General features: G+C 60.2%; 62 protein-coding genes (2 of these 62 only partly in view). 33 read left to right on the top strand and 29 right to left on the bottom strand.

The window, feature by feature from the left end:
• The 12 genes from fliH to sra all read left to right on the top strand — a co-directional run.
• A protein-coding gene (gene fliH, locus ACUTSC_RS13835; protein ID WP_197767932.1) for a flagellar assembly protein FliH crosses the window boundary here: on the top strand, positions 1–446 show its 3' portion. Its footprint begins 259 nt before the window's first position; only the last 446 of its 705 coding nucleotides appear in the window; the start codon falls outside the window, past its left edge; it ends in the stop codon at positions 444–446.
• Positions 446–1,807, top strand: coding sequence for a flagellar protein export ATPase FliI (gene fliI, locus ACUTSC_RS13830; RefSeq protein ID WP_197767933.1), 1,362 nt, complete (start codon positions 446–448; stop codon positions 1,805–1,807). The genes fliH and fliI overlap by 1 nt, the downstream gene beginning before the upstream one ends.
• Before the next feature lie 21 nt (positions 1,808–1,828).
• Complete coding sequence (gene fliJ, locus ACUTSC_RS13825; protein WP_033647768.1) at positions 1,829–2,275, top strand: flagellar export protein FliJ; 447 nt, start codon at positions 1,829–1,831, stop codon at positions 2,273–2,275.
• A complete protein-coding gene (locus ACUTSC_RS13820; protein ID WP_445653391.1) occupies positions 2,272–3,492 on the top strand; it encodes a flagellar hook-length control protein FliK in 1,221 nt (406 codons plus the stop codon). Before fliJ ends, ACUTSC_RS13820 begins: the two co-directional genes overlap by 4 nt.
• A gap of 165 nt (positions 3,493–3,657) precedes the next feature.
• A complete protein-coding gene (fliL, locus tag ACUTSC_RS13815) occupies positions 3,658–4,143 on the top strand; it encodes a flagellar basal body-associated protein FliL (RefSeq protein ID WP_197767935.1) in 486 nt (161 codons plus the stop codon).
• 5 nt (positions 4,144–4,148) lie between these two features.
• Entirely contained in the window at positions 4,149–5,153 is a 1,005-nt protein-coding gene (gene fliM / locus ACUTSC_RS13810; protein ID WP_025303254.1) for a flagellar motor switch protein FliM, read from the top strand.
• The gene (fliN, locus tag ACUTSC_RS13805; protein WP_038876868.1) at positions 5,146–5,562 is read left to right on the top strand and encodes a flagellar motor switch protein FliN; all 417 of its coding nucleotides are present in this window, start codon (positions 5,146–5,148) and stop codon (positions 5,560–5,562) included. Before fliM ends, fliN begins: the two co-directional genes overlap by 8 nt.
• Positions 5,562–5,966 (top strand): flagellar biosynthetic protein FliO, encoded by a 405-nt coding sequence (fliO, locus tag ACUTSC_RS13800; protein ID WP_197767936.1) that lies wholly within the window; start codon positions 5,562–5,564, stop codon positions 5,964–5,966. Before fliN ends, fliO begins: the two co-directional genes overlap by 1 nt.
• Positions 5,963–6,724, top strand: a complete 762-nt coding sequence (fliP, locus tag ACUTSC_RS13795; protein WP_025303257.1) for a flagellar type III secretion system pore protein FliP — start codon at positions 5,963–5,965, stop codon at positions 6,722–6,724. The genes fliO and fliP overlap by 4 nt, the downstream gene beginning before the upstream one ends.
• Before the next feature lie 22 nt (positions 6,725–6,746).
• Entirely contained in the window at positions 6,747–7,016 is a 270-nt protein-coding gene (gene fliQ, locus ACUTSC_RS13790) for a flagellar biosynthesis protein FliQ (RefSeq protein ID WP_004934803.1), read from the top strand.
• A gap of 2 nt (positions 7,017–7,018) precedes the next feature.
• Positions 7,019–7,801: a flagellar biosynthetic protein FliR gene (gene fliR / locus ACUTSC_RS13785; protein ID WP_004934804.1), complete on the top strand. Its 783-nt coding sequence runs from the start codon at positions 7,019–7,021 to the stop codon at positions 7,799–7,801.
• Between the two features lie 357 nt (positions 7,802–8,158).
• Entirely contained in the window at positions 8,159–8,293 is a 135-nt protein-coding gene (gene sra, locus ACUTSC_RS13780) for a stationary-phase-induced ribosome-associated protein (protein ID WP_086556932.1), read from the top strand.
• Positions 8,294–8,565: 272 nt separating this feature from the next.
• Here sra and flgL read toward each other — a convergent pair whose 3' ends face one another.
• The 11 genes from flgL to flgB all read right to left on the bottom strand — a co-directional run bounded on the left by flgL (position 8,566) and on the right by flgB (position 18,640).
• Positions 8,566–9,525: a flagellar hook-associated protein FlgL gene (gene flgL / locus ACUTSC_RS13775; protein ID WP_060420803.1), complete on the bottom strand. Its 960-nt coding sequence runs from the start codon at positions 9,523–9,525 to the stop codon at positions 8,566–8,568.
• 59 nt (positions 9,526–9,584) lie between these two features.
• A complete protein-coding gene (flgK, locus tag ACUTSC_RS13770) occupies positions 9,585–11,234 on the bottom strand; it encodes a flagellar hook-associated protein FlgK (protein WP_445653390.1) in 1,650 nt (549 codons plus the stop codon).
• 205 nt (positions 11,235–11,439) lie between these two features.
• Complete coding sequence (flgJ, locus tag ACUTSC_RS13765) at positions 11,440–12,384, bottom strand: flagellar assembly peptidoglycan hydrolase FlgJ (RefSeq protein ID WP_197772859.1); 945 nt, start codon at positions 12,382–12,384, stop codon at positions 11,440–11,442.
• Positions 12,384–13,484, bottom strand: coding sequence for a flagellar basal body P-ring protein FlgI (locus ACUTSC_RS13760; RefSeq protein ID WP_004934816.1), 1,101 nt, complete (start codon positions 13,482–13,484; stop codon positions 12,384–12,386). Before ACUTSC_RS13760 ends, flgJ begins: the two co-directional genes overlap by 1 nt.
• 10 nt (positions 13,485–13,494) lie before the next feature.
• Positions 13,495–14,196, bottom strand: coding sequence for a flagellar basal body L-ring protein FlgH (gene flgH / locus ACUTSC_RS13755; RefSeq protein ID WP_107226381.1), 702 nt, complete (start codon positions 14,194–14,196; stop codon positions 13,495–13,497).
• A gap of 83 nt (positions 14,197–14,279) precedes the next feature.
• Positions 14,280–15,062: a flagellar basal-body rod protein FlgG gene (gene flgG, locus ACUTSC_RS13750; RefSeq protein ID WP_004934819.1), complete on the bottom strand. Its 783-nt coding sequence runs from the start codon at positions 15,060–15,062 to the stop codon at positions 14,280–14,282.
• Positions 15,063–15,080: 18 nt separating this feature from the next.
• Positions 15,081–15,836 (bottom strand): flagellar basal body rod protein FlgF, encoded by a 756-nt coding sequence (locus ACUTSC_RS13745; protein ID WP_025303261.1) that lies wholly within the window; start codon positions 15,834–15,836, stop codon positions 15,081–15,083.
• Positions 15,837–15,848: 12 nt separating this feature from the next.
• Positions 15,849–17,072, bottom strand: coding sequence for a flagellar hook protein FlgE (gene flgE / locus ACUTSC_RS13740; protein ID WP_197767939.1), 1,224 nt, complete (start codon positions 17,070–17,072; stop codon positions 15,849–15,851).
• A 54-nt stretch (positions 17,073–17,126) separates the two neighbouring features.
• Positions 17,127–17,804 carry a flagellar hook assembly protein FlgD gene (flgD, locus tag ACUTSC_RS13735; RefSeq protein ID WP_016927297.1) on the bottom strand — a complete coding sequence of 226 codons (678 nt, stop codon included), beginning with the start codon at positions 17,802–17,804 and terminating at the stop codon, positions 17,127–17,129.
• Positions 17,805–17,816: 12 nt separating this feature from the next.
• Entirely contained in the window at positions 17,817–18,221 is a 405-nt protein-coding gene (gene flgC / locus ACUTSC_RS13730) for a flagellar basal body rod protein FlgC (protein WP_445653389.1), read from the bottom strand.
• A gap of 5 nt (positions 18,222–18,226) precedes the next feature.
• Complete coding sequence (gene flgB, locus ACUTSC_RS13725) at positions 18,227–18,640, bottom strand: flagellar basal body rod protein FlgB (protein WP_197767940.1); 414 nt, start codon at positions 18,638–18,640, stop codon at positions 18,227–18,229.
• A gap of 160 nt (positions 18,641–18,800) precedes the next feature.
• Here flgB and flgA point away from each other — a divergent pair, with 160 nt between their 5' ends.
• The 6 genes from flgA (at position 18,801) to ACUTSC_RS13695 (ending at position 21,263) form a co-directional block, all read left to right on the top strand.
• Positions 18,801–19,454: a flagellar basal body P-ring formation chaperone FlgA gene (gene flgA, locus ACUTSC_RS13720; protein ID WP_197767941.1), complete on the top strand. Its 654-nt coding sequence runs from the start codon at positions 18,801–18,803 to the stop codon at positions 19,452–19,454.
• 129 nt (positions 19,455–19,583) lie between these two features.
• A complete protein-coding gene (gene flgM, locus ACUTSC_RS13715; protein ID WP_063990263.1) occupies positions 19,584–19,895 on the top strand; it encodes a flagellar biosynthesis anti-sigma factor FlgM in 312 nt (103 codons plus the stop codon).
• A 37-nt stretch (positions 19,896–19,932) separates the two neighbouring features.
• Positions 19,933–20,367: a flagella synthesis protein FlgN gene (locus ACUTSC_RS13710; RefSeq protein ID WP_445653388.1), complete on the top strand. Its 435-nt coding sequence runs from the start codon at positions 19,933–19,935 to the stop codon at positions 20,365–20,367.
• A 228-nt stretch (positions 20,368–20,595) separates the two neighbouring features.
• Positions 20,596–20,799: a type II toxin-antitoxin system RelE/ParE family toxin gene (locus ACUTSC_RS13705; RefSeq protein WP_445653387.1), complete on the top strand. Its 204-nt coding sequence runs from the start codon at positions 20,596–20,598 to the stop codon at positions 20,797–20,799.
• Positions 20,800–20,815: 16 nt separating this feature from the next.
• The gene (locus tag ACUTSC_RS13700; RefSeq protein WP_126193011.1) at positions 20,816–20,968 is read left to right on the top strand and encodes a type II toxin-antitoxin system RelE/ParE family toxin; all 153 of its coding nucleotides are present in this window, start codon (positions 20,816–20,818) and stop codon (positions 20,966–20,968) included.
• Complete coding sequence (locus ACUTSC_RS13695; RefSeq protein ID WP_015378258.1) at positions 20,961–21,263, top strand: helix-turn-helix domain-containing protein; 303 nt, start codon at positions 20,961–20,963, stop codon at positions 21,261–21,263. Before ACUTSC_RS13700 ends, ACUTSC_RS13695 begins: the two co-directional genes overlap by 8 nt.
• A 2-nt stretch (positions 21,264–21,265) precedes the next feature.
• Here ACUTSC_RS13695 and ACUTSC_RS13690 read toward each other — a convergent pair whose 3' ends face one another.
• The 17 genes from ACUTSC_RS13690 to flhD all read right to left on the bottom strand — a co-directional run bounded on the left by ACUTSC_RS13690 (position 21,266) and on the right by flhD (position 38,035).
• On the bottom strand, positions 21,266–21,670 hold the full coding sequence (locus ACUTSC_RS13690; protein WP_180547366.1) for a flagellar protein FlhE: 405 nt from the start codon (positions 21,668–21,670) through the stop codon (positions 21,266–21,268).
• Entirely contained in the window at positions 21,670–23,748 is a 2,079-nt protein-coding gene (flhA, locus tag ACUTSC_RS13685; protein WP_126179689.1) for a flagellar biosynthesis protein FlhA, read from the bottom strand. The genes ACUTSC_RS13690 and flhA overlap by 1 nt, the downstream gene beginning before the upstream one ends.
• On the bottom strand, positions 23,741–24,892 hold the full coding sequence (gene flhB / locus ACUTSC_RS13680) for a flagellar biosynthesis protein FlhB (protein WP_197772857.1): 1,152 nt from the start codon (positions 24,890–24,892) through the stop codon (positions 23,741–23,743). Before flhB ends, flhA begins: the two co-directional genes overlap by 8 nt.
• 126 nt (positions 24,893–25,018) lie before the next feature.
• On the bottom strand, positions 25,019–25,417 hold the full coding sequence (gene vapC / locus ACUTSC_RS13675; RefSeq protein WP_443002599.1) for a type II toxin-antitoxin system tRNA(fMet)-specific endonuclease VapC: 399 nt from the start codon (positions 25,415–25,417) through the stop codon (positions 25,019–25,021).
• Positions 25,417–25,650: a type II toxin-antitoxin system VapB family antitoxin gene (gene vapB, locus ACUTSC_RS13670; RefSeq protein ID WP_197767946.1), complete on the bottom strand. Its 234-nt coding sequence runs from the start codon at positions 25,648–25,650 to the stop codon at positions 25,417–25,419. Before vapB ends, vapC begins: the two co-directional genes overlap by 1 nt.
• A gap of 125 nt (positions 25,651–25,775) precedes the next feature.
• The gene (gene cheZ / locus ACUTSC_RS13665; protein ID WP_004934858.1) at positions 25,776–26,420 is read right to left on the bottom strand and encodes a protein phosphatase CheZ; all 645 of its coding nucleotides are present in this window, start codon (positions 26,418–26,420) and stop codon (positions 25,776–25,778) included.
• A 10-nt stretch (positions 26,421–26,430) separates the two neighbouring features.
• Positions 26,431–26,820, bottom strand: coding sequence for a chemotaxis response regulator CheY (cheY, locus tag ACUTSC_RS13660; protein ID WP_197767947.1), 390 nt, complete (start codon positions 26,818–26,820; stop codon positions 26,431–26,433).
• 102 nt (positions 26,821–26,922) lie between these two features.
• Positions 26,923–27,972 (bottom strand): protein-glutamate methylesterase/protein-glutamine glutaminase, encoded by a 1,050-nt coding sequence (locus tag ACUTSC_RS13655; RefSeq protein WP_089195992.1) that lies wholly within the window; start codon positions 27,970–27,972, stop codon positions 26,923–26,925.
• Complete coding sequence (gene cheR, locus ACUTSC_RS13650) at positions 27,972–28,844, bottom strand: protein-glutamate O-methyltransferase CheR (RefSeq protein ID WP_445653386.1); 873 nt, start codon at positions 28,842–28,844, stop codon at positions 27,972–27,974. Before cheR ends, ACUTSC_RS13655 begins: the two co-directional genes overlap by 1 nt.
• Before the next feature lie 37 nt (positions 28,845–28,881).
• On the bottom strand, positions 28,882–30,498 hold the full coding sequence (locus ACUTSC_RS13645; RefSeq protein WP_038629515.1) for a methyl-accepting chemotaxis protein: 1,617 nt from the start codon (positions 30,496–30,498) through the stop codon (positions 28,882–28,884).
• Positions 30,499–30,574: 76 nt separating this feature from the next.
• On the bottom strand, positions 30,575–32,245 hold the full coding sequence (tsr, locus tag ACUTSC_RS13640) for a methyl-accepting chemotaxis protein (RefSeq protein WP_197767948.1): 1,671 nt from the start codon (positions 32,243–32,245) through the stop codon (positions 30,575–30,577).
• Between the two features lie 195 nt (positions 32,246–32,440).
• Positions 32,441–32,941, bottom strand: a complete 501-nt coding sequence (cheW, locus tag ACUTSC_RS13635; protein ID WP_025303271.1) for a chemotaxis protein CheW — start codon at positions 32,939–32,941, stop codon at positions 32,441–32,443.
• 32 nt (positions 32,942–32,973) lie between these two features.
• Positions 32,974–34,995: a chemotaxis protein CheA gene (gene cheA, locus ACUTSC_RS13630; RefSeq protein ID WP_445653385.1), complete on the bottom strand. Its 2,022-nt coding sequence runs from the start codon at positions 34,993–34,995 to the stop codon at positions 32,974–32,976.
• Entirely contained in the window at positions 34,992–36,068 is a 1,077-nt protein-coding gene (gene motB / locus ACUTSC_RS13625; RefSeq protein ID WP_197767950.1) for a flagellar motor protein MotB, read from the bottom strand. Before motB ends, cheA begins: the two co-directional genes overlap by 4 nt.
• A complete protein-coding gene (motA, locus tag ACUTSC_RS13620; RefSeq protein WP_047025446.1) occupies positions 36,065–36,955 on the bottom strand; it encodes a flagellar motor stator protein MotA in 891 nt (296 codons plus the stop codon). The genes motB and motA overlap by 4 nt, the downstream gene beginning before the upstream one ends.
• Positions 36,956–37,100: 145 nt before the next feature.
• Positions 37,101–37,685, bottom strand: coding sequence for a flagellar transcriptional regulator FlhC (flhC, locus tag ACUTSC_RS13615; RefSeq protein ID WP_016927281.1), 585 nt, complete (start codon positions 37,683–37,685; stop codon positions 37,101–37,103).
• On the bottom strand, positions 37,685–38,035 hold the full coding sequence (flhD, locus tag ACUTSC_RS13610) for a flagellar transcriptional regulator FlhD (RefSeq protein ID WP_004934891.1): 351 nt from the start codon (positions 38,033–38,035) through the stop codon (positions 37,685–37,687). The genes flhC and flhD overlap by 1 nt, the downstream gene beginning before the upstream one ends.
• Positions 38,036–39,382: 1,347 nt before the next feature.
• Here flhD and ydgT point away from each other — a divergent pair.
• The 3 genes from ydgT (at position 39,383) to ACUTSC_RS13595 (ending at position 41,332) form a co-directional block, all read left to right on the top strand.
• Positions 39,383–39,598 carry a transcription modulator YdgT gene (gene ydgT, locus ACUTSC_RS13605; RefSeq protein WP_004934895.1) on the top strand — a complete coding sequence of 72 codons (216 nt, stop codon included), beginning with the start codon at positions 39,383–39,385 and terminating at the stop codon, positions 39,596–39,598.
• Positions 39,599–39,795: 197 nt separating this feature from the next.
• Positions 39,796–40,215, top strand: coding sequence for a universal stress protein UspC (gene uspC, locus ACUTSC_RS13600; RefSeq protein WP_197767951.1), 420 nt, complete (start codon positions 39,796–39,798; stop codon positions 40,213–40,215).
• Positions 40,216–40,300: 85 nt separating this feature from the next.
• A complete protein-coding gene (locus ACUTSC_RS13595) occupies positions 40,301–41,332 on the top strand; it encodes an NADP-dependent oxidoreductase (RefSeq protein ID WP_445653384.1) in 1,032 nt (343 codons plus the stop codon).
• A gap of 34 nt (positions 41,333–41,366) precedes the next feature.
• On the opposite strand, the gene pcp is transcribed toward ACUTSC_RS13595, so the two are convergent.
• The gene (gene pcp, locus ACUTSC_RS13590) at positions 41,367–42,014 is read right to left on the bottom strand and encodes a pyroglutamyl-peptidase I (RefSeq protein ID WP_445653383.1); all 648 of its coding nucleotides are present in this window, start codon (positions 42,012–42,014) and stop codon (positions 41,367–41,369) included.
• 97 nt (positions 42,015–42,111) lie between these two features.
• Between pcp and ACUTSC_RS13585 the strand changes: the two genes are divergently transcribed.
• From ACUTSC_RS13585 to ACUTSC_RS13530, 12 genes are all read left to right on the top strand, one after another.
• On the top strand, positions 42,112–43,044 hold the full coding sequence (locus ACUTSC_RS13585) for a LysR substrate-binding domain-containing protein (protein ID WP_197767953.1): 933 nt from the start codon (positions 42,112–42,114) through the stop codon (positions 43,042–43,044).
• Positions 43,045–43,556: 512 nt separating this feature from the next.
• Positions 43,557–45,896, top strand: coding sequence for a type VI secretion system Vgr family protein (locus tag ACUTSC_RS13580; RefSeq protein WP_445653382.1), 2,340 nt, complete (start codon positions 43,557–43,559; stop codon positions 45,894–45,896).
• 10 nt (positions 45,897–45,906) lie between these two features.
• The gene (locus ACUTSC_RS13575) at positions 45,907–46,296 is read left to right on the top strand and encodes a DUF3592 domain-containing protein (protein ID WP_445653381.1); all 390 of its coding nucleotides are present in this window, start codon (positions 45,907–45,909) and stop codon (positions 46,294–46,296) included.
• 101 nt (positions 46,297–46,397) lie between these two features.
• Complete coding sequence (locus ACUTSC_RS13570; protein WP_197767955.1) at positions 46,398–46,898, top strand: hypothetical protein; 501 nt, start codon at positions 46,398–46,400, stop codon at positions 46,896–46,898.
• A 172-nt stretch (positions 46,899–47,070) separates the two neighbouring features.
• Positions 47,071–49,623 (top strand): DUF2169 family type VI secretion system accessory protein, encoded by a 2,553-nt coding sequence (locus ACUTSC_RS13565; protein WP_445653380.1) that lies wholly within the window; start codon positions 47,071–47,073, stop codon positions 49,621–49,623.
• Positions 49,620–50,687, top strand: a complete 1,068-nt coding sequence (locus ACUTSC_RS13560; protein ID WP_443002607.1) for a pentapeptide repeat-containing protein — start codon at positions 49,620–49,622, stop codon at positions 50,685–50,687. Before ACUTSC_RS13565 ends, ACUTSC_RS13560 begins: the two co-directional genes overlap by 4 nt.
• A 30-nt stretch (positions 50,688–50,717) precedes the next feature.
• Positions 50,718–51,353, top strand: a complete 636-nt coding sequence (locus ACUTSC_RS13555) for a DUF3540 domain-containing protein (RefSeq protein WP_063990281.1) — start codon at positions 50,718–50,720, stop codon at positions 51,351–51,353.
• 16 nt (positions 51,354–51,369) lie between these two features.
• The gene (locus ACUTSC_RS13550) at positions 51,370–51,762 is read left to right on the top strand and encodes a DUF4150 domain-containing protein (RefSeq protein WP_004934933.1); all 393 of its coding nucleotides are present in this window, start codon (positions 51,370–51,372) and stop codon (positions 51,760–51,762) included.
• Between the two features lie 47 nt (positions 51,763–51,809).
• Positions 51,810–52,310, top strand: coding sequence for a type VI secretion system accessory protein TagV (gene tagV / locus ACUTSC_RS13545; RefSeq protein ID WP_063990282.1), 501 nt, complete (start codon positions 51,810–51,812; stop codon positions 52,308–52,310).
• Positions 52,311–52,339: 29 nt separating this feature from the next.
• Positions 52,340–52,870 (top strand): type VI secretion system lipoprotein TssJ, encoded by a 531-nt coding sequence (gene tssJ, locus ACUTSC_RS13540; protein ID WP_197767959.1) that lies wholly within the window; start codon positions 52,340–52,342, stop codon positions 52,868–52,870.
• 40 nt (positions 52,871–52,910) lie between these two features.
• Positions 52,911–54,257 (top strand): type VI secretion system baseplate subunit TssK, encoded by a 1,347-nt coding sequence (tssK, locus tag ACUTSC_RS13535; RefSeq protein WP_049188445.1) that lies wholly within the window; start codon positions 52,911–52,913, stop codon positions 54,255–54,257.
• Between the two features lie 3 nt (positions 54,258–54,260).
• Positions 54,261–55,137, top strand: partial view of a DotU family type VI secretion system protein gene (locus tag ACUTSC_RS13530; protein WP_197767960.1) — the 5' portion only. It continues 344 nt past the right edge of the window; only the first 877 of its 1,221 coding nucleotides appear in the window; it begins with the start codon at positions 54,261–54,263; the stop codon falls past the right edge of the window.

Here is a 55,137-nt window from a genome sequence, read left to right as displayed (position 1 = left end):
AGCAAGGGCTGCTGGAAGCACAACAGCAGCAGCAGCCGCTGACCGCTCACTGGCAGCAGCTGGTCACCGAATTCCAGCACACGCTGGACGCGCTCGACAGCGTGATCGCCTCCCGGTTGATGCAGCTGGCGCTGACCGCCGCCAAGCAGGTGCTGGGCCAACCGCCGGTGTGCGACGGCACTGCCCTGCTGGCGCAGATCCAACAGCTGATCCAGCAGGAACCGATGTTCAGCGGCAAGCCGCAGCTGCGGGTGCACCCGGACGACTACCCGCGCGTCGAGCAACAGTTGGGGGTCACCCTCAGCCTGCACGGCTGGCGTCTGCTGGCGGACGGTGAACTGCATCCGGGCGGCTGCAAGGTCAGCGCCGAGGAAGGCGATCTCGACGCCAGCCTGGCGACGCGCTGGCATGAACTGTGCCGCCTGGCAGCACCGGGAGAAGTCTGATGACCGCGCGTCTCGGCCGCTGGCTGAGCTCTCTGGATTCGCTGGAAAAGCGCATCGCCCGCGCGCCGACGGTGCGCCGCTACGGTCGCCTGACCCGCGCCACCGGGCTGGTGCTGGAGGCCACCGGGCTGCAGTTGCCGCTCGGCGCGACCTGCCTCATCGAACGGCACGACGCCGGTGAGGTGCAGGAAGTGGAAAGCGAAGTGGTCGGCTTCAACGGCCAGCGGCTGTTCCTGATGCCGCTGGAAGAAGTGGAAGGCATCGTGCCGGGTGCGCGGGTTTACGCCCGCATCGCGCCGGAGGGCCAAAGCGCCGGCAAACAGCTGCCGCTCGGCCCGGCGCTGTTGGGGCGGGTGCTGGACGGCAGCGCCAAACCGCTCGACGGCCTGCCTTCACCGGAAACCGGTTACCGCGCGCCGCTGATCACCGCGCCGTTCAACCCCTTGCAGCGCACGCCGATCGAGCAGGTGCTGGACGTGGGGGTGCGCACCATCAACGGCCTGCTGACCGTCGGTCGCGGCCAGCGCATGGGCCTGTTCGCCGGCTCCGGCGTCGGCAAGAGCGTGCTGCTCGGCATGATGGCCCGTTATACCCAGGCGGATGTGATCGTCGTTGGCCTGATCGGCGAGCGTGGCCGCGAGGTCAAAGACTTTATCGAGAACATTCTCGGCGCCGAAGGCCGGGCGCGATCGGTGGTGATCGCTGCGCCGGCGGACGTATCGCCGCTGCTGCGCATGCAGGGGGCGGCCTACGCCACCCGCATCGCCGAAGATTTCCGCGATCGCGGGCAGCATGTGTTGCTGATCATGGACTCCCTCACCCGCTACGCCATGGCGCAGCGTGAGATCGCCCTGGCCATCGGCGAGCCGCCGGCGACCAAAGGCTATCCGCCGTCGGTCTTCGCCAAGCTGCCTGCGCTGGTGGAACGCGCGGGCAACGGCATCAGCGGCGGCGGTTCCATCACCGCCTTCTACACCGTGTTGACCGAAGGGGACGATCAGCAAGACCCGATAGCCGACTCGGCGCGCGCGATTCTCGATGGCCACGTGGTGCTGTCCCGGCGCCTGGCGGAAGCCGGCCACTATCCGGCGATCGACATCGAAGCGTCGATCAGCCGCGCCATGACGTCGCTGATCGACGAAGAGCATTACCGCCGGGTGCGCACCTTCAAACAGATGCTGGCCAGCTATCAGCGCAACCGCGATCTGATCAGCGTCGGCGCTTACGCGGCGGGCAGCGATCCGTTGCTGGACAAAGCGATGACGCTGTATCCCCAAATGGAAGCTTACCTGCAGCAGGGCATCTTTGAACGCAGCGGCTATGATGAAGCCTGTCAACAGTTGCAGCAGTTGATTGTTTAACGTCACCAGAGGCGCACAGCGATGAAATCACAATCCCCCCTGATTACCCTGCGAGATCTGGCGCAGGATGCGGTGGAACAGGCCGCGCAACAGCTGGGCCAGGTACGGCAAGCGCAGCAGGCGGCAGAGCAGCAGCTGTCGATGCTGCTCAACTATCAGGACGAATACCGCCAGAAGCTGAATCATACGCTCTGCGACGGCATGGACAGCTCACGCTGGCAAAACTACCAGCAGTTTATCGGCACGCTGGAACAGGCCATCGACCAACACCGCCAGCAGCTGCTGCAATGGGGGCAGAAAGTGGATCATGCGGTGAAGCAATGGCAAGACAAACAACAGCGGCTGAACGCTTTCGAGACCCTGCATACCCGCGCTCTGACGGCGGAGCAGCAGCAGGAGAACAAACGGGATCAAAAACTGATGGATGAGTTCGCTCAACGCAGTGCACAAAGGAATATCAACCCATGAATCTGAACGCCCTGCCCGGTCTGGTCTTACCCGGCGACGCCGGCGGCCTGGCCGAACTGACGTCGGCGCTGGATGAGAGCCAGCTGTCGTCCGCTTTCGCCCAACTGCTCGGCGCCCGTTTCGCACCCGCCGCCGACGGCAAACAGCCGCCGGTCGCGCTGAGCGCGGACGAAGAACGCGCCCCGGCCCTGAGCCGCAACCAGCTCAATCAACTGCTGGCCACCTTCGGCGAGCGCGGCGGCCTGCTGCCGGGCCAGACCGTCTCAGCCGACGCGCTTTCACCTGAAGGCACCGAGGGCGAAGCGCCCGCCGCCGGCGATAAACCGGCGCAGCCGCCGATCGCCGCCGCCAAAGAGCTGGATGCCGCAACGCTGCAGGCGCTGTACGCCATGCTGCCGGCCGCGATCGTCGCCCAGGCGCAACCGGCCGAAGGCCAACGCTCGCTGCCGGTGGAAAGCGCTGACGAGGCGACTGCGCTGCAGCCCGGTAACGGCCTGCTGAACATCGCGGCGGCCGGTGATAAAACCGCTGCGCGCGTGTCGGCCTCTCCTGATCCGTCGCTGACGGGCGCGAAAACGTCGGCTACCGACGGCGATAATGCCAAGGCGGCGCTCCCGCAACCAACCAACGGCGAACGCGCAAGCACCGCACAACCGCTGCCGGCAAGCGATACGCAGCAGCCACCGACGCTCAACCACGCTGTCGCCCTGGCCGCCGCCAGCCCGACGCAAACGGCCGCCCCGGCCAGCGCACTGGTGACCGCACCGCCTGCGCCGCAGCTCAACGCGCAGCTGGGCAGCCCGGAGTGGCAGCAAGCGTTGAACCAACAGGTGCTGATGTTCCACCGCAACGGCCAGCAGAGCGCCGAGCTGCGCCTGCACCCACAGGAGTTGGGCGCCTTGCAGATCACGCTGAAACTGGACGATCAGCAGGCACAACTGCACATCGCCTCCGCTCACGGCCAGGTGCGTGCGGCGGTGGAAGCGGCGATGCCGCAGCTGCGTCACGCGCTGGCGGAGAGCGGTATCAACCTGGGGCAAAGCAGCGTGGGCGGCGAGTCCACCCCGCAATGGCAGCAGCAGGCTTCCAACGGCCAGGGTCGTTCCAACTATGCTGAACATCATGGCGGTGATGGCGCAGCCGCCGAAGGCGTCAGCGCACCGGTGACGCTGCAGCGTATGGCCAGTGCGGTCAACGGCGTCGATATTTTCGCCTGAGCCGCCGCAAACGCCCAAGCTGGCACCCATTTGCGCGTCTATTCAGGCTATTGCACGCCGCAATAGACGCGATAATACCTTTACATGTCATGCGTGCGGCTTTGCTGCGCGCTATGCCCGCCGCCTCGCCGGCCGCGGGTGGAACAACAGGAATTAGATTTCGCTATGTCTCAGAACTCCCTTCCGGCAGCACCGAAACGCCCCCTTCTGGTCATCCTGCTGGTCTTGATCAGCGTCGCCGCCTGTGGCGCCGCGGGCTACAGCTGGTGGCTGCTGCAACAGCATAAAAACGGCGCCGAACCGGCCGCCGCCAAACAGCAACCGCCGGCCGCGCCGGTGTTCATGCCGCTCGACACCTTTACCGTCAACCTGGTGACGCCGGACAACAACCCGGATCGCGTGCTGTACATCGGCCTCACGCTGCGTCTGCCGGACGAAAGTACCCGCCGTCAGCTGAACGATTTTCTGCCGGAAGTGCGCAGCCGTCTGCTGATGCTGCTCTCCCGCCAGGAAGCGAGCCAGTTGGCCAATGAGCAAGGGAAGCAACAGTTGGTGGCGCAGATTAAGGACGTGCTCAGCCCACCGCTGGTTAAGGGACAACCGAAGCAGGTGGTCAGCGACGTGCTGTTCACCGCCTTCATACTGCGGTAATCACTATGGGCGATAGCATTCTTTCACAGGCAGAGATCGACGCCTTGCTCAACGGCGACAGCGCGGGTGATGAACCCGAAGCGATAGTCGGCAAAGAGAGCGAGGTCAAGCCTTACGATCCGAACACCCAGCGCCGCGTGGTGCGCGAGCGTCTGCACGCGCTGGAAATCATCAACGAACGTTTTGCCCGGCAGTTCCGCATGGGATTGTTCAACCTGCTGCGCCGCAGCCCGGACATTACCGTCGGCCCGATCAAAATCCAGCCGTATCACGAGTTCGCCCGCAACCTGCCGGTGCCGACCAACCTGAACCTGGTGCATCTGAACCCGCTGCGCGGCACCGCCCTGTTCGTGTTCGCGCCGAGCCTGGTGTTCATCGCCGTCGATAACCTGTTCGGCGGCGACGGCCGCTTCCCGACCAAGGTCGAAGGCCGCGAGTTCACCCCGACCGAACAGCGGGTGATCAAGCGCATGCTCCGACTGGCGCTGGACGCCTACGGTGACGCCTGGAGCGCCATCTACAAGATCGACGTAGAGTACGTGCGCGCCGAAATGCAGGTGAAGTTTACCAACATCACCACTTCGCCGAACGACATCGTGGTCACCACGCCGTTCCAGGTGGAGATCGGCGCGCTGACCGGCGAGTTCAACATCTGTATTCCGTTCGCGATGATTGAGCCGCTGCGCGAGCTGTTGACCAACCCGCCGCTGGAAAACTCGCGGCAGGAAGACAGCCATTGGCGCGAAACCCTGGTGAAGCAGGTGCAACACTCCGAACTGGAGCTTATCGCCAACTTCGTCGATATCCCGATGCGGCTGTCGAAAGTCCTGAAGCTGCAGCCGGGCGATGTATTACCGATAGACAAGCCGGAACGCCTGATCGCCCATGTGGACGGCGTACCGGTTCTGACCAGCCAATACGGCACGTTGAACGGGCAATATGCCCTGCGTGTTGAACATTTGATTAACCCTATTTTGAATGCTCTGAGTGAGGAACAGCCCAATGAGTGATCCTAAGCAACCGTCTGGCGAAGGAAAGGAATCCGTAGACGATCTGTGGGCTGATGCGTTTAACGAGCAGCAGTCGACAGAGAAATCCGGCGCGAGCACCGAAGGGGTGTTCAAGTCGCTGGAAGCTCAGGATGCGCTCGGCAGCCTGCAGGATATCGACCTGATCCTGGATATTCCGGTCAAGCTGACCGTGGAACTGGGGCGCACCAAGATGACCATCAAAGAGCTGCTGCGCCTGTCGCAAGGCTCGGTGGTGGCGCTGGACGGCCTGGCCGGCGAGCCGCTGGACATCCTGATCAACGGTTACCTGATCGCACAAGGTGAAGTGGTGGTGGTGGCCGACAAGTTCGGCGTGCGCATCACCGACATCATCACCCCGTCCGAACGCATGCGTCGACTGAGCCGCTGATGACCGTCGCGGCGCCCGTTATCGTCCAAAGCAGCCAACCACCCGCCGCGCCGGCCTTGCCGGCCGGTTCGGTGTTGATGCAGGTCAGCAGCGCGCTCGGCGGCATTCTGCTGCTGATCCTGCTGGCCGGTTGGCTGTTCCGTCGGCTGGGTTTCGCCCCGCAGGCGCGCAACCACAAGCTGCTCAACCTGCGCGCCAGTTGTCAGGTCGGGCAGCGCGAGCGCGTGGTGGTGGTGGAAGTCGACGACACCTTGCTGGTACTGGGCGTCACCGCCCAGCAGATCACCCCGCTGCACACCCTGCCTGCCCCGCCGAAAGACGAGGGCGCGGCCGACGCGGCGACGCCGGCGGACTTCCGCCAACTGATGCAAAAAGTTCTGAAACGCCCGGAAAAATCGGCATGACCTCGACTCTTCATACCCTCGTCCGCCGTCCGGCGGTTTGGCTCCCTGCCGCCCTGCTGTTCATCAGCCCGGCGGCTTTGGCGCAACTGCCGGGGCTGATCAGTCAGCCGCTGGCCAACGGCGGCCAAAGCTGGTCGCTGCCGGTGCAGACGCTGGTGCTGTTAACTTCGCTGACCTTCCTGCCGGCCATGCTGCTGATGATGACCAGCTTCACCCGCATCATCATCGTGCTCGGCCTGCTGCGCAACGCGCTGGGCACCCCGTCGGCGCCGCCGAACCAGGTGATGCTGGGGCTGGCATTGTTTCTGACCTTCTTCATCATGTCGCCGGTGTTCGACAAGGTTTATCAGGACGCCTACCTGCCGTTCAGCCAGGACAAGATCGGGCTGGAGGTCGCGCTGGATAAAGGCGCGCAGCCGTTGCGCGAATTCATGCTGCGCCAAACGCGCGAAACCGATCTGGCGCTGTACGCCAGGCTGGCCAATCAGCCGCCGCTGGCCGGCCCGGAGGCGGTGCCGATGCGCATCCTGCTGCCCGCCTACGTCACCAGCGAACTGAAAACCGCCTTCCAGATCGGCTTTACGGTGTTCATTCCGTTCCTGATTATCGACCTGGTGGTCGCCAGCGTGCTGATGGCGCTGGGGATGATGATGGTGCCGCCGGCCACCATCTCGCTGCCGTTCAAGCTGATGCTGTTCGTGCTGGTCGATGGCTGGCAGCTGCTGCTCGGCTCGCTGGCGCAGAGCTTCTATTCGTAACCCCCTGACCGGAGAACGCGAGATGACACCTGAATCGGTTATGGCGCTCGGCACCGAGGCGATGAAAGTGGCGCTGGCGCTGGCCGCCCCGCTGCTGCTGGCGGCGCTGATCAGCGGCCTGGTGGTCAGCCTGCTGCAGGCCGCCACCCAGATCAACGAAATGACGCTGTCGTTCATCCCCAAAATTCTGGCGGTGGTGGCCACCATCATCATCGCCGGCCCCTGGATGTTGAACCTGCTGCTGGACTACATGCGCACCCTGTTCAGCAACCTGCCCACCCTGATCGGCTAACCGTGCTCACCTTCGACAGCGCCCAGCTCACCGTCTGGCTCAGCCACTATTTTTGGCCGCTGCTGCGCATTCTGGCGCTGATCAGCACCGCGCCGATATTCAGCGAAAAGCAAATCAGCAAAAAGGTCAAAATAGGTCTTGGCGGGCTGATCGTCATCCTGATCGCGCCGACGCTGCCCGCCAGCAATATCCCGATCTTCTCCGCCGCCGGCCTGTGGCTGGCGATTCAGCAAATACTGATCGGCGTGGCGCTAGGGTTGACCATGCAGTTTGCCTTCGCGGCGGTGCGCCTGGCGGGCGAAGTGATCGGCATGCAGATGGGCCTGTCGTTCGCCACCTTCTTCGATCCCAGCGGCGGCCCGAACATGCCGGTGCTGGCGCGCCTGCTCAACCTGCTGGCGATGCTGCTGTTCCTCAGCTTCGACGGCCATCTGTGGCTGATTTCGCTGCTGGCGGACAGCTTCCACACCCTGCCTGTCCAAACGCAACCGCTGAACGGCAACGGCTTCCTGGTGCTGACCCAGGTCGGCTCGCTGATCTTCATCAACGGCATGATGCTGGCGCTGCCGCTGATCTGCCTGCTGTTAACGCTGAACATGGCGCTCGGCTTGCTCAACCGCATGACGCCGCAGCTGTCGGTCTTCGTGATCGGCTTCCCGGTCACCATGACCTTCGGCATCATGACGCTGGGCATGATGATGCCGATGTTAGCCCCGTTCTGCGAGCATCTGTTCGGTGAAATCTTCGACCGGCTGGCGGCGGTGATCGGCGGCATGACCTTCTAAGCCCCTGCGCCGCCCCTTCCTTTCCCCCTTTTCCCCCTGAGACAAAATGGCAATAAAAACGCTTTCCTGGGACAAAAGCCTGAGAAACGTCTTTTATCCGGATTAAGGTTCAAATGTCTCCGGCGGCTTGAATAAATAAAACCCCGACCTAGAATAGACCCGGCAACAAAAAATATCGCCTTGCGCCCCTTAGTTTTCCGCAGCGATAAAATACGTTTATCTTGAGTAAAAAATAAAAATAACGCAGTCACGCAGGGTTAAATGCGCGGCAGATAACTTATACCTTGAATAAATGCGCCCGGCGCCTGCCGGCTGCAGGGCGCAGCATCGACCTTTGCTAACCACAGGAGCGAGAAAATGATTAAAGCGAAAAGCAACCGCAAGGCGCGCCGGTTATTCGGTTTGACCCACTGGAAAAGCAACAAGTTTAGAGTTTCTTTTACCGAGACGGCCGACGGCGGGAAATGGAAAGTCGTGAAGAAAAAGAAATAACATCACTATTTATCGTCAGGGAAATAATATTCATCGTGATTTCTCCGCCACTGATTTCAATAATGCCGTTGCGCATTAAACAGGGGTGACAATCTTATTATTTCTTTCCTGATGAAAAAAGGGCGCGTCGCTCAGTCAGTAGTGGGAGAACGAGCGACGCGCCAAACGAGTGCGCCCGGTTTCAAGAAGCCTCCCTCCCCGCGGGGCGGAGAGGGTATTTTCTAAGCGCACTAAAGGGAAACCCGTCGCGGTCAGGCAACGGGGTATTGCTCTTAACGATTCATCTGGAACAGCGACATGCCCTGCATATCGCTGAAGGTTTTATACGACGCCTGCAGCGCCGCCTGTTGCATAAAGTAAGACGATATAGACTCGGCCAGATCGGCATCCGTCAACGCGCTCATCTGGACCTGGTTGGTCATGTCGCGCTCTTTGCCGATGCTGTCCAACTGATCCATTTCCTGCAGCTGGCTGCCCAGCTCGGCGCGCACGCTCAGCACGTTGTTGTAAGAGTTGTCCAGGCCGCGGTTGGCTTTCGCCAGCGCATCGTTCACCTGCTGCTTGGTGGCCTCATCGGCGCCCTGCAGCGGGGTTTTCAGCGCGTTCAGCGCGATATCGATACTCTCGAACACGTTGCTGACCGGCGCACTGCCGTCCGGCTCAGGCTTCGGGTTGCTGGTCAACGACATGAACACCGCGTTGCCGGTGTGGCCGATGGTCATGGTGCGGTTGGCGTCCACTTTCTGCTGAACCGTCTTGTCCCCGCCCTGATAACTGACGGTGCCGCCGTTGTCGACGAACGGCGCCTTGTCGTTCACATATCCGCCGAACATATAGCGGCCGTTGCCGTCGGTGCTGTTGGCCTGGTTCAGCAGCTGATCTTTCAGCCCCTGCAGCTGGGTGGCCAACGACTGACGGTCGTTATCGCTTTCCGTGCCGCCGGCGCTGACGATCAACGCCTTCATGTCCGCGATGGTGGACGTCGCGCCGGCCAAGACCGTTTCTTCCATCGACACGCTTTGGCGAGCGAAAGTACGCGCCAGCGTGTACTGGCTGTTTTCCGCCTGCGACTGCGACAACATCACCGCGCGCGACGCCGCCAGCGGATCGTCGGACGGGTTGATCACCCGCTTACCCGAGGAAAGCTGCTCGGCCGCCTTCATGAACAGCGACTGGTTGCCCGTGATGCCGTTCATGTTCTGTTGGTACATCATGCTGGTGCTCATGCGCATGCTGTGGGTTCCTTACTCTGAGCGACCGGCGCCGTTATCGGCGCCGGTTAACAATAAAATCAACGAATATTCATCAGCGCGTCGAACAGCGAGCTGGCGGTCTGAATCACCTGCGCGTTGGCCATGTAGTATTGTTGGAAACGCAGCAGCTCACCGTACTCTTCGTCAAGGTTGACGCCGGACATCGACTGCTGTTGCGCGCCCAGTTGCGTGACGATCTTGGCCTGCGACGTGGCGATGGCCTTAGCGGCAGCGGTCTGGTTGCCGACGCCGCTGACGATGCCGGCATAAGCGCCGCTCAGGGTCGCCTTGCCGTCCACCAGGTTTTTGGTTTGCAGATCCAGCAGCTTCTTGGCGTTTTCGTTATCGCCGCGGCCGCTGTCGTCTTTACCGGCGGCGGCGATCTTGGACGAATCGGTGATGGCCACTTTCAGGTTACCCGCCACGTCGCTGACCGGCTTCACGGTGAAGCTGTCTTTGGCCTGCGCATTGCCGTCGATGCTCACTTCCAACCCGTCGAAGTTCAGCGTCGGTTTGCCGTCGGCGCTGGTGCCCGGCGTGGCGTTGACTTTCACATTGTCCGGCAGGCGGCTGACCTGCCAGTTGCTGCCGTCGAACTCGACGCGATAATCGTTGGCCTTCACCTTGCCGGTGTCGGTGTAAGCGACCGACAGCGACGCGTCGCCGGTGTTGCGGGTGTTATCCACCACCCGGCCGCCGCTGAAGCTGAAGAAGTCGCCGCCTGCATCGCCGTTCAGGTCGAAACCGGCGCGATGCTGCTGATTGAAGCTGTCCGCCATCGCCAGCGCCAACTGGCCCAGCTGATTGCGCACGCCGTCCAGCGTTTCGCTGCGGAATTTCAGCACGCCGCTCAGCGTGCCGCTGGTGATCTGACCTTCCGGCACTTCGCTGGCGCCATTGCCGCGGTTATAACCGATGGTCAGACGGGAAGGATCGCTGCTGGAAGGCACGGCTTCCACCTGATAGGTGTTGCTGCCCTGCACCAGGGTCAAACCGTTGGCGAAGGAGACGGTATAGGCGTCACCATCCTGTTGCGTGACCTGTACGCCCACCAGTTGGTTCAGCTCGGTGACCAGCTGATCGCGCTGATCCAGCAACGCATTCGGCTCGCCGCCGGCGCTGCCGCGCAAACGGGTGATCTCGTCGTTCAGCTTGGCGATCTGTTGGCCGTAACTGTTGATCTGCTGCGCCGTATCGCTGATCTGCTGATTGACGCCGTTGTCCATGTCGCGCAGGAATTTGTCGGTGTTGTTGAATTGGTTCACCAGACCGTTGGCCTTCCCCAGCACCGTCTGGCGCGCGGCGTCGTCACCGGCGTTGCTCACCAGGTTCTGCAGGTTGGTGAAGAAATCCTGCATGTTGGTCGACAGTGGGTTGGTTTTGCTCGCCAACAGGTTATCGATCTGCGAAATCTTCTCGTAATAGGCATTTTGCGCCCCGAACGCGCTTTGCGCGCCGCGCAGCTGGTTGGTGATGAACTGGTTGTACTCGCGGTTGACGCTGGTGACGGTCACGCCGTTGCCGATAAAGCCGCTCATGGTGGCCATGCCGCCGTTCTGCGCCAGGATCGCGGTCTGGCGGTTGTAGCCCGCCACGTTGTAGTTGGAGATGTTGTTGCTGACGGTACTGAGCGCCACCTGAGCCGCATTCAGCCCGCTCATCGCGGTATTGATTAAGCTATTGGACATCGGAATTCCTTATGCTGCGGCGCCGGTGGCCCACAGGGTTCTAATTGAGCTGCTGAGCCTGTTCGCTCAGCCTGTCTCGGTTATCGGCAAAAATGAGAAGAACTTGAGGAAAAAAAGCGGCAATGCGGTCAGCATCCAGCCAGCCTTCATTACCGCCTATTCCCTAAATAATTGGCGCCGCTGCGGCGTCAAGAATGACGGGGATTTAGAACAAATCTTTCAGATCGTGGGTGTAAGCTTTGACCGCCTGTTCCCCTGCGTTCTTCATCTGCTGAATCACGCTGACCAGTTTGCTGGCGTACTGCGGATCGGTGGCGTAGCCGGCGCGTTGCAGCGCATGCGCCGCCTGCTCCGGGCTGCGCGCAGCGGCCACGTCGGCGTAGCGCGGGTTGTTGGTCAGCAGTTTGACGTAATCGGCGATCGCCTCGACGTACGAGCCGTAGACGCGGAACTTCGCCTTCACCTTCTTCGCCGCGCCCTGTTCGAACTCGGTGGTGGTGATCTCCGTCACCGGCCCGTTCCAGCTGCCGCCGGCCTTGATGCCGAACAGGTTGTAGCTCGGCGTGCCGTCTGAGGTCGGGATCTCGCGTTGCCCCCAGCCGGACTCCAGCGCCGCCTGCGCGACGATCAGCTGATGCGGAATGCCGCTCTGCTGGCTGGCCACCTTCGCCGGTATCGACAGGCGAGCGACGAAGTTGCCGTTGTTGAGCGACAGCGGCGCGGCGGCAGGCGGGGCTTTCGGCATCGCGCGGCGCACCATCTGCTCCAGCGCCTGGTTCGGCAGCGTTTGCAGCACCTCGTTGTCCAACACCATCGGCGACAGGCCCGCCGTTTCACTCGGCAACGTGTTGGCATTGCTCATCTGCTTGACCATCATGTCGGCCAGCCCCAGCCCTTTTTGCGACATCTGCTGGGCGATTTGCTGGTCGTACATCGAGGTATAGAGCCGCGTTTGATCGCTGCTCAATACCCCATCCTGCGGCAAGGCGGAACGCATGCTTTTCAGCATCATCTGCACGAACATGCCTTCCACCTGCAGGGCCACCTGCTTGAGGTTGCCCTGCGGGTCGGCCGCCGCATCGCGCTTGAGGCCATTCAGCGCCTGGGCGTCATAGGCCGCGCCCGACATCGCCATCAGATCGCCGGCCATCAGATGATTTCCAGCTTGGCGCGCAGACAGCCGGCGCTCTGCATCGCCTGCAGGATCGACATCAGATCGATAGGCGTGGCACCCAGCGCGTTCAGTGCGCGGATCACGTTGTTCAGGTTAGCGCTGGCGTTCACTTTCTGCAGCGATCCGCCCTGCTGTTGCACCGAAATCTGGGTGTTTGGCGTCACCACCGTCTGGCCGCCGCCGAACGGCGTCGTCGGCTGGCTGACGGTGTTCTGCCGATCGACCACCACCGACAGATTACCCTGGGCGACGGCGCAAGAGTCGAGGATCACATCGCGGTTCATCACCACCGAACCAGTGCGCGAGTTGATGATCACTTTGGCGTCCATCGCCCCGACGTTGACGGTGATGTTTTGAATCTCCGCCAGGAAGCGCACCTGAGAGCTGTTGCCCTGCGGCACCAGCACCTGGATCGTGCGGGCGTCGAGCGGTGTCGCGGTGCCGCCGCCGCGTTGGCGGTTGATGGCGTCGCTGATCTGCTGCGCCAACGTGAAATCCTCGTCGTTCAGCTGCAGGTTGAGAACGCCGCCGCTGCCGAAAGTGGTCGGCAGCTCACGCTCGATGGTGGCGCCGTTGCTGATGCGCCCGCCCGCCAGCTGGTTGACCTGCACGCTGCTGCCGCCGGCCGCCGCGCCCGCGCCGCCGACCAGCACGTTGCCCTGCGCCAGCGCATAAACCTGGTTATCCACGCCTTTGAGCGGCGTCATCAGCAGGGTGCCGCCACGCAGGCTCTTGGCGTTGCCCATCGAAGAAACCACCACGTCGATGTTCTGCCCGGCGCGTGAGAACGGCGGGAGTTTGGCGGTCACCATGACCGCCGCCACGTTTTTCAACTGCATGTTGGTGCCCGGCGGCACGGTGATGCCCAGCTGCGACAGCATGTTGCTCAGGCTTTGGGTGGTGAACGGCGTCTGCATGGTCTGGTCGCCGGAGCCGTCCAGCCCCACCACCAGGCCGTAGCCGATCAGGGCGTTGTCTCGCACGCCCTGCACCGTCACCAGATCGCGGATGCGCTCCGCCGCCGCCGGCAAGCACACCAGCCCGACGCACAGCGCGATAAACCATTTTTTCAGCATCAGTCAATCCTTAGAACGGTGAAACATTTAAGAAGAAGCGCTGCAGCCAGCCCATGGTCTGCGCTTCGTTGATATAGCCATTGCCGACGTATTCGATACGCGCGTCCGCCACCTGCGTCGAGGTCACCGAGTTGTTGCCGCTGATGGTGCGCGGATTGACGACGCCGGAGAAGCGGATGAATTCCGTGCCCTGGTTGATGGCGATCTGCTTTTCCCCCACCACGTGCAGGTTGCCGTTAGCCAGCACCTGGTTGACCGTCACCGTAATGGTGCCGTTGAAGGTGTTGTTGGCGTTGGCACCGCCCTTGCCGCCGAAGGTGCTGTCGCCGGAAATGTCCATATCGGCGCGCGCATTGCCCAACAGGCCGTCGAGGTAACGCGGCGAGGTGGCGACGCCGAACTTGCTGGCGCCGTTGCGGCTGGCGTTGGCGGAGGAGCTTTTGCTGGCGCTGACGTTTTCCTGCAGCACGATGGTCAGGGTGTCACCGACGTTGCGCGGACGGCGGTCTTCGAACAGCGGCTGATAGCCGTAGTTCATCGGCTGCACCGTCTGGAAGATCGAGCCGTTCGGCATCGGCGCGCTGGCCGGCGCGGGCTGCGCCGTGGTCGCGCCGTCCACCAGCGATTTGTGCGGGATATAGGCGCAGCCGCTCAGCGTCAGCATCACCATTCCCGCCAGCCAGCGTTGTCCCTGCCGCGGCAGGATTGCCATCGAATATGTGGTTACCACGGGTATCGCCTTTGTTTCACGAAAGAGAATGACGGGCGCGGCAAGCCGGGCCCGTCAATGACAGATTACAGTTGCGTCAGCTTTTGCAGCATCTGATCAGAGGTCGATACCGCTTTGCTGTTAATCTCGTAAGCGCGCTGAGTCTGGATCATGTTGACCAGCTCTTCCGCCACGTTAACGTTGGAGGTTTCCACGTAACCCTGATACAGCAAACCGGCGCCGTTCAGCCCCGGGGTGCTCTCGTTCGGCGCGCCCGAGCTTTCGGTTTCCTGATACAGGTTCTCGCCCACGCTCTCCAGACCGCTGTCGTTGACGAACGTGGTCAGCGTCAGTTGGCCCACCTGCTGGGCGGCGGTTTGCCCCTGCTGGGTGACGCTGACGATGCCATCGCGGCCGACGGTGATGGACAGCGCGTTCGCCGGAATGGTGATCGCCGGCTGCACCTGGAAACCGCTGGAGGTCACCAGTTGGCCGTTCTGATCGATCTGGAACGACCCGTCGCGGGTATAGGCCTGGGTGCCGTCCGGCAGCATCACCTGGAAGAAACCCTGCCCCTTGATGGCGACGTCTTTACTGTTGTTGGTCTGCGACAGGTTGCCCTGGCTGTGCAGACGCTCGGTCGCCACCGGACGCACGCCGGTACCGATCTGCAGACCGGAAGGCAGCGTGGTCTGCTCGGAGGACTGCGCCCCCGGCTGACGCATGGTCTGGTACAGCAGATCTTCAAATACCGCACGCTGGCGTTTGAAGCCGTTGGTGCTGACGTTCGCCAGGTTGTTGGCGATCACGTCCATGTTGGTCTGCTGCGCGTCCAGACCGGTTTTGGCAATCCATAAGGATGGAATCATCGGTTATTTCCTTGCTGCTTAACTCATTGAGAGCAGTGAGTTGGCACGCTGTTCGTTTTCATCCACGCTGTGGATGACCTTCATTTGCATTTCAAAGCGGCGGGCGTTGGCGATCATGTCGACCATAGTCTCCATCGGCTTGACGTTGCTGCCCTCCAGCACGCCCGGCATCACCCGCACCTGCGGATCGTTTTGCAACTGATTGCCGCGCTGCTGTTGGGTTTCCGGCGTTAGGCGAAACAGCCCATCGTCACCGCGCATCACTTCGCGCGCATCGGCTTTCACCAGCTTCAGGCGGCCGATCTGCGCGATGGTGTTCGGCGGATCGCCGGCGTTCAGTGCCGAAATGGTGCCGTCGGCCGCGATGGTGATCTCCGCCGACGGCGGCACCTCGATCGGGCCGCCGTCCCCCATCACCGGCAACCCTTGCACCGTCAACTGCCCGGTGGAGGAAATCTGAATGTTGCCGTTGCGGGTATAGGCTTCACCGCCACCCGGCAGGCTCACCGCCAGGAAACCGTCCTGCTGCAGCGCCACGTCCAGCGGACGCGCCGTGTAGTTCAACGCCCCCTGGCTCATGTCGGCGCCCGGCGTCGAGGCGGTCACCAAGGTGCGCGTCGCCAGGCTCGGCCCGTCGACCGGCACCGCGCGCAATGCGGCGAGCTGGGCGCGAAAGCCCGGCGTCGACGCGTTGGCCAGGTTGTTGGCGGTGATGGACTGCTGCTCCAGCGTTTGGCGCGCCGCGCCCATCGCGGTATAAATCGCGTGATCCATAACTCGGCCCTATTAGCGCAGGCTAACCAACGTCTGCAGGATGGAGTCCTGCGTCTTGATGGTCTGGGCGTTGGACTGGTAGTTACGCTGCGCGACGATCATGTTCACCAGCTCCTGGCTCAGATCGACGTTGGAAGATTCCAGCGCGCCGCTGGTCAGCTTTCCTAAGCCGCCGCCGCCCGCAAGACCGACACGCGGCTGGCCGGACGCGCCGGTTTCCTGCCAAACGTTATCGCCCTGCGACGCCAGCCCTTCCGGGTTGGAGAAGTTAGCCATGACGATCTGGCCCAACAGCTGGGTCTGCTGGTTGGAATAGACGCCCACGATGGTGCCGTCGTTGTTGATCTGATAGCCCGTGTATTCACCGGCGGCATAACCGTCCTGCGATACCTTGCTCACCGAGTCGCTGCTCACGTTCTGCTGCATGCTGCCGGCGAAGCTCAGGGTAAAGTTTTGCGCCGGCGCGCCGTCTTTGGCAGTCATCGGGATCACCATGCTGAACTCGCCCGGCGCACCGTTGGCGCTGGTGGTTTTCACCAGGCTGCCGCTGGTGTTGAACTCCATGGTGCCGGCGTTCACTGGCGCGGCGCTGCCGTCCTGGGTATAGACCTGCCACTTGTTGTCTTCAGTCTTCACGAAGTAGGCGTTGATGTTGTGCGCGTTACCCAGAGAATCGTAGGCGGTGATGGTATTGGTATAGTTGTAGCTGTCCTGTTTGGTCGGATCGAAGGTCTTGTTCTCCGGCACTTTATGGGTGGACATCAGGTTGGCAACCATCTGGCCGGAGGTGGACGCCTTGGCGTTCATCATGCCTTCAGGAATGCTCAACGGCACCGGGTTGGCGCCCTGCTGAATGGTCGGCGGGGAGCCGGCCGCCGGGTAACCGGTCAGCTGCAGGCCCTGCATGTTGGTCAGATTGCGGTTCTCGTCCAGCTTGAACTGGCCGTTGCGGGTATAAAAGATGCCGCCGTCTTTATCCTGCATGCGGAAAAAGCCGTTGCCGTTGATGGCCACATCCAATGAACGGCTGGTGCCGGTGGTGGTGCCGCCCTTGAAGTTCTGGGTGATGCCGGACACTTTAACGCCCAGCCCAACCTGCGAACCGGCGAACATGTCGGCGAAGGACACGCTGCCGGATTTGAAGCCCGCGGTCGCGGAGTTGGCGATGTTGTTACCGATCACGTCCAGGTTGGTTGCTGCCGCGTTCAAGCCGCTGACTGCCTGAGAAAAGGCCATGTTATTCTCCGAATAGTGGTCAGGCTATCGTCCGATTGAGCCTGATGCTTAGGGTTATAAGATCTGTCGCACGTCTTCCAGGGTGGCGTTGCCCGCCAGGCCGAGATCCAGCTTGGCGCCGTTGCCGTCGCGGATCACGCCGTTCACCAGCCCGAAGTGCAGGCTACGCGCCACCAACTGCTCGCCGTTGCCTTTGGCGTTAATCGCCACTTTGTAGGCGCCGTCTGGCGCGGTAGAGCCGTCATCCAGCGAACCGTCCCAGGTGAAGGCATGCACGCCGGCGGTCAGGCCGCCGATTTCGATGGTGCGCACCACCTGCCCGCTGGCGTTGGTGATGGTGGCGGTCACCTGATCGGCGGCGCGCTCCAGTTCCACGCCGAACGGCGTGGTGCTGACCTTGCCGTCCTTGCTGCCGACCAGAATGTTGTTGCCCGGCACCATTACGCCGTGACCGATCAGCGCAGTCGCCTGCAGCGACTGATTGCTGTTGATCTGGCCGGAGATCGATCCCAGCGTGGTGTTGAGTTTTTCGATGCCCTGAACGGTATTGATCTGCGCCAGCTGCGAAGTCAGTTCGTTGTTCTGCATCGGATTGGTCGGATCCTGATTTTTCAACTGCGCCACCAGCAGCGTCAGGAAGCTGTTGTGCAGATCCTGGCTGTTGGTATTTTTGCTGTTGTTACCAATGACGGTGTTGTCCAACGACTCGTTCGTGGTTGCGGCAATAGCCATGGGAACCTCCGGTTACTGACCCAGCGTCAGGGTTTTCATCATCATCGACTTGGTGGTGTTGAGCACCTCGACGTTGGCCTGGTAGCTGCGGGAAGCGGAGATGGTGTTGACCATTTCGCCCACCACGTCGACGTTCGGCATGCGCACGTAACCCTTGGCGTCCGCCAGTGGGTTGCCCGGCTGGTACACCAGACGCTCGGGTGCCGGATCGTCCACCAACTGGGCGACGCGCACGCCGCCGGTCGGCTGCCCAGGCGCCGCCGCGACCTGGAACACCACCTGCTTGGCGCGGTAAGGCTCGCCGTCCGGGCCGGTCACGCTGTCGGCGTTGGCCATGTTGCTGGCGCTGACGTTCATGCGCTGGGATTGCGCCGATAGCGCCGAGCCGGAGATATCAAAAATGTTCAGTAAAGACATGCGCCTTATCCTTGTTGCAGCACGGACATCATCCCTTTGATCTGCCCGTTGAGCAGCGTCAGATCGGTCTGATATTTCAGGCTGTTATCGGCAAAGTTGGTGCGTTCGCGATCCATGTCCACCGTGTTGCCATCCATCGACGGCTGGTCCGGTACCCGGTACAACAGATCGAGCTGCGGCGGCTGCAGGGTTTGCGCCGGGATGTGGCGCGCCGCCGTCAGGTTCAGCGACATGCCGTTGCCGTTGACGCGCCCTTGTTCCAGCACTTTGTTCAATTGGCTGGCGAAATCGATATCCCGCGCCTGATAACCCGGTGTGTCTGCGTTGGCGATGTTGGCGGCCAGAACTTCCTGCCGCTGGGCGCGCAAGTTCAGCGCCTCTTGGCCAAAGCGCAGAGCCGCGTCCAGTTTGTCGAGCATGCTCCCTCCGCGAGGTTAGAATTTGGAGTCGACAGGATAAACGCCCCCTGCGCCACCCTATCGCGGGAATAGACGCAAAATGGGGCGCTATTTATCTGCTTAGCCTGCGCGCGCTGCGGGTACACTTACGCGTATCCCGATGAAGCTTGAGAAGATGACGATGAAAGGTAAAATGCTGCTGCTTATCGGCCTGCTGTGCAGTCTGAACGCGCGCGCCGACGATCTGGCGACGCAAATCGAAAGCTTCATCCAAGGCAAGTTCGCCGGCGAACCGGTGCAGGTGAAAGTGCGGGTGCGCACGCCGCCGGCCCAGTGGCCCGCCTGCGAACTGCCCCAGCTGTCGCTGCCACCCAACGCGCGGATTGGCGGCAACGTCAGCATTTCGGCGCGCTGTGGCCAGGAGCGGCGTTTTATCCAGACGCAGGTGCAGGTGTTCGGCCGCTATCTGATTTCGGCGCGCGGCATCAGCGCCGGCAGCCGGTTGACCGCGGCGGATCTGACGTTGAAAGAAGGCCGGCTCGATACCCTGCCGCCGCGCGCGCTGACCGAAACGGGCAAAGCGTTGGGCGCCGTCAGCCTGCGCAACATCAGCCCTGGCCAACCGCTGACCCTCGCCATGCTGCGCCGCGCCTGGATTATCAAGGCGGGGCAATCGGTGCAGGTCAACGCGCAGGGCGAAGGATTCAACATCAGCGGGTCGGGCAAAGCGATGAACAACGCCGCCGCCGAAGACAGCGTGCGCGTGCGGATGGCGTCCGGGCAGATCGTCAGCGGCGTGGTCGGAGACGACGGCGCGATTCGCATTACGTTATAAAAAAGTAAAGGTTCCGCAAACCTTGCCGATAAGACAAATCAAGCAGCATTTTATTGGCCACCAGGGCCGCACAACTTTCATTGCAGCGTCGTCGCCCCCGAGCGGTCACGGCGTAAACGGAGATGGACCATGAGTATCGATCGCACCCAGCGGTTACAGCCGGTTTCCACTGTGCAACCGCGTGAAACCCCGGCCGACAACCCGCTCCAACCGCGCAAGGCCGCCGTGGCCGAAACGGCCGTCAGCGGCACGCAGGTCAAACTGAGCGAGGCGCAGGCGCGCCTGATGCAGCCGGGCTCCCAGGATATCGATATGGGCCGGGTCGAGGCCATCAAACAGGCGATCCGCAGCGGCGAGCTTAAGATGGACGCCGGCAAAATCGCCGACGCGCTGCTGCAAGACGCGCAGAGCGATATTCAATGGATCGCCGGACGCGACTGACAGCGCGGCGAGTAGCGGTAAAGGATAAGTCATCACTATGGAAAACCTGGCACAACTGCTGGACAAACTGTTGGAAACGCTGCAAGCGCTCAATGGCGTGCTGGAGGAAGAGCACGACTTGCTGTGTTCCGGCCAGTTGCCCGGCGTGGCATTGCAGCGCGTCACCGATGCCAAAAGCCAACTGCTGGCGACGGTCGCCTACCTCGAGCAACAACGCCTGGGGCAGGAAGAAGCCTGCGGGCAACGTGCGCCCTATTCCAGCCATGCGTCTCTGGCCGATCGCTGGCAGCGCATTCAACTGCTGAGCCAAACGCTGCGCGAAAAGAATCAGCACAATGGCCTGCTGCTCAATCAGCAGATCGACCATAACGTGCAGGCGCTGGCGATCCTCAGCAAGAACAACAAATCGCTGTATGGCCCGGACGGCCAGTCGCACGCCGGCAGCCTGCTCGGCAGAAAAATCGGCGTCTAAGCCCTGATTTCGCCCGGTGTGCGCACCGCCGGGCGCGGGTTTACCCTGCTATGCGCGCCCTCTCGCATTTTCTTCTTACCGCTTTCTGAATTCCCTTAACGTTATGCGCCAGGCTGCGCATGCGGTGAAATTAGCTATTTCTTTCCCTTTGGCCGCTTGTCACCCTGAGGTTATTTTTAAACCACTTGAAATATACCCTTAACGGGTATAGATTCGCAGGGAGAGCGAATGGCCGATATTTATCTCACCAAAACCTTTCTGGGTTTTGCCGCGCGCGAGCGCATCAGCGACGCCACGATAGTGAAAGCGGCGCGAGAAATGCAACGTCAGCTGTACGACGCCAATCTTGGCGGTTGCGTATACAAAAGCGCATCGCTCGGGCTGGTGCGGCAAACGGAGCGGTTATCGGGTACTGATCGTTTTTCGCGATGAAGAACGCCTGTTTTTTATGCGCGGCTTTGCCAAAAGCGAGAGAGAAAACATCAGTACGGACGAGTTACAAGGATTGAAACATCTGGCTGCGCTGTATCTGGATTATTCGCCATTCAGACTTTACCAGCTGGTCAATAACAAGGAATTACGGAGGCTAAGCGATGAGTAAAATTCTTGCCGAGATCCACCAGGAAGTTCAGGGCCTGCACCGCGCCGGTTTCGTCGACGACGTGACCATGCGCACCTTCGACATGCTGTGTCTACGGCCAGTGAAACAGTTCGGGCCGGCCGAGATCCGCGCGCTGCGCGAACGGGAAAACGTCAGTCAGCCGGTGTTTGCGCTGTATCTCAACGTCAGCAAAAAGGCGGTGCAGAAATGGGAGCGCGGCGAAGCGCAACCGAACTCCGCCGCGATGAAGCTGCTGACGCTGGTGGAACGCAACGGCCTGCAAATTCTGGCCTGATCCTACTGATAATTGACGATCACCTGATTGCCAATCACCCGCAGCGGCGGGTTCAGCCCGCCTTGCGACTGCACGTAATAGACAAAGCGCAATTCCGCATTGGCCGGTTCGCCCTGCAAACCGTTGCTGCTGCCGCTGCCGCCGCCGAGCGGAATGCAGCGGTTCACCGTACACAGCTGGGCCTGCAGCCCGACCGGCTCCGGCCCCAGTAAACGGTAGCGCCAGCTGACGCTGGTGATGCGCGCATTGGCATCCGGCAACGCGTTCGGCGGCCGCAAACCGGCGGACTCATCGCGCATGCCGCCCTGTTCCAACGTCACGCCCGCCCCTTCGGCCACCCAGGAGCCGGACACCGCGCCGGCGGTTAACGGCGCCAGCAAACACAATACGAACAGACAGCGTTTCATCAGGCGGCTCCAATGGTCGACGTCATGCGAATCTGGCGATCGTCGTTGATTTCGAGGTTGGACAACACCACGATCTGCGGCAGGCTGCGGCGCAGGAAGCGTGCCAGCAAGGCCCGCAGCGCATGGTTGACCAGCAGCACCGGCGGCGCGCTGAGCATCTCTTGCCGCTGCAGCGCCTGGCGCGCCTGATCCAGCAGGCGATCGGCCAGCCCCGGCTCCAGTCCACCGCCGCCCTGCAACGCCTGCAGCAACAAACGCTCCAGTTGGGTATCCAGACCGATGACCTGAATCTCGCCGTTGCCCGGGAACCACTGCTGCGTGATCGCCCGGCCCAGCGCCACCCGCACCACGGTGGTCAGCTCATAAGGATCGCTTTGCGCCGGGGCATGCTCCGCCAGCGTTTCGACGATGGTGCGCATATCGCGGATAGAGACGCGCTCGGCCAGCAGGTTTTGCAGCACCTTGTGCAGCGTGGTCAGTGATACCACGCCCGGCACGAAGTCTTCGGTCAGTTTCGGCATCTCCTGCGACACGCGATCCAGCAACTGTTGGGTTTCCTGGCGGCCAAACAGCTCGCTGGCGAACTGGCCGATCAGGTGATTAAGATGCGTCGCCACTACGGTGCTGGCTTCCACCACGGTAAAGCCCTGGATCTGCGCCTGCTCGCGCAATGCGCTGTCGATCCACACCGCCTCGAGCCCAAAGGCCGGATCGACGGTTTTGTCTCCCGCCAGCTCTCCCACGGCATTACCGGGGTTGATCGCCAGCCAGCGGCCCGGCTGCGCTTCACCGCTGCCGATCTCGACGCCTTTCATCAGGATGCGGTAGCTGGCAGGCGGCAGTTCCAGGTTGTCGCGAATGTGTACTACCGGCGGCAGATAGCCCATGTCCTGCGCGAATTTCTTGCGAATACCGCGGATACGCCCCAGCAGCTCACCGTTTTGTTGAAAATCGACCATCGGAATCAACCGGTAGCCCACCTCCATCCCCAGCGGGTCTTCCAACTGCACGTCGGCCCAGCTGGCTTCGGCGGCCTGCGGGTTCTCCGGCATCACCGGCGCCTCCACCGCTTTCGGTGCCTGTTGTTCACGGCCGCGCAGCCACCAGGCCAGGCCCAGCAAAGCGGCGGTAAACAGCAGGAACACCAGGTTCGGCATGCCCGGCACCAAGCCCAACAGCCCCAGTACCCCGGCGCTCAGCAGCATCACGCGCGGATTGTTGAACAGCTGGCCCACCATCTGCTCGCCGACGTCCTGATCGGTCGCTACGCGGGTGACGATAACGCCGGCAGCGGTGGAGATCACCAACGCCGGGATCTGCGCCACCAGGCCGTCGCCGATAGTCAACAGCGTATAGCTTTCCGCCGCCGCCCCCAGCTCCATGCCATGTTGCACCACGCCGACCAACAGGCCGCCGACGACGTTCAGCACCATGATCATCAGTCCGGCGATGGCGTCGCCGCGCACGAATTTACTGGCGCCGTCCATTGAGCCGTAGAAATCGGCCTCCTGGGTGACTTCGGCGCGGCGTTTCTTCGCTTCGTCCTCGCCGATCAACCCGGCGTTCAGGTCGGCGTCGATCGCCATCTGCTTACCCGGCATGCCGTCCAGGACGAAGCGCGCCCCTACTTCGGCGATACGCCCAGCCCCCTTGGTGATGACCATGAAGTTGATCAACACCAGGATGATGAACACCACGATACCGATGGCGAAGTTGCCCCCCACCAGGAAATGGCCGAAGGCCTCCACCACGCGGCCGGCGGCGGCGGAACCGGTGTGCCCTTCCAGCAAGATGATGCGCGTCGACGCGACGTTGAGCGACAAACGCAGCAGCGTGGAGAACAGCAGGATGGTCGGGAAGGCGGCAAATTCGAGCGTGCGCTGGGTGAACATCGCCACCAGCAGCACCATGATCGACAGCGCGATGTTGAAGGTAAACAGCAGGTCGAGGATAAACGCCGGCAACGGCAACACCATCATCGACAGGATCAGCAGGATCAACACCGGGCCGGCCAACACCTGCCACTGCGTATCTTTAAAATTGCCCGGCAAACGAAGCAGGGAGGCCAAATTAGCCATCAGAGTCACTCTCTTTTGCAAAATCCAGTGCTTCCGGCACCGGTAAACGTTCAGGTTTTTTCGGGATCAGGCCGCCCTCGCGCCGCCAGCGGCGCAGTTGGTACACCCAGGCCAGCACTTCGGCGACAGCGGCATACAGGGTGGCTGGGATATGTTGTCCAATCTCGCTGTGCCGATACAGCGCGCGCGCCAACGGCGGCGCCTCCAGCATCGGGATGCGGTGCTCGGCACCGAGCTCGCGAATGCGCAAGGCGATTTCGCCGGCCCCTTTGGCCAGCACCTTCGGCGCGCTCATTTTCTTGTCGTTGTACTGCAACGCGACGGCGTAGTGCGTCGGGTTGGTGACGATCACGTCCGCCTTGGGCACATCGGCCATCATGCGGCGCCGGGCGATCGCCCGCTGCTGCTGACGAATGCGCCCCTTGACGTGCGGATCCCCTTCCTGGTCTTTGAATTCGTCGCGAATATCCTGCTTGGTCATCTTCAGCTTTTTGAAGTGGCTCCACAGCTGGTAGAACACGTCGAACGCCACCATCGGCGTCAATCCCAGCACCACCAGAAAACCGCAGAACAGGATCATCTGCAGCGCATTGCCCAACGCGTCGAGCGGCTGCTGGGTTATCAGATGCAGCATTGCCGCCCAGTTATGCCAGAGATAGAGGCCGGTCACCCAGCCGACCAGCGTCGCTTTCAGGATCCCTTTCAGCAGTTCGGCCAGCACCTGGCTGGAAAAAATGCGCTTCAACCCGGACAACGGGTTCAGCCGCTTCAAGTCGAATTTGATCGACTTGCCGCTGAACAGAATGCCCCCCAACAGCATCGGTGCGGCGAGCGCCACCAGCGCCAGTCCCGCCATAATTGGCAACAGCGCCAGTACGGCCTGGCGCAGCAACATGCCCAGTTGGCGCAGCATCTGTTTATCGTTGCTGACCATGCCATGGTCGAAGTTCAAGCCCTGCGTGAGCATCGCCGCCAGCTGTTGCGCCATGTTGCTGCCGGACATCAGGATGATCGCGAGGCCCGAGAGCAGCATCAGTACCGAGGTCAGTTCGCGGGAACGCGGGATCTGGCCGTCTTCACGCGCCTTCTCCAGCCTGTGGGGCGTGGGGGCCTCGCTTTTTTCCAGATCGCTGTCTTCAGCCACGAAACGCCGTTCCTGTGTCGGGAGGGTAAAGAATGGCGGTCAGCATGCCAAAAAATTGGCGATGTCATTGACGGAACAACGGGGGAAAAGGCGGGTTATTTAGGGGATGAGACCATCAGGGAGAGGTTACAACCAATTTTCCAGTCGCAAACCCTCAACGCGCTCAAATTCGCGTCGATTATTGGTCACCAGGATCAATCCTTCGCTGCGCGCATGCCCGGCGATATGTAGATCGTTTACGCCAATAGGCATTCCCTGGCGTTCCAGCGCAGCCCGGATGTTGCCGTAGTGCGATGCCGCTTTGGCGCTGTAATCGAGAATGTCCAATCGGGAGACAAAATCCTCAACGACTCTGGCGTTCACTGCTGGCCGAGCGCTTTTCTCCACCCCGTGAACCAATTCGCCATAGGTGATCGACGAAATGACCATTTTACCTGCATAGCGATTGAATGCCTCCAGCACTTCCAGCGGCCGGCGCTTAATGACATAGATAACAATGTTGGTGTCCAGCATATGGCTGAACATCAAAAATCTTCCCGCTCGCGTTGGTCCTGTCCGGCACGTTCATTGAGGAAATCATCGCTCACCTCATTTTCCGCACAGAAGAAGCTGTCCCAGGTATTCTCCAGGGGGGCAAGAATGCGCTCTTTGCCCACTACGCGGACGGTCACTTTAGAAACGGTATCGGGGAAACGCACCTCTGCAGGCAAGCGTACAGCCTGTGTCCGATTATTGGTAAAGACAGAACCTAACGTCATGGCGACCTCCTTTAACTGGAGTACAAATTATAACCGCCATGATGTATATAGCAATGCTATATACATTAATCTTTGCGGGACACTGCGCAACTTTCGGGGCGCGCCGTCGCGCGCCCCGAAAAGCCTCAGAAACCGAGGCTGTCGAGCAGATCGTCGACCTGCGCCTGGTTGGCGATCACGCCGACACCGTTCTGGTCGAGCTGCGGGCCGTTCAGCAGGCTGTCGTTCGGCCGTTTTTCCTTCACCGGCTGCTCCGGCATGTTTTCCATCAGCACCATCAGCAGCTGCTTTTCGATCTCCTGCACCACGTCCATCATGCGCTTGATCACCTGGCCGGTCAGATCCTGGAAATCCTGCGCCATCATGATTTCCAGCAGCTGGGCATTGGTGAAGGCCGTATGGCCCGGCACCTGATCCAGATACTGGCGCGTGTCGTTGACCAGAGAACGCGCGTCGTCCAGTTCGATAGGATTGGCGAACCACTCGTCCCAGCGCCCTTTCAACGCGTTCGCGCCGGATTCCAGCTCCGCCTGGCGCGGTTGCGCCGCCTCCACGCAGTTCAACGCCCGTTCCGCCGCCTGCGCCGTCATGGTTACGACATAGTCAAGACGGTCGCGCGCATCCGGGATCGCTTCTGCCGCCTGGGCGATCGCCTGATCGAGCCCCAGTTCACGCATGCTGTCGCGCAGCATTCGGGTCAGTTGGCCGATGCGGGAGATGATCTCTCCCGCGGTCGCTGCATCGCTGGCAGGCATTGGAATGTCTCTCATCGCCCTCTCCTTACATGCCCAATTTTTCAAAAATCTTGTTGAGCTTTTCTTCCAGCGTCGCCGCCGTAAATGGTTTCACTACATAACCGCTGGCGCCGGCCTGCGCCGCCGCGATGATATTTTCTTTCTTGGCTTCCGCCGTCACCATCAGTACCGGCATCGCGGCCAGCGTGCTATCGGCGCGAATGGTCTGTAACAGTTCGAGCCCGTCCATGTTCGGCATGTTCCAGTCGGACACCACGAAGTCGAAACCGCCGGCGCGCAGCTTGTTCAGCGCATCCGCGCCGTCTTCAGCTTCTTCGACGTTGTTGAAGCCCAGCTCTTTGAGCAGATTTCTGACGATGCGGCGCATGGTGGAAAAGTCGTCCACAACCAGAAATCTGAGGTTCTTGTCTGCCATTGTTACTCCTGAAATAGTTAACCGTTTAATGATGCAAAACCGCAGGCCGCCGCGCGGCGAACCAGGGTCATATCGCCGCCGGGAAGACCCTGCGGACTAAAATCAAATGCGCAATGCCTGGCCGCCGGAAATCTGCGCCAACATGCGCTGGCTCATCCTGTCCAACTCGACCACTTCGCTGACGCCGCCGCTGGCGATCGCCTCGCGCGGCATGCCGAACACCACACAGCTCGCCTCGTTCTGCGCCAGGGTATACGCCCCGGCGCGGTGCATCTCCAGCATCCCTGCCGCGCCGTCGTTGCCCATGCCGGTGAGGATCACCCCCACCGCATTGCGGCCGGCATATTGCGCCACCGAACGGAACAACACATCGACAGACGGACGATGGCGGTTAACCGCCGGGCCGTCATGCAGCTTCACCTGATAGTTGGCGCCGCTGCGCGCCAGCTCCAGGTGGCGGTCCCCCGGCGCGATGTAGGCGTGGCCCGGCAGCACGCGCTCGCCGTCCTCCGCTTCTTTCACCGTGATCTGACACAGCTTGTTCAGCCGCTCGGCGAACGAACGGGTGAAACCGGGCGGCATGTGCTGGGTGATCAGCAGCGCCGGGCTGGTCGCCGGCAGCGGCTGCAGCACCTGGCGGATCGCTTCGGTGCCGCCGGTGGAAGCGCCGATGGCGATCAGTTTTTCACTGCTCAGCAGCGGCGCGTGGCTGAGGATCGCCGGCGCAGGGCTGTTGGAACGCTGCGGCAGGCGCGCCCTGGCGGCGGTGCGGATCTTCTCGGCAATCAGCTCGCTGTAGGCCAACATGCCTTCGCGAATGCCGAGCTGCGGTTTGGTCACGAAGTCCACCGCGCCCAGCTCCAGCGCGCGCAGCGTGATTTCCGAGCCTTTGCCAGTCAGCGAAGAGACCATCACCACCGGCATCGGCCGCAGGCGCATCAGCTTCTCGAGGAAATCCAGCCCGTCCATGCGCGGCATCTCGACGTCCAGCGTCAGCACCTGAGGATTAAATTTTTTGATCAGATCGCGCGCCACAAGCGGATCCGGCGCGGTCGCCACCATCTCCATGTCGGCGTGGCCGTTCACGATTTCCGTCATCAGCTGGCGCATCAGTGCCGAATCGTCTACGCATAACACTCTGATTTTACTCATTACCTCTCCTTGGTCAGCCCATACACGGTCTGCCCACGCAAGTAGAAATCCCGGCTGATCTGGCTGAAATTCTCGGAGTGGCCGGCGAACATCAGCCCCCCCGGCTTAAGCAAGGGAACGAAGCGGCGCAGGATGCGCTCCTGCGTCGCCTTATCGAAATAGATCATGACGTTGCGGCAAAAAATGGCGTCGAATTGCCCCGGCAGCGCCCACTCCGGTGCCAGCAGGTTCAGCGGCTGGAAGTTCACCCGCGCCGCCAGTTCCGGCCGCACGCGCACCAGCCCCTGATGCGGCCCGGTGCCGCGCAGAAAATAGCGCTGCATTTGGATCGGCGTCAGGGTGCGCAGATCTTCCTGGCGGTAAACGCCCGCCTCCGCTTTTTCCAGCACCTGCGTATCGATGTCGCTGGCCCAGACCTGGCAACTGCCGGCCCGCTGGCCCAATGCATCGCTCAACGTGATGGCGATCGAATACGGTTCTTCACCGGTCGAGGCCGCGGTGCTCCAGACGCTGTAGCCGTTCGGCCGCGAGCGCGCGTGTTCCGCCAGGATCGGGAAGTGATGCGCCTCGCGGAAAAAGGCCGTCAGGTTGGTGGTCAGCGCGTTGATGAAGGCTTGCCACTCCGCGCTGTTCGGATCGCTTTCCAGCAGTGCCAGGTAGTCGCCGAAATCGTGCAATCCCAACAGCCGCAAACGGCGCACCAGGCGGTTGTAAACCATCTCGCGCTTATGCTCCGCCAGCACGATGCCGGCGCGTTGATAAATCAACTGGCTGATACGGCGAAAATGCACGTCCGACAGCGGCAGGCGCTGCACCATTTGCGTCAACATCGACGCAGTATCCCGGTTAGAAGTTGACGGCGCCTGTTTCATGCCACCTCACCGGGGAAAAACGTGCTGCTTATGCGGTTTAACAATCTTGGGCTTCCTTTACCACGGGTGAAACTGCGTTGCTGCTGTTACCTGGCGCGACGAAGTTATCGTCCGCCAGACGGAATACCGCGACCGCATCGGCCAGGGTAATAGCCTGCTCTTCCAGCGCGGTGGCGGCAGAAGCGGACTCTTCCACCAGCGCGGCGTTCTGCTGGGTGACCTGGTCCATCTGGGTCACCGCCTGCGTCACCTGCTCGATGCCGCGGCTCTGTTCATCCGAAGCCGACGCGATCTCGCCCATGATGTCGGTCACGCGGGTCACCGAACGCACGATGTCCTGCATGGTGGCACCGGAGTTTTCCACCAGCACCGAGCCGTGTTTGACGCGGCTGACCGATTCATCGATCAGCCCCTTGATCTCTTTCGCCGCCTGCGCGCTGCGGCTCGCCAGGTTGCGCACTTCGCCGGCGACCACGGCAAAACCGCGCCCCTGTTCACCGGCGCGCGCCGCTTCCACCGCCGCATTGAGCGCCAGAATGTTGGTCTGGAAAGCGATGCCGTCAATCACGCTGGTGATGGCGCCGATTTTCTGCGAGCTGTTAGCGATATCGTGCATGGTGGTCACCACGTCGCCGGCCAGTTCGCCGCCCTTGGCCGCGGTGGCCGAGGCGTCGCGCGCCAGCTGAGAGGCCTGCCGCGCATTGTCGGCGTTCTGTTTCACCGTGGCGGTCAGCTGTTCCATGCTGGCAGCGGTCTCTTCCAGCGAAGCGGCCTGCTGCTCGGTGCGGGAAGAGAGATCGTTATTGCCTTCGGAGATCTCCTGCAGGCCGATCAGAATCGACTCCGCCCCATCGCGCACGGCGCCGACGGTGCCGATCAGCGACTGCTGCGTGCGTTGCAGGCTGGCGAACAGCATGCTGATTTCATTGCGGCCATACACCTGAATCGGCGTCGCCAAATCGCCGGCGGCGATGCGTTCAAAGTGGCTGCGGATTTGGTTCAGCGGCTGCACCAGCATGGTACGCAACCACCACATGGCGCTGCCGGTCACCACGATTAGCATCAAGACCGCCCCCGCCAGCATCAGGCCCGCCAGCGTGAAGGAGAACTGGTTGGCGTCTCTGGCTTCGCTGATGTCGCCGTTGACCAACTGCAGGTACTGCACGAAGTCGGCTTCGAACAGGTCCTGGGTTTTCTGCGTCGGCTGGTCCATAAATGCCTGCAGCTCCCCTTTCTCCAGGAAGCCGATCAGCTCACGCAGCGCGCCGCGCAGCCGCTCGTAGCTGGCCTTGGTGGTTGCCGTCTGCTGACTCTGTTGCTCACTACTGCGCTCAACCGCCATGAACTGATTGAAATAGAGATCGGCCTTCTGCAGCGAACTTCGGGCGCTGCTCATCAATTCGTTCACCTGCTCCTGCGGCAGTTTCAGCGCCGCACGGGTGCCGGCGCGGTTAAGCGTATTGCGCGCCTGCAACAGCGACACCCAGCTCAGGCTGAGCGAATCGCGCTGCTGGCTGCCGAGGGTGATGATGTCGAGGTTGTGGTTATCGGAACGAAACGCGGAATACGACAGGCCGCTGCTGGCCAACTGCAGAACGCAGAAGGTCATCAACAACAGGAACAAGCTGGTAGAGATACGGATTCGGTTAAACACTGTGAACCTCCTTGCAGCCGGCCGGCGACCGGCCTACGTAGGGAAAAGGGCCTCTGCGAGAGAGGCCCGATACCGGTCAGAACGTTTCCCAGTTATCCTGCAGATCGCTGGCGTTCATTTTCTTATGATTGATTACCGGTGTTACCGTCGCCTTGCTGGTGACAGGCGCTTTAAACTCTTCCTGGCCTTCCGACCTCAGGCGGAATACCGCCACCGACTGGGTCAGCATGCTGGCCTGTTCTTCCAGCGCCGCCGCCGCCGAGGCGGATTCTTCCACCAACGAGGCGTTCTGCTGGGTGACGCGATCCATTTCCGCTACCGCCTGGCCAACCTGATCGATACCGCGGCTCTGTTCGTCCGAAGCCGAGGCGATTTCGCCCATGATGTCGGTCACGCGGGTGACGGCGTTGACGATGTCGCCCATGGTTTCGCCGGCGCTTTCCACCAGCACGGAGCCCATATCGACGCGGCTGACCGAGTCTTCGATCAGGCCTTTGATCTCTTTCGCCGCCTGCGCGCTGCGCTGCGCCAGGTTACGCACTTCACCGGCCACCACCGCGAAGCCGCGGCCCTGCTCGCCGGCGCGCGCCGCTTCCACCGCGGCGTTCAACGCCAGGATGTTGGTCTGGAAGGCGATGCCGTCGATTACGCCGGTGATATCGGCGATTTTCTGCGAGCTGCCGGCGATGTCGTGCATGGTCTGCACCACGTTGGCCACGACCTTGCCGCCTTTCTGCGCGGTTTCGGAGGCGCTCAGCGCCAGCTGCGAAGCCTGACGGGCGTTTTCGGCGTTCTGTTTTACCGTGGCGGTCAGCTGTTCCATGCTGGCGGCGGTCTCTTCCAGCGAAGCGGCCTGTTGCTCGGTACGGGAGGAGAGATCGTTGTTGCCCGCGGCGATTTCCGACGCGCCGCTGTAGATGGCATCTGCCCCCTGACGCACACCGCTGACGGTTTCGATCAGCTCGCTTTGCATGTGTTTCAGACTGGCCGCCAGCACGCCCATTTCGTTGCGGCTGGTGACGACGATCTGCTGAGTCAGGTCGCCGGCGGCGATCTGTTTGATGTGGTCAATCATGCGGTTCAGCGGACGCACCAGGATATGATGGATGCCGGTCCAAACGAGCACGATCACGGCCAACACGACCAGCAACACGATCACCAGCGTCCAAATGGCCGAGGAGAACGACTTGTTGCTGTCTTCTACCGCGCCTTGGTACAGCTTGTCGTTTTGTGCCAGGTAGGTGTTGTAGATCTGCTCGAAGCCGTCCTGATAGCTTTGTGTCGGTTGATCGAAGAAAGCATTGATTTTGCCTTCGCCCAACAGTTGAATCAGTTCGGTCAAAGCACCGTGCAAAATGTCATACTGTTGCTTGAGTTTTTCCGCAGACTGCGCGTCCTGACGCGGATCGAGAGGGATTTTTTCATAGGCGGCGTAATGCTGTTCCGCAACCGTCAGCATGCTCTTCGCCGAAGTCAACAGATCGGTGACGCTGGCACCACTGCCGATTTTGTTGGTATCCATCATGTAACGAATACCCGCTCGGTTCAGGGTATTACGAGTCTGCAGCAGATTGACCCAGCTTTCGTTCAGTTCAGACTGCTGCTGACGAATCGTCTGCAGTACGGCAAAGTTCTCTTTATCATTCTTGAGCGAGGAGAAAAAGAGTCCGCCCGAAATCAACTGCAAGGCACCAAACAGCACCAACACCAGCAACAGGCTAGTGACCACCTTCATACGATTTAACATGATTTCCCTTGTTGAAGCCCGCGCAGACAGGCTCTGATGACGTTGAATGTGAGAGTTATCGGCGCCGTACGGCAAAACTTTATGCGGGAAAGTAACTATTTTTAGTAGGGGTTCCGGGCGCGGCCTGCGGCATCGCGACAGGTCAGGAAGAGTGATGGATGAAGGGGGCAGCGCCCTGCCCCCTGGGGTCATGAATCAGACGCTTTTCGCCACGCTGTCGACCAGCGACATCTCTTCGCTGCTCAGCAGCTTTTCGATATCCACCAGGATCAGCATGCGCTCGCCCAGCGAACCGAGACCGGTGAGGTATTCGGTCGCCAGCGTCACCGCGAACTCCGGCGCCGGGCGGATCTGCTCGGCGGTCAGCGACAGCACGTCGGAAACGCCGTCGACCACGATGCCCACCACGCGCTGGCCAAAGTTCAGCACGATCACCACGGTGTTCTCATCGTAAGACACGCTTTGCTGCGAGAATTTCACCCGCAGATCGATGATCGGGACGATCACGCCGCGCAGGTTAGTGACGCCCTTGATGAACGCCGGCGTGTTGGCGATACGGGTCACCTGGTCGTAGCCGCGAATTTCCTGCACCTTGAGGATATCGATGCCGTACTCCTCGTTGCCCAGGGTAAAAATCAGAAACTCTTGCCCTACCGTTTCGCCAGCCAATTTGCTGACGGCTGCCAATCCTGCCATATCATTCACCTTTTAAATCAATAAACTCATTATTATGCGGCGGCGTCCGTCAGACGCTTTTCACGGTTCAAGGTTTGCAACGCCGAGACATCGACGATCAAGGCCACGCTGCCGTCGCCCAAAATGGTCGCGGCGGAGATGCCCGGCACTTTGCGGTAGTTACTTTCCAAATTCTTCACCACCACCTGATGCTGGCCAATCAGCTGATCCACCAGCAACGCATAGCGGCGGCCGGCGCTTTGCAGGATAACGACGATGCCCTGCGTGGCGTCGGTTTTGGCGCCGTCCACTTCAAATACCCGATACAGCTCCACCAGCGGCAGGTATTCGCCGCGCACCTGCAGCACCCGTTCGCCCCCGGCCAGCGGATGCAGATCTTCCGCCTGCGGCTGCAGCGATTCCATCACCGCGTTCAGCGGCAGGATAAAGACTTCGTCGTTCACCTTGACCGACATGCCGTCGAGGATCGCCAGCGTCAGCGGCAGCAGGATGCGGATGGTGGTGCCTTTACCGGCCTGCGAACGGATCTCGACGTGGCCGCCCATCTCCTGAATATTTCGTTTCACCACGTCCATGCCGACGCCGCGGCCGGAAACGTCGGTCACCTGCTCGGCGGTGGAGAAGCCCGGTGCAAAGATCAGCATGCCGACCTCTTCGTCGCTCATGCTCTCGCTCACCGCCAGCCCTTGCGACGCGGCCTTGGCGAGAATTTTTTCGCGGTTCAGACCGGCGCCGTCGTCGATGACTTCAATACAGATGTTGCCGCCCTGGTGTTCGGCCGACAGCACCAGATTGCCCACCGCCGACTTGCCGGCGGCGATGCGGGTGGCCGGCTCTTCGATACCGTGATCGAGGCTGTTGCGCACCAGGTGCGTCAACGGATCGATGATGCGTTCGATCAGGCTCTTGTCCAGTTCGGTAGAACTGCCCTGCAGCGTCAGCTCCACCTGCTTGTTCAGCTTGCCGGCCAGATCGCGCACCAGGCGCGGATAGCGGCTGAAGACGTATTCCATCGGCATCATGCGGATCGACATCACCGATTCCTGCAGATCGCGCGCGTTACGCTCCAGTTGGCTCATGCTGTTCAGCAGGTCGCCGTGGTTCACCGGATCGAGCGTGCCGGAGCGCTGCGCCAGCATCGACTGGGTGATCACCAGTTCGCCCACCAGGTTGATCAGCTGATCCACTTTTTCCACCGCCACGCGAATGCTGGTGGATTCGCTCGCCTTGGCGCGCGCTTTCGGCGCTTCCGCCGCTGCGGCGGCCGGTATGGCGGCAGGCGGCGCGGTGTTCGCGACCGGCGCAGGCGCAGGTTCCGGCGCAGCAACCGCTGCCGGTAAGCTCGCTTCTGCGATGGCCGGTTCGCTTTGCGTCGGCGTCGAGAAGCTGATTTGTTCCGGTTCCAGCACGAAGCACAAAACGGCGCTGATATCGTCTTCGCTGGCGGAGGTGAGCAATGTCACGTCCAGACTGTGTTCCGTCTGATGAGGATCTTTAACCTCGCCGAGGTTGCCCAGCTCTTCCAACATCAAGGGGATTTCACTGGCTTTCAGCCCGTTCAGGCTGATGCGCATGCCGCCTTCGATCGCCGCCGGCGCAGCAGCCGGCTTCACGACAGGCTGCTGAACGGCCGGTTGAGCCGCAGGCGCCTCCTGCTGCTGTTGCGCTTCCAACGCCAGCTGGCGCAGCGCCTGGCAAATGTATTCAAAGCTTTCGGCGTCAGGCTGTTGCGAGGTTTTATAGGCGTCCAGTTGCTCCTGCATAATGTCTTTGGTTTCCAGAAACAGGTTGATAATCTCGGTGCTCAGGCTCATTTCCTGGCGTCTTGCACCGTCCAGCAGGTTCTCCAGCAGGTGGGTGGTTTCCTGCAGCACCGAAAAGCCAAAGGTCGCCGCACCGCCCTTGATCGAGTGCGCCGCACGGAAGATGGCGTTCAACGGCTCGATATCGGGGGCCAGCGGATCCAGCTCCAGCAGGTGTTGCTCCATGTCGGCCAGCAACTCGTCCGCCTCATCAAAGAAGGTCTGATAAAAATCGCTAATGTCCATGCTCACGGGGTCACCTCTGGCTGTGAGTCGCGGTTAGTCGGTGCGGGTGCGGCCGCCGGTTGTTCCGGCGCTTGGCCGGCCGGGGCTATCGCCGGGGATGCCTGCGGTTGGGAGACGGGATCCGTCGCCGGCGGCATAGCTTGATCGGTCGGCGTTACCGCCTGGGGTTCCGGCGTTTGGCTGGCCGGCGCAGTCGCCGACGGCGCCAGCTGTTTCAGGCTGTCCGGCTGGGCAATATCCATCGCGTTGCTTTCGGCATTTTCATGTTCGATGCCTTCTTGCGTTTGCTTATTCAGCACCAGCACGGTGATGCGACGGTTAATCGCGTCATCGGCGCCGTGCTGTTTCAGGCTCATGGTGGCCGCCATGCCCACTACCCGCAGCACCTTGCCTTCCGCCAGGCCGCCGGCGATCAGCTCGCGTCGGGAGGCGTTGGCGCGATCGGCCGACAGCTCCCAGTTGCTGTAGCCGCGCTCGCCGGTGGCGTAAGGGATATCATCGGTGTGGCCGGACAGGCTGATCTTGTTCGGCAAATCGTTGAGGATCGGCGCTATCGCCCGGAGAATATCGCGCATATAGCTCTCGACCTGCGCGCTGCCGGTTTTGAACATCGGCCGGTTTTGGCTATCGATAATCTGAATGCGCAACCCCTCGTCCATCATGTTGATCAGCAGATGCGGGCGCAGCGCCTTCAGGCGCGGATCGGACTCAATCAACTCATCCAGCTTTTCGCGCAGCTTGTTCAGGCGCAGCTCTTCGGCGCGCTTGTCCGGCGAATCGACCTGCTTTCTCACCAGGCCGTGCTGCTGCGTAGGATCGTCGCCGCCGCCCGGGATCGGGCTGCTTTCGGAACTGCTCTTGTCGCCGCTGGTCAGAGCGACCTTGAGCGGCGTGCGGAAATATTCGGCGATTTGCGTCAGCTCCTGCGGGCTGGCGATCGCCAGCAGCCACATCACCAGGAAGAACGCCATCATCGCCGTCATAAAGTCGGCATAAGCGATCTTCCAGGAGCCGCCGTGATGGGCGGCATGATGCGACTTGCGCTTTCTGACCAGAACGACCGGATGATTCTGTTTCATGCTTCTTCTTCTTCCGTCACCTGCTGCGCCGGCGCTTTCACGCGGCGCACGTGTTCTTCCAGCTCAACGAAAGAAGGACGTTCGGTGGTATATAGCGTTTTACGGCCAAACTCGACGGCGATCTGCGGCGCGTAACCGTTCAGGCTCGACAGCAGCGTGACCTTGATGCACTGCATCATCTTGACGTTTTCGGCGCTCTTCTGGCGCAGCAACGTGGCCAGCGGCGAGATGAAGCCGTAGGCCAGCAGAATACCGAGGAAAGTACCGACCATGGCGTTAGCGATCAGCGCGCCCAGTTCCGCAGCCGGCCGATCGGCCGAAGCCAGGGCGTGCACCACCCCCATTACCGCCGCGACGATACCGAACGCAGGCAAGGAGTCGCCCACCATCGCCAGGCTGCCGGCGGGCACTTCACTTTCCTGCTCGTAGGTTTCGATCTCTTCGTCCATCAGCGCTTCGATCTCGAACGCATTCATATTGCCGCTCACCATCAGCCGTAAATAGTCGGTAATGAACTCCACCAGGGTGTTATCGGCAAGGATGCGCGGATAATTAGAGAAAATTTCACTTTCTTGCGGATTATCGATATCGAATTCGAGCGACAGCATGCCCTGCTGGCGCGATTTGGCCAGCAGGCGGAACAACAGCGCCATCAGATCCATATACAGATCTTTGTTGTATTTGGAACGGCGCATCAGCCGCGGCAGCGCGCGCAGCGTGGCTTTGATCGCCTTGCCGTTGTTGCCGACGATGAAGGCACCGACCCCCGCCCCGCCGATAATCAGAAATTCCGCCGGCTGATACAGCGCACCGAGGTGACCGCCCACGATCAGGTAGCCGCCAAACACCGCACCCAATACCACGAGATAACCCAAAATAACTAGCACACGCATTCCTTAAATTAACAATGTGGATGGAAGGTGGGGCAAACGCGCCCTGGCGCGACAGACCAGGCTGCATGTCTGGGGGCGGCATGCCGCCCCTGCGTATCACACGTCGGTATTCATTGCCGAGAGCCGGCAATGTGGCGGCTCAAATGGCGCGTTTGACCTGCTCGTCCAGCAGTTGAGGAATAATATCGGCCAGTTGCGGCGAAAGTTTACGTCTTTTTACGGCGCGGGATGGGGGTTGGCATAAACTACAGATGAAACCATTCAGCGGCTGATGCGCATGAGTGATAAATGCGCCGCCGCAGCAGCTGCAGGCAGAGAGCTGCAACATGCCGCTATCGACGAAGCGCACCAGCGTCCAGGCACGGGTCAGCGCCAGCAACGGCGCCTCGCCGGCCTGCTGCGGACACTGCTCGAGATAGAGGCGATAGGCTTTGATCACTGCCTCCACCCCGCTGCACTGCCCGCTTTTCATCAGAAACAGGTAGGCGTTGTAAAACATCGACGAGTGAATATTTTGTTCCCAGGTCATAAACCAGTCGGTTGAGAACGGTAACATTCCTTTTGGCGGCGGGCTGCCGCGTAACTCCTTGTAAAGTTTAATCAAGCGCCCGCGGCTGAGCTGGGTTTCGCTCTCCAGCATCTGCAATCGGGCTCCCAGCGAAATCAGCTCCATGGCGAGCTGAATGTCCTTGGCTTCTTGAACGATACTTTTCTCAACCATCATCAGGCTCTTTTCTTCGTCGGGCTAGCGTCTTTACTCGATAGCTCTTGCAGTAAATGGCTTGATAGCAAAATGCCGGTATGGATTTGTTGCAGATCGTCGACGCGCGACTCTTTGGTCAGTCGTTCGATGGTCTGGCTTTCGTTAAAGCGGAAGTGGCAAACCAGCTGGTTGGTCTCGGCCAGCTTAACCATTTGCGGCAAAGTCAGCTGTGCCAGCGCATCGGCCATGGTTTCATCAATACCAAGGCGGAACATCGCGGACGCTTTTTCATCGTTAATCAAACGCTGTGCTAAAAGTAAATATGACAGATTGATGTCATAAATATGCTTAAGTAATTCAGACGTACCCATATTCCCCATCCCGACAGACTATGTTTAAAAACATACGCTGGGTGATAAATTTTATCGCCCGTGACTTGGGTTGTTTCCCAAAGTTGGCAAATTAATCGCTCAAAAACGACTGCTATAATTTTCGACAATCGCTAAATTCGACCACTGTTCAGTATTTGCTACGAGCGTAAACCAACGTGTATGGATGTACAGCATTCTGCTTCGATAGTGTTTAGTCACCATGAAACTATTTTTACAAATTTAATAAGATTATTCCTAAAGCAGCGCAACTCTACCCCCGAACCATTAGCACACACAATGTAAGTGAGAGGCAATTTTAAATACAATGTGACATAGATCACAAAAATAAAAAATAATTAAGCCAAATACACTCAAATACGCTCAGTTATTGACCGCCATTTTGCTCACAAAACAACCATAGGTAAAAAAACGTCTTAAAAACAATGTTTATGCGCCAAAAAATTATCTTTTTTAGATCAATTCGAACAAAAGCATCACCAAACCAAAATAACAGAACAAAAATCTGCATATAGGCAACAAACTCAGTATAAATAACCATTTGAGTTACTGAAAAATATCCAAGCTGAAAAATAACCAATGTAAACTATAAGGTTATTAGCTATCGGATTTGACTTAAGCCCTCAGCCTGAGGCTGTTCTAATTTTCAACATCAGGTGATTAAGGCTTATCAATGATTCGCAGGCGTAGTGAACAAGCTAACAGACGTAACGATATGTTTCCGTATTAGCACGATGCAAGAATATTTTTTCTGAGTTAAATCCCCCCAAAACGCCATATCGGCAGCAATTCATAAAACTTTAATGCTTTTTATTTCTTTTTCTGTCGCCGTTATAATTATTCCCCAGGTGAATAGATTATTAACCAGTCCCCCATTCCCCTCCCTTCATGGCGATAAAATAAAACGCAGTTTTGTTTTACCCGTCATATTTCTCCATAGAGAAAAACGGCTTTTCAACGCAAGCGGCGGCGACAAACACCGCGTAATGCCGTTGCCCCTCTTAGGGCAGGTGAAAAAAACGCCGCAAAGCTACGGCGCGAACTTGCGCGCAGCAGGAACAGCGGTACTTCTGCCGCCATCCCGTGCAGCCTCGTTCTGAGACTTTCCCTATTTCTTCATTTATCAGCAGGATGAGATTGCTGACGGCGCACGGGCATATTATGATTTATCAAAGCGCCGCCACGGGCGGCGCGACATCATTACCCAGTGCAATTTATCTACTTGAAATGATTTTTGTCAGGTCGTACATCGCTGCCTCGACGGCGCCGCCGTGAGCCGCCGATGTGTTATTCACCCGGCTTTAACTATTAACAGGCTATATTTTAATCATGACTGATACGCTCGAATATCTGCTGACATTCCGTAAATGCTCCTCTTTGGACAGCCTGGAGAAGGTGTACGACAAACTGAACTACTCCATTGAAAACGATACGGAAATGAGCAATATGTACCGTGCCGCCGACCACCGTCGCGCCGAGTTGGTTGCCGGTAAATTGTTCGATCTGGGCAAGGTACCGAAAACGCTGTGGGCGCAGGTGCTTTAATTCAGTGAAATTACGTGCGGCAACGGTTTTATCTTTTATTGCTATATAACCGGGGTAAATTCGGCTTTTATTGCCGCACGTGATGCGAAACACATTTATTACCCCCGCCAGGTTCTACCCTTTATCCGACGCAGTACTTCCACCAAGGCCGCCGATGCGGCAGCCTGAAACACGATGGATACAACAAGGAGTAGGATATGGGGTATCAAAACGTTCTGGTCACCGTCGCCGTTGCCCCTGACAGCCACCGCCTGGTGGAAAAGGCCGTCTCCATCGTTCGCCCTTACGGCGGCAGCATCACCTTGTTAAGCACCCTCGCCAACCCGGAAATGTACAATAATTTCGCCGGGCCGATGCTGGGCGATTTACGTTCGTTGATGGAGGAGGAAACCCGGTTGTTTATGGAGGAACTGCGTCAACGCGCCGGTTACCCGATCGCCGATACGTTGATCGTGCACGGCGAGCTGGGTGACAGCCTGGAATACGCCAGCCGCCGTCAACCGTTCGACCTGCTGCTGTGCGGCAATCATCGTGACGGCATGATGAATAAGGTCTCCTGTTCCGCCGCCCGCTTTATCAATATCAGCCATATCGACGTGCTGATCGTTCCGCTCTAAGGCTAAGCACATTCGGTAACGTTGCCTTGCCGCCCCTGGACTAGGCTTAACGAATCTTGTTTGTCGCAACGCAAAGGAGCTTTCGATGTCCCCTTCTCAACAGAACCGCCGCTTCCTGCTGGCTTCGCGTCCGCACGGTGAACCGACGGCGGCGAACTTCCGTCTCGATACTGTCCCCGTGCCACAGCCCGGCGCCGGGCAGCTGGTGCTGCGTACCGTTTATCTGTCGCTGGATCCTTATATGCGCGGGCGCATGAGCGATGCCCCTTCCTATGCGCCGCCGGTCGAGATCGGTCAGGTGATGGTGGGCGGCACGGTATCGCGCGTCGCGGTCTCACAGCATCCCGACTTCAACGTCGGCGATTGGGTGTTGGGTTATGACGGCTGGCAGGATTATGCCCTGTCCGACGGCAGCGGCCTGCGCAACCTCGGCCCGCACCTGCCGCATCCTTCCCGCCTGCTGGGCGTGCTGGGCATGCCGGGGTTTACCGCTTACATGGGGCTGCTCGATATCGGTCAACCGCAGGCGGATGAAACGCTGGTGGTGGCCGCCGCCAGCGGGGCAGTCGGTTCAGTGGTCGGCCAAATCGGGAAGCTGAAAGGCTCCCGCGTCGTCGGCGTTGCCGGCGGGGCGGAAAAATGCCGCTATGTGGTGGAAGAGTTGGGTTTCGACGCCTGTATCGATCACCGCGCCCCTGACTTTGCCGAACAGCTGGCGGCCGCCTGCCCTAAAGGCATCGACATCTATTACGAAAACGTCGGTGGGGCGGTGTTCGACGCCGTACTGCCGCTGTTGAACGCCAAAGCCCGCATTCCGGTCTGCGGCATCATCGCCCATTACAATGCCACCGGGTTACCTGCGGGGCCGGACCGTTTGCCGCTGCTGGAGGGGCTGATCCTGCGCAAACGCATCCGTATGCAGGGCTTTATCATCTTCGACGACTACGGCTCACGCTTTGACGAGTTCCTGCAACAAATGAGCAGTTGGGTCGAACAGGGGAAAATCAAGTTCCGCGAGGATGTCGTCGACGGACTGGAGCAGGCGCCGCAGGCGTTTATCGGCCTGCTTCAGGGCAAAAACTTCGGCAAACTGGTGATCCGCGTCGCCGATGAATAACCCGTAGCAGGGCGTGGCGCACCACGCCCTGCTGTTAATGTACGGCGCCGTCGCCGAATCGCACATCCTCCTCGACCGTCAGCGTCACCTGCACAATAGTGCGCACCGCTTCCACCATCGTCGCCAGCGCCATACTCGGCTTGCCCGGATGCGCCGCCGCCAGTGCATGGCTGTACGGGACATGCACAAATCCGCCCCTGACCCTCGCGTGCTGCGTCTCGAGATAGTGCCGCAGACCGTAAAAAATATGGTTGCAGTTATAGGTACCTGCCGTATAAGAGACCGCCGCCGGGATCCCCTGTCGGCACAGCTGCTGCACTGCGGCCTTGACCGGCAACGTGCTGAAATACCCCACCGGCCCGCCGGCCACCACCGGTATGTCGACCGGCTGTTTACCGGCATTGTCGGGAATGCGGGCATCGATCAGATTGATGGCCACCCGTTCCAGCGATATCTCGGCCCGGCCGCCGGCCAGGCCCAGACAAATCACCGCCAGCGGCTGCAGCGCCTCAATCGCCGCGATCAATTGCTGATTGGCCTCGCCCAACACGCAAGGCAGCTCAAGCGCCGCGATCTCCGCGCCGGCAATATGTTCACCGGCCAACGCCTGCGCAATCTGCCAGGAAGGATTCACCGCATCGCCATCGAACGGCTCAATGCCGGTGATCAAGACTTTGTTCATCATTTCCCCTGATTGAAGGCTAAATTCGTGTACTTCCAGCCTAGAGAACGCAGTATGATTCTGGAAATGGATTATCTGTATATAGAGTATTCATAAAATGAATTTGGCCAACGTCGATCTCAACTTGCTGGTGGTGTTCGAGGCGTTATATCAGACGCGCAACGTCACCGCCGCAGGCCGGCGTCTTAACCGCGCCCAGCCCTCCGTCAGCAATGCTTTGGCACGGCTGCGCACGCTGCTGAACGATCCACTGTTTGTTCGCAGCGGCGGCAGCATGGCGCCTACGCCACGCGCCCATCAGCTTATGCCGCAGATACAGCAGGTGCTTGAACAGATCCATCTGGCGTTGGCGCCCCCTGCCCGTTTCGATCCGGCCACCGCCGGGCAACGGCGCTTTACGCTGGCGGCCGGCGACTACGCCGATATTCTGCTGTTGCCCGCTATCATCAGTCGGTTACGTCAGACAGCACCCGGCATCGATATTCGCGTTTCGCGCCTGGATCGCCAAAATATTTACCGGCAACTGGATCGCGGCGAGGTGGATATCGCGCTGGGAGGGCACCTTTCCGGAGCGGAAAGCCACTATGTACGCACGTTGTTTGAAGAACATCTGGTGTGTATCGCCAGCCGTTCACACCCACAGTTGGCGGATGGCCGCTGGGATCTGGCACGCTACCTCAGCCTGCCGCATGGGCTGTACGCACCGGCAGACGACGGCTCTGCCAGGGGATTGGTCGACCGGCGCCTGGCGGAAATCGGCGGTCAACGGCGCGTCGCCGTAACCTTTTCACATATTGCCGCTCTGCCGGCTGTGGTCGCCGACAGCGATCTGATCGCCACCCTGGCCGCCAGCGCGGCCCGGCATTTTTCCGATCCACAACGCGTACGCATTCTCCCGCTGCCCGACGAGTTGGCCATCGCGCCTTTCCCCATTGAGCTGATCGCCGGCAGGCAGGCGCAACGCGACCCGGCGTTAATCTGGCTCTGTGAGCTGATAGGCCAACTCTCCTTCGCCCCCTCCCTACGTTAACGACGGCATTCGCTGCATTTTCAACCGTTCGAACGCATGTTCCAGGGCTCGCCGGTGGGCCCTGAGAGGCCTGCCAAATAGGAATCATCCGAATTAACATTCGCCAAATTTATATATTTGATCATCTTTAACTGGCAAATGGTAAGGATAAAAAACAGTCAGTGACTTTTTTTACGAAAAAAAAGAGTTGTTTTATAAACACGTTGGTTTAAGTGTTACAGATTTACTTTTTGGTATTACCAATTTCCCAATAATTTTAGATAAAAAACAATCTACTCGTATCTATATGTTTTAGATAATAAAAAGCAAGATCGTGAGCAAGTTAACGAATTGAGCATTGATCCACAAGGCTATTTTGCAAATGCAGAGCTCTATTGTAGACTGCACAAATCGTGCCTTTGTGTAAACTTTGTTAAATCTTTCGTCAGTTCCTGTCTCCATTCGTGACAGATACGCCATCGGGATCGCGCGTCAATTCTCGTGCGGTAGCTATGCCTAAAGCGGGGAATAGTATGGATCGTCTTATCATTGCGCACACGCCTTTGCCCTCCCATCAGCTGTTGTTCCGAAGCCTTTCCGGCGAGGAAAAACTGGCCGGGCTGTTCGAGTTCGACGTCGAACTGCTCAGTCCTGACAATCGGCTCGATCTGAAAGCGCTACTGGGACAAAAAATCACGCTGGAGCTGCGGGGCAATCCGCTGGCGCCGCGTTATCTCAACGGCAATATCACGCGCATGACCCTCTCCGGACGAGAAGCCGGCGGCAACCGTTACTATATCTACCGCGCCGTGCTGCGCCCCACGCTGTGGTATCTGACGCAAAACCGCGATTTTCGCATCTACCAGGAAAAGACCGTTCCCGACATCCTGACTCAGGTGCTGGGGCAGTATCAGGTGAAAATCGATAACCGCCTGAGTTACGACTACCGTATCTGGGGGTACTGCGTGCAGTACCAGGAGAGCGATTTCGATTTCATCAGCCGCCTGATGGAACACGAAGGCATCTATTACTATTTCACGCACCAGCAAGACGGCCATACGCTGGTGCTGGCTGACGCGCCGTCGGCACATCAGGAACTCGCCGGCTACGCCAGCATTCCCTATCAGCTCGCGGAAGGCGGCCTGGTGGAAAACAAAGACAGCATCAACAGCTGGAGCGTTTCTGACGCCATCACGCCCAGCCTCTATAGCCTGGATGACTACGATTTTCGCAAGCCGCGCGCGCGGTTGCTGGAGGCCCGGCAAAATCCCGTCTCGTTCGCGCAGGACAAAGCCGAGGTGTTCGACTGGCCCGGCCGTTATACCGATCACGCCCACGGCCAGTTTTACGTCAAGGTTCGCCAGCAGGAGTTCGAAGCGCAGCACGAGCAGATGAGCGGCGAAGGCAATTCGCAGGGCATTGCGCCCGGCTACCGTTTTCAACTGACCCAGGCGCCGCGTATGGAAGACAACCGCGCCTACCTGGTGGTCAGCGCGCATTACTTCATGCAGGAAAACAGCTACGCCAGCAACGATAACGATGTTGGCGAGCAGCGAACCGAATTTCAGGTCGTTCCGGCAGACATCAATTGGCGCCCGGCGCGCACCACGCCCTGGCCGAAAACCCATGGCCCGCAAACTGCCGAAGTGGTGGGGCCGGAAGGCGAAAGCATCTGGACCGATAAATATGGCCGGGTGAAACTCAAATTCCGTTGGGATCGCCACGGCAGCGGCAATGAAACCAGCTCCTGCTGGGTGCGCGTCTCCAGCGCCTGGGCCGGCTGGAAATACGGCGGGATCCAGATCCCGCGCGTGGGTGAGGAAGTGGTGGTCGACTTTATCAACGGCGATCCGGATCGCCCTATCATCACCGGCCGCGTTTACAACGAAGACAGCATGCCGCCGTGGGATCTGCCCGGCGACGCCACTAAAATGGGCTTTATGAGCCGCAGTAAAGGCGGCGGTGCCGACAACGCCAGCTTCCTGTTTCTGGAAGACTCGCCCGGCAACGAATCGTTCGACATGCATGCCGAACGCAACATGAACATGACGGTGGAGAACGACAAGAACGTCAATATTGACGGCAGTCGCACTACCACCATCGGGCGCCAGCAGGACGACACCGTCACCGGCGACGCCACGTTCCTGTACAAAGCGAAACGCACGACTACCGTCAATGGGCTGGAAACCGCCCACCTGAACGCTCACCAGACGGTGAACATCAAAGGCGGCCGCGACCTGACGATTATCGACGGCGGCGATAAAATCGACATCACCGGCAATCAGTCCTTCAAGCTTGACGGCGCGCAGACGCAAAACATTACGCAAACCCAGCATGTCACGGTGAAAGGCAACCAGACCCTCGACATTACCGAAGGGCAACAGACCAGCACCATCAAACAGGGGCAGACGGTCAACATCACCTCCGGCGGCCAGCACACCACCATCACCGCCGGCGGGCAAATTCTGACGATTGAAGCGGGCGGCCAGACCGCTACCGTGACCGGGGATGTCACCGAAACCTACAATAACAACCAGAACACGACAATAACCGGCACGCTGACCATCAAGGCGAAAACCATCGATATCACCAGCGCAGACGGCGTCTCGGTGCAAACACCGAGTTGGAAAGATAACTGCCACGGTTGGAAATGGGTGGCGACCGGGGCCAACTTTGCCTTCTACGGATCCAACCTTTCGTTGACGGCAACCAGCCTGAAACACACGATGCTGGATATCTCGCACAACCCGCTGTCGATCAGCAAAACCAATTTCAAGCTCAGTAATGATCCCATGACGTTCACTCAGCTTGGCGCGCTGGTCACCAACGGCGCCTTACGGTTGAGCACCAAGGCGCTGGCGATCTTCTTGTAAAGGGACTCCCATGTCGAAGGCCAAAAATGTTTTCACCGTTATCGGTTTGATTTTATTGGCTCCCATCCTCAGCCTGGTGGGCTTTTTCAAATTTATCACGGTCGATATCTGGGGCTATTTCAAACATATCGGTTCGTCCCTCAGCGTGATGGAGAACGGTATTTCCGCCTCAGGGCAAATCGTCAGCATTCGCCAGACCAACCTGTGGGATGGGAATCGGCCGGTCTGCGAAGTCGAAGTCAAGTACATCGCCCAAGAGGGAAAAAACCATACGGCGGTGGCGAAAGGCCCGATCAGCGTCGTGGATTTGCCGCGTTATCAGCCGGGCCATTTCATCGCGATAAAGTACGACCCGAAGAACCCAAAAAAAGCGGTGATCGAAGAGCTTTCCCGACTTTGAGCGAAAAGGATCCCTTCAACCACGCGATCCGATTTCAACGTTCTGCAAACGGCTTATCGTTCATCAGTTCGCTAAATCACCTTGCATAAGGAAGTGTCACGATGGGCGCGTTCATTGCCTTTTCGACGCAGGACAGCCTCTGGGGACAAATCCTGTTTACCTTCTTTGGCATCCTGGTTGGCTGCGTATTGCTCGCCGCGATCGGCAAAACCTTTTTGTCGGCAAGCCGAGCGGCCGCGTTGCCTGTACGGTTGCTGATCTTTGTCGCGCTGATGCTGGCGCTGCTGAAATACAACCAGCAGGTGATGTCTGCGGTGAATGCCCCCGCAGAACTGATCGGTTTCCTGATTTTGCCCGGTTTTTTGATGGGTTACCTGGGTGCGGCGCCCACCGGCAGACTGGCGCTGGCGATAGAACCGCCCTGTTTTGCAGCGCTCGCTGCGCTGTTGATTCTGGGCACCGCCGGCGTCGGTTTTTTTGCGCCCTATCACCTGGAGAGCGTCGGCCAAGTTACCGCCAAGGCGATCGCCGCAGCGTTGTCCGTGGCCGCGGTGCTGTTGGTTCGCGGAATAAACGGGAAGGACAGCGCACTGTCCTCTTGATCATCCATTTCAAAGCGGGGCTCTCCCCCGCATTAGCGATCGGCGCTTAACGCCGCATCGTTTTCTTCATCTGTTGTGACATAGCCTGATATCTATTAAACCGAAAAACGGATTGTTTTTGAGCAAGCAGCCTGGCTGCCAGCTGATATCCACAGGAAGCTTTACACACACAATGAAAGTCGTAAAACCTCTGCGCCTCAGCGCGCTTCATCGCCCCTTCTCTTGGCAAGGGCAAAACCATCTGGGCGTTTCCGTTTTGGCCTTGGCCGACATGGGGGCCTCCCCGCGCCTGCGTCCCGAACCGGAGCTGTGGCAGTTGGCCGCCGACGAACTCACGTTGAGCGGCGGCGTGCTCGATTTGGCTATTCCCAAAGCCTGCGCGGAGTTTCTCGCTACCGGCAACGCCTACACCCACCATCAACAAGACAAAACCGCTTGCGCCGTGAAGATCCAGCTGGATTCTCTGGAAAAAACGCTGGTGGTTTTCGGCGATCGCCACTGGATCAACGATCGTCCCTCCACTCCCCTCCCTTTTGCAGAAATGCGTCTGGACTGGCGCCGGGCTTACGGCGGCACCCAGTTCGCCGATAATCCGCACGGCATCGGCGCCACTCCAGAAACATTTCCGCAAGGCCGTATCCATCGCCTACCCAATGTTGAACCGCTGCAGGGGCGCCTCGCGTCTCCTCGGCAAAGCGCGCAACCGGCAAGCTTTGACGCGTTGGATATCACCTGGCCACGCCGATTCTCCCGCATCGGTAAAAACTACGACGCCGACTGGTTGAAAAATGGCTTTCCCGGCTTCGCCAACGATATCGACTGGCGCCTGTTCAACATGGCGGAAAGCGATCAGCAGTTTCCTCAACGTGATAGCTTGCCGCCCCGGGCTGCCTATCGGATTTGGAATATGCACCCTTCAGAACCGGTACAGCAAGGGCATTTGCCGCCGTGGCGCACGCGCTGCTTCATCAACCGACTGCGCGGCGGCGAAACGCATTTCGAAGAGATTGCGATGCGCCATACCACCGTCTGGTTCTTCCCGCATCGGGAACAGATGCTGTTGATCTATCAGGGTAGCGCGCGCATCAATGAGGACGATGCCGCCGACGTGATGCAGCTGATGCCGGCCCTGGAAACCGAAGGCGAGCCCCGCTCCACCGCGCATTATCGGCAGGTGTTGGCCCATCGGCTGGATAAAGAACGGGGGGCTTTACACGCTTTTCGTGAACAAGAGTTACTGCCGGAAGCGTGCATCGGCGCCTGGCTGGATACGGAAACGCCGACGCAGCAAAGCCCGATGGCGGAAAATATCGCTACCTACGAACACCAGCAACGCGAAGAGCATCGCCTGCGTCTGCTGCGTGAAGGCCGGGACATCGATGAACTGTTCCCGCTGCCGTCGCAAGAAGCGCCGCCGAAGCTGGACGAGCTCGCCGAATTCGTCGAGCGTCTGGAAAACCAGGCCGAGGCGCAGTATCAGGACATGCTCAAGCTGGCGCAAGCCGAGGGTATCGATCCGCTCAACCCTGGTGGGGATCACGTGCCGCCATCCGGTGCGGAAAGCTACCAGCAGCAGCGCGATCTGCTGTTCCAGGAGGCGCGCCAGCATCCCGACGCGTTTAGCGACAAACAGCTGGGGGAAAGCGAGCGCGCGCTGCACCAAATGTATTTAATGTCGGCACAGGCGCAAAGCCCTGCACTGCGTTTAAGCGGCGATCTGGCGCAAATCATTCGCCAACGCGTCGCCGCCGCCATGCTGCGCGATAAGGATCTCAGCGGCCTAGATCTCACCGGCGCCGATCTGTCCGGCATGGATCTCTGCCAGGCTAACTTGCGCGGCGCTTTGCTGGAAAACGCTAATCTGCGCCAAACCCAACTGGTGGGTTGCGATCTTCGCGAGGCGATGTTGGCGCGCGCCGATCTCAGCGGCGCCGTCTTGCAGCAGGCCGATCTGAGCCACGCCTCTTTGGCCCTGGCGAAATGCGAAGCGACGAATTTCGGCGGCGCGACGCTGCACGAAACCAATATTCAGCAAACGTTGCTTCAACGCTGCGATTTCACGATGGCGTCATTACGCGATTTGCTGGGATACGAAACCTTGCTCGGGCAGTGTGATTTCAGCCGCGCCACGCTGGCCAACATTACGCTGATGGAGCTGCAGTTGGAGCAGCTGACATTCAGCCACGCCCGGCTCGACAAAGTCAGCTTCGTCAAATGCCGGCTGCAGGCGGTGAACTTCGATCGGGCGCGGCTGGAAAGCTGCGCCTGGGTTGATACCGAGACGCAAAGCCTCAGCTTCCGCGCCGCACGCCTCACGGCCTGCGCCTTTGCGGCAAAGACGCTGTTGCCGCAGGCGGATTTCAGCGACGCGACGCTAAACCAGTGCAATTTGCGCCAGATGCCGTTGCAGAAGGCTAATTTCAGCCGTGCGCGCCTCGACAACTGCGATCTGTCGGAAACCCGGCTGAACGTGGCCGATTTCCGTCAGGCCAACGGCAGCGGCAGCCTGTTCATTCGCAGCGATCTGTCTCGCGCCAACCTGCGCGACGCCAATTTCATTGCGGCAATCCTGCAAAAATGCGTGCTGTCGGGCGCCGACCTGCAGGGTGCCAATCTGTTCCGGGCTGACCTGTCGCAATCCCAAGTGGATCAGGCGACCCGGCTCGACGGTGCCTATACCGCCAGGGTGAAAACCTTGCCTCGCCACAACGGGAAGGAAGTATGACCTCAAAACCTGAGCAGATACGCCAGCGCGTGAAACGCGGCGAGCTGATTGCCGGTGAGGATTTGCACGGCCTGTCATTCGCCGGTATGGATTTGGCCGGTGGCATGTTCAACGAACTGAACCTGAACGGCGTGAACTTCTCCGATTGCGATCTGCGCGACAGCGTCTTCAGCGATTGCCGGCTCGAGCATGCGCAATTTGCACGGGCGAACCTGAAGCAAACGGCCTTCAATCAGTGCGCCATGCCGGGCGGCCGCTTCAACGAGAGCCATATCGAACTGACGATGTTCAACGACTGCCGGCTTGAACAGAGCGACTTCAGCCGGCTGTCGCTCAACCAAAGCCACTGGATGTCATGCCAATTGGCCGGCGCGAACTTTTCCGCCACTCAACACGATCGCACTACCTTTTACGAAAGCCCGCTCAGCGGCGCTGCATTGAATCAGGCGCGGTTATCCCTTGTCACGTTCTTTCGCTTAAACCTCTGTGAAACAGGGCTTGAAGGGGTAGATTTCGACCGCGTCACGTTTTTCGAATGTGACCATCGAGGCAAAAGTTACGCCGGGCAGCGCCTGATCGCCTGCCAGTTTACCGATAACCAATTGGACGACGTCGATTTCAGCCAGGCGACGCTGCGCCAGAGCAATTTCAAGGGCGCTTCGCTGCGGCGCGCCAACCTGGCGGGCGTGCAGGCGCAACAGTCGCTGTGGCTGGAGGCCAACCTGACTCAGGCGCAGTGCCGTGGCGGGCAGTTCGATCAGGCGATCTTCAGCGAAGCGACGTTGGACGCCGCCAACTTCAGCCAGGCGCGCCTGTATCAATGCGTGTTCCAGCGCAGCCGTGCAGCACGCTGTGATTTCAGCGACAGCGACCTGACCTACGCCGATTTCTGTTATGCCGACATCGGCGCCGCCGATTTCCGGCGCGCGCGCTTTATGCGCACCCGCATGCATCGTGCCCACCAGCAGCAAACGCGCTGGGGCGATCGCAGCGGGATCCTCGAAAGCGACGAAGAGCTGTACGCCGCAGAAACCTGGAGCGCACAGCGCCAGAGCCGAATCTGAATGCATTGACCACTTCACGAGGGGATCACCATGAGCGTTGCCAACACAACTCGCGCCGTCAACATCGCACCGCCCCAACAGGCCGCCGGCCAGGTCGTCAACCTGTTGCCGGACGGCAGCCTGGTAGTGGAATGTGAAGGCCGCGGCTGGCATTGCCGCCGGGCGGCGAGCTGCCTGCTGACGCCGGCCCTCGGCGATAGCGTGCTGGTCGCCGGCTGCGGCCACCAGCTGTGGGCGATCGCCGTCCTTGAGCGCGCAGAACCGCAAAGCGCGGCTCGGCTCTGCGTCGCAGGCGATCTGCAAATTGAAACGCCAAACGGTTCGCTGTCGCTGCATAGCGCGCAGGCGCTGAAACTGAGCGGCGACGCCATGACGCTGCAGGCCAACAGCGGCGACTGCCACGTCGACAAAATGAAATACAGCGGCGAGGAGCTGTCGGCCTTCGTCAGCATCAGCCGCCTGGTTGGCAAACGCTGCGAGTCGCTGTGGCATTCGGTCAGCCAGATCAGCCATTCGCTGTTCCGCAAAGTGCGCCAAACCGAGCACGTGCGCGCCGGGCAGCTGGATTATCAGGCGGAAGATTACGCCCGCATTCATGCCCGCAACACGCTCATTACCTCAAAAGACATCACCAAGCTGGATTCGGAACAAATCCACGTCGGATAACCTGCGGAGGCCTTTTATGTTTGCCAACAGCCAAATGATCGGCGTGGACCTGGCGTTTCCCGACGTCTGTCTGACGCCAAGCCCGGCGCCGGTACCGGTGCCCTACCCGGATATCGCCCTGGCGCCGACCGCCATCCCGAACGCGTTCAACATTCTGTTCGTCGGCACCCCGGCGCACAACATGGCGACGGTGACGCCGCTGACCAACGGCGACAACCCCGGCGTGGCCACCGGCGTCGCTTCCGGGACGGTGATGGGGCCGTCCCGCCACCTGACCGGCGCCTTTACCGTGCTGCTCAAAGGCACCCCGGCCACCCGGCTGACCAGCCTCAGCCTGCAGAACTCCACCAACGCGCTCGGTATGCGCATCGTGCCGAGCCAATTAAAAGTGTTGCTGCTTGCGCCCTGATGACGGCGCCTTATTACACAGCCATTCAAACAAGAAAAGAGGATATTGTGAAAACACGGATTACCCTGACGCTGCTGACCGCCCTGACGCTTGCCGGTTGTTCCACCCCGCCGCCGCCGCCGCCGGCACTCAATAACGACGCCCTCGTCAGCAGTGAAGTCAACGGCGTCACGCTGCAGCACCGCGCCGCGGTAAGCGCGCCGAAACAGTTCAAGCCGATCGGTGAGGAGTACCGCAGCCTGTATGCCGCCAGCATCATGAGCAGCCCGAATTATACCGGCACCGCCGTCGGCAGCCTGGACAACGCCGCCGCGTTCTACGCGCTGGGCGAAGTGGAAAACAACTGGCTGGCGATCTCCGCCATCCGCGGGGGCGATCTGATGGGTTATATTCAGGCCAATGCCGGCGTGCCGGAAGCGCGCTACAAATCGACGCTGCGCAAAGATCTGCCGCGCCGTGCGCGCGCCGCCAAACAGGACTGCGTCAAAGTCGGCGGCGACAGTAAGGCGTGTAAAAACGCCGGCTCAGCCACCTGGATCCTCCAGTAGTCAGCACGCCTGCGGGCGACGAGATTCCCATGATGACGACCCCTATCGCTTCCCGCTGGTGCGGGATGCTGTTTCTGCTGCTGAGCGCGTTGGCGCTCGGCGGTTGCATGTCTTCCGCCAAAAGCGTGCCGTCGCGTTATAGCCTGGTGTTCGATGCCGATCGCCAGGTCAACGCCGCCGCCGGCGCGCAACCGGCGCCGATAAAAATTCGCGTACTGCTGCTGCGTTCGGATGCGGAATTCATGGATGCCGACTTCTTCAGTCTGCAAAACGACGCCAAAAGCGTGCTCGGCAACAGCCTGCTGGACAGCGATCAGTTCTTCCTGACGCCGGGCCAGACCGGCAAGAAGCTCGGCGGGCAAAGCGCGTTGGACGCGCGTTACATCGGTGTGATCGCCGAGTATCAAAATCTGGACGGCAAGACCTGGCGCATTTCACTGCCGCTGCCGGAACCCACCGAAACCAATTTCTACAAGGTATGGCAATTCTCGCCGGATGAGCTGGAAGCGCATATCGTCGCGGGCGTGAGTGGCCTGCGCCCCGTAAAAAAGGTCGACTGACCTACCGCTGCGCTGAAGCGAAGTAACTATAGGTGTGATGATGAAAGATGCTCATAAGGTTGTCTGGACTGAGGGGATGTTTTTGCGCCCTCACCATTTCCAGCAGGCGGAAAACTATCTCGAAGGCTATATGCGCAACTGGGGCCAGGCCCACAGCGGCTGTTTCTGGGGATTCCTCACCCTGGATCTGGACCAAACGCTGCTGCGCCAGGGCAAGATTGCGCTCAACGCCGCCAGCGGCATCATGCCGGACGGCACGCCGTTTCGCTTCTCCGGCGCCCAGCAGGCGCCCGCGCCGCTGGCCATCGCCGACAACAAGACCGGTGAAAACGTGGTGCTGGCCCTGCCGACCTACCGCGCGGGGCGTGAAGACGTGATCTTTCAGGAAAGCCCGGAGGCGCTGGCGCGCTATCTGGCTTACGAGAACGAAGTCGACGATCTCAACGCCGTCTCGGTGGGCAGCGCGGCGCTGCAGTTCGGCCGCCTGCGCCTGCGGCTGATGTTGGAGAGCGAACTCAACGCCGAATGGACGGCGCTCGGCGTGACCCGCGTGCTGGAAAAACGCGGCGACAACAGCCTGCGCCTCGATACCGCGCAGATCCCGCCGATGCTGAACTGCCAGGGCAACCCGGTACTGAAAACCTTCATCAACGATCTGCAGGGCCTGCTGCAACAGCGCAGCCAGCAGATGAGCCAGCGCCTGCTGCAGCCGGGCCGCGGCGGCAGTTCCGAAATGGTCGATTTCATGCTGCTGCAGCTGATCAACCGCCATCTCGGCCAGGTGAGCCACGCCTACCATCTCGATCATCTGCACCCGGAGCGCCTGTTCGCCGATTGGCTGCAGTTCGCCACCGAGCTTGCCAGCTTCTCGGCGCAGCGCACCCCGGAAGGCCGCCTGCCGGTGTATGACCACGATAACCTGGCGCTGTGCTTCGGCAAGCTGATGCTGTTGCTGCGTCAGGGGCTGTCGGTGGTGCTGGAAGACAACGCCATTCAGCTGACGCTGGTCGAACGCTCCCACGGGCTGAACGTCGCCACCGTGCAGGACGCCAAAATGATGCGCGATTTCGGCTTCGTGCTGGCGGTGCGCGCCGACGTGGCCGCCGAGGTGTTGCTGACCCATTTCCCGGCGCAGATGAAGATTGCCCCAGTCACGCGCATCCGCGATTTGGTGCAGCTGCAGCTGCCGGGCATCGGTTTGCGCACCATGCCTGCCGCGCCGCGCCAGATCCCCTATCACGCCGGCTACACCTACTTCGAGCTGGAAAAAGGCGGCGACCTGTGGAAACAGATGGAAAAATCCAGCGCCTTCGCCCTGCACCTGGCCGGCGAATTCCCGGGGCTGGACATGGAATTTTGGGCGATTCGCAGCCATACGGACCGGTAACCTATGACTCTGGAAAATAGCACGGCACCGGCGGCCAACCCGCTGGTAGATGCCGCCAACCCGCTGCTGAACGCCATTTCGCAGATCCGCCAGTCGGCCACGCACGCCAATCCGGCGCAGCTGCGCCAACAGCTGATCGACGAAATGCGCCGCTTCGAGATCCGCGGGCAACGCGCCAACCTGCCGTACGAGGTGATCATCGGCGCGCGTTATTGCCTGTGCACCGCGCTGGATGAAGCGGCGGCGCTGACCCCGTGGGGCAGCAACAGCGTGTGGTCCGGCAGCGGGCTGCTGGTAACCTTCCATAACGAAACCTGGGGCGGCGAGAAGTTTTTCCAGCTGCTGGCCAAGCTGTCGCAAAGCCCGCGCGAGCACATCAACCTGTTAGAGCTGATCAATTATTGCCTGTTGCTGGGCTTTGAAGGCCGTTACCGGGTGATGGAAAACGGCCGCTCGCAGCTGGAAACCATGAAGCAGCGCCTGCTGCAGCTGATCCGGTCGGTGCGCGGCGGCTATGCCCCGCCGCTGTCGCCTCATGCGCTGGATCTGCCGGTGCAGCAGAAGCTGTGGCGCCCGCTGGTACCGCTGTGGGCCTGCGTGGCGCTGACCGGCTTCCTGGCTTCGCTGCTGTTCATCGCCCTCAACTGGCGGCTGGGCGACAACACCAGTCCGGTGCTGGCGGCGATTTACCAAACCAATCTGCCGCAGGTGGCGATCGGTAACCCGGCACCGGCCGCGCCGCCGACGCTGAGCCTGAAAAGTTTCCTGCGCAAAGAGATCGCCGAAGGGCTGGTGGTGGTGCGCGACGAAGCGCAGCAAAGCGTGGTGATCCTCAAGGGCGACGGGCTGTTCGACTCCGCCGCCACCACGGTGCGCGCCA

Source organism: Serratia sp. TSA_105.2, from assembly GCF_052692115.1.
Note: the sequence above shows the minus strand (reverse complement) of the source record. Positions and strands in the feature narration are given on the sequence as shown.

Excerpts from the sequence above, each read along its gene's own strand:
- fliI (WP_197767933.1), top strand. The coding sequence starts at position 446 with ATGACCGCGCGTCTCGGCCGCTGGCTGAGCTCTCTGGATTCGCTGGAA.
- fliJ (WP_033647768.1), top strand. The coding sequence starts at position 1,829 with ATGAAATCACAATCCCCCCTGATTACCCTGCGAGATCTGGCGCAGGAT.
- ACUTSC_RS13820 (WP_445653391.1), top strand. The coding sequence starts at position 2,272 with ATGAATCTGAACGCCCTGCCCGGTCTGGTCTTACCCGGCGACGCCGGC.
- fliL (WP_197767935.1), top strand. The coding sequence starts at position 3,658 with ATGTCTCAGAACTCCCTTCCGGCAGCACCGAAACGCCCCCTTCTGGTC.
- fliM (WP_025303254.1), top strand. The coding sequence starts at position 4,149 with ATGGGCGATAGCATTCTTTCACAGGCAGAGATCGACGCCTTGCTCAAC.
- fliN (WP_038876868.1), top strand. The coding sequence starts at position 5,146 with ATGAGTGATCCTAAGCAACCGTCTGGCGAAGGAAAGGAATCCGTAGAC.
- fliO (WP_197767936.1), top strand. The coding sequence starts at position 5,562 with ATGACCGTCGCGGCGCCCGTTATCGTCCAAAGCAGCCAACCACCCGCC.
- fliP (WP_025303257.1), top strand. The coding sequence starts at position 5,963 with ATGACCTCGACTCTTCATACCCTCGTCCGCCGTCCGGCGGTTTGGCTC.
- fliQ (WP_004934803.1), top strand. The coding sequence starts at position 6,747 with ATGACACCTGAATCGGTTATGGCGCTCGGCACCGAGGCGATGAAAGTG.
- sra (WP_086556932.1), top strand. The coding sequence starts at position 8,159 with ATGATTAAAGCGAAAAGCAACCGCAAGGCGCGCCGGTTATTCGGTTTG.
- flgL (WP_060420803.1), bottom strand. The coding sequence starts at position 9,525 with ATGCGCATGAGCACCAGCATGATGTACCAACAGAACATGAACGGCATC.
- flgK (WP_445653390.1), bottom strand. The coding sequence starts at position 11,234 with ATGTCCAATAGCTTAATCAATACCGCGATGAGCGGGCTGAATGCGGCT.
- flgJ (WP_197772859.1), bottom strand. The coding sequence starts at position 12,384 with ATGGCCGGCGATCTGATGGCGATGTCGGGCGCGGCCTATGACGCCCAG.
- ACUTSC_RS13760 (WP_004934816.1), bottom strand. The coding sequence starts at position 13,484 with ATGCTGAAAAAATGGTTTATCGCGCTGTGCGTCGGGCTGGTGTGCTTG.
- flgH (WP_107226381.1), bottom strand. The coding sequence starts at position 14,196 with ATGGCAATCCTGCCGCGGCAGGGACAACGCTGGCTGGCGGGAATGGTG.
- flgG (WP_004934819.1), bottom strand. The coding sequence starts at position 15,062 with ATGATTCCATCCTTATGGATTGCCAAAACCGGTCTGGACGCGCAGCAG.
- ACUTSC_RS13745 (WP_025303261.1), bottom strand. The coding sequence starts at position 15,836 with ATGGATCACGCGATTTATACCGCGATGGGCGCGGCGCGCCAAACGCTG.
- flgE (WP_197767939.1), bottom strand. The coding sequence starts at position 17,072 with ATGGCCTTTTCTCAGGCAGTCAGCGGCTTGAACGCGGCAGCAACCAAC.
- flgD (WP_016927297.1), bottom strand. The coding sequence starts at position 17,804 with ATGGCTATTGCCGCAACCACGAACGAGTCGTTGGACAACACCGTCATT.
- flgC (WP_445653389.1), bottom strand. The coding sequence starts at position 18,221 with ATGTCTTTACTGAACATTTTTGATATCTCCGGCTCGGCGCTATCGGCG.
- flgB (WP_197767940.1), bottom strand. The coding sequence starts at position 18,640 with ATGCTCGACAAACTGGACGCGGCTCTGCGCTTTGGCCAAGAGGCGCTG.
- flgA (WP_197767941.1), top strand. The coding sequence starts at position 18,801 with ATGAAAGGTAAAATGCTGCTGCTTATCGGCCTGCTGTGCAGTCTGAAC.
- flgM (WP_063990263.1), top strand. The coding sequence starts at position 19,584 with ATGAGTATCGATCGCACCCAGCGGTTACAGCCGGTTTCCACTGTGCAA.
- ACUTSC_RS13710 (WP_445653388.1), top strand. The coding sequence starts at position 19,933 with ATGGAAAACCTGGCACAACTGCTGGACAAACTGTTGGAAACGCTGCAA.
- ACUTSC_RS13705 (WP_445653387.1), top strand. The coding sequence starts at position 20,596 with ATGGCCGATATTTATCTCACCAAAACCTTTCTGGGTTTTGCCGCGCGC.
- ACUTSC_RS13700 (WP_126193011.1), top strand. The coding sequence starts at position 20,816 with ATGCGCGGCTTTGCCAAAAGCGAGAGAGAAAACATCAGTACGGACGAG.
- ACUTSC_RS13695 (WP_015378258.1), top strand. The coding sequence starts at position 20,961 with ATGAGTAAAATTCTTGCCGAGATCCACCAGGAAGTTCAGGGCCTGCAC.
- ACUTSC_RS13690 (WP_180547366.1), bottom strand. The coding sequence starts at position 21,670 with ATGAAACGCTGTCTGTTCGTATTGTGTTTGCTGGCGCCGTTAACCGCC.
- flhA (WP_126179689.1), bottom strand. The coding sequence starts at position 23,748 with ATGGCTAATTTGGCCTCCCTGCTTCGTTTGCCGGGCAATTTTAAAGAT.
- vapC (WP_443002599.1), bottom strand. The coding sequence starts at position 25,417 with ATGTTCAGCCATATGCTGGACACCAACATTGTTATCTATGTCATTAAG.
- vapB (WP_197767946.1), bottom strand. The coding sequence starts at position 25,650 with ATGACGTTAGGTTCTGTCTTTACCAATAATCGGACACAGGCTGTACGC.
- cheZ (WP_004934858.1), bottom strand. The coding sequence starts at position 26,420 with ATGAGAGACATTCCAATGCCTGCCAGCGATGCAGCGACCGCGGGAGAG.
- cheY (WP_197767947.1), bottom strand. The coding sequence starts at position 26,820 with ATGGCAGACAAGAACCTCAGATTTCTGGTTGTGGACGACTTTTCCACC.
- ACUTSC_RS13655 (WP_089195992.1), bottom strand. The coding sequence starts at position 27,972 with ATGAGTAAAATCAGAGTGTTATGCGTAGACGATTCGGCACTGATGCGC.
- cheR (WP_445653386.1), bottom strand. The coding sequence starts at position 28,844 with ATGAAACAGGCGCCGTCAACTTCTAACCGGGATACTGCGTCGATGTTG.
- tsr (WP_197767948.1), bottom strand. The coding sequence starts at position 32,245 with ATGTTAAATCGTATGAAGGTGGTCACTAGCCTGTTGCTGGTGTTGGTG.
- cheW (WP_025303271.1), bottom strand. The coding sequence starts at position 32,941 with ATGGCAGGATTGGCAGCCGTCAGCAAATTGGCTGGCGAAACGGTAGGG.
- motB (WP_197767950.1), bottom strand. The coding sequence starts at position 36,068 with ATGAAACAGAATCATCCGGTCGTTCTGGTCAGAAAGCGCAAGTCGCAT.
- flhC (WP_016927281.1), bottom strand. The coding sequence starts at position 37,685 with ATGATGGTTGAGAAAAGTATCGTTCAAGAAGCCAAGGACATTCAGCTC.
- flhD (WP_004934891.1), bottom strand. The coding sequence starts at position 38,035 with ATGGGTACGTCTGAATTACTTAAGCATATTTATGACATCAATCTGTCA.
- ydgT (WP_004934895.1), top strand. The coding sequence starts at position 39,383 with ATGACTGATACGCTCGAATATCTGCTGACATTCCGTAAATGCTCCTCT.
- uspC (WP_197767951.1), top strand. The coding sequence starts at position 39,796 with ATGGGGTATCAAAACGTTCTGGTCACCGTCGCCGTTGCCCCTGACAGC.
- ACUTSC_RS13595 (WP_445653384.1), top strand. The coding sequence starts at position 40,301 with ATGTCCCCTTCTCAACAGAACCGCCGCTTCCTGCTGGCTTCGCGTCCG.
- pcp (WP_445653383.1), bottom strand. The coding sequence starts at position 42,014 with ATGAACAAAGTCTTGATCACCGGCATTGAGCCGTTCGATGGCGATGCG.
- ACUTSC_RS13585 (WP_197767953.1), top strand. The coding sequence starts at position 42,112 with ATGAATTTGGCCAACGTCGATCTCAACTTGCTGGTGGTGTTCGAGGCG.
- ACUTSC_RS13580 (WP_445653382.1), top strand. The coding sequence starts at position 43,557 with ATGGATCGTCTTATCATTGCGCACACGCCTTTGCCCTCCCATCAGCTG.
- ACUTSC_RS13575 (WP_445653381.1), top strand. The coding sequence starts at position 45,907 with ATGTCGAAGGCCAAAAATGTTTTCACCGTTATCGGTTTGATTTTATTG.
- ACUTSC_RS13570 (WP_197767955.1), top strand. The coding sequence starts at position 46,398 with ATGGGCGCGTTCATTGCCTTTTCGACGCAGGACAGCCTCTGGGGACAA.
- ACUTSC_RS13565 (WP_445653380.1), top strand. The coding sequence starts at position 47,071 with ATGAAAGTCGTAAAACCTCTGCGCCTCAGCGCGCTTCATCGCCCCTTC.
- ACUTSC_RS13560 (WP_443002607.1), top strand. The coding sequence starts at position 49,620 with ATGACCTCAAAACCTGAGCAGATACGCCAGCGCGTGAAACGCGGCGAG.
- ACUTSC_RS13555 (WP_063990281.1), top strand. The coding sequence starts at position 50,718 with ATGAGCGTTGCCAACACAACTCGCGCCGTCAACATCGCACCGCCCCAA.
- ACUTSC_RS13550 (WP_004934933.1), top strand. The coding sequence starts at position 51,370 with ATGTTTGCCAACAGCCAAATGATCGGCGTGGACCTGGCGTTTCCCGAC.
- tssJ (WP_197767959.1), top strand. The coding sequence starts at position 52,340 with ATGATGACGACCCCTATCGCTTCCCGCTGGTGCGGGATGCTGTTTCTG.
- tssK (WP_049188445.1), top strand. The coding sequence starts at position 52,911 with ATGAAAGATGCTCATAAGGTTGTCTGGACTGAGGGGATGTTTTTGCGC.